The sequence below is a fragment of the Phyllobacterium sp. genome (assembly GCF_037994405.1).
Lineage (GTDB): Bacteria > Pseudomonadota > Alphaproteobacteria > Rhizobiales > Rhizobiaceae > Phyllobacterium.
In genome coordinates, this window is the sequence record NZ_JBBNAN010000202.1 from 1 (window position 1) to 48,790 (window position 48,790).

Below are 48,790 nucleotides of genomic sequence, written 5' to 3' on the forward strand. Positions count from 1 at the left end.
ACTGCATATCGCGCCGGGCAAGGACGAAAAGCCCGCAAAGGCCGACAGCATCGAAGATGAGATGGAACGCTTGCTGGGTGACTTGTCAAAACCCGAGAAGCGCTAGGGTCAGGTCCTATTAATAGGACGAAATGGCGCCTGAAACGGCAAGAAGATGCAAGCGCATGTTCCGATCCGGCTCTTTGCCGGATCGAAAGATACATGCGCAGCTTCATTCATTGAAGCATGGTCTCGTCCGAAAAGTCTGACAACTTTTCGGGACCATGCTCCAAGAGGCGTGAAGGCGGGGTCTTTCCCCCAGGCGAACGGTTCGACACTTGAGCTTGCGGCCGTTTCGGCGTCCGAAGGGTCTTTTCGCCTGACTACTTTGTCGCAAGGGCTCGAAAATGGATAAACATTTCTTGTCCCTCTGCTCCTCGTATCCGAACGAAAAGCCTCATACCATTTCGACCAGATTAACAGGTTCTGACCCTAATTCAGGAGGTAGCAAGTTTCCTGCAACCCCGTACAAACAGAAAAGGCCCGGAAAACTGGGCCTTTTCTCTGATTGAATTTGTCCGCTCAGTCGTCGCGGTAGACTTTCTCGCGCCGTTCGTGACGTTCCTGCGCTTCGATTGACAAAGTTGCGATTGGACGCGCATCGAGGCGCTTCAGGCTGATCGGATCCCCCGTCTCTTCGCAGAATCCGTAGGTTCCATCGTCGATACGCTGCAAGGCAGCATCAATCTTGGAGATCAGCTTGCGCTGGCGGTCGCGGGCGCGCAGTTCGATGGCGCGGTCGGTTTCAGAGGATGCACGATCTGCGATATCGGGCAGGTTCGCGTTTTCCTGCTGCAGAATTTCAAGCGTTTCGCGCGCTTCTCTTAAGATGTCGTTCTTCCAGTTGATGAGTTTTTCACGAAAATAGGATTTTTGCCGATCACTCATGAAGGGCTCGTCATCCGTGGGCCTGTAGTCAAGATCGATAAGTTTATTCATCTTTGAATCACCCTGCACCTATGAGACGCGAGGAGGCCTATATAGGTCGTGTCACATGGCCGCACAACTACAAAAAGACATGTAAATCAAAGAAAGAAACCCTGCGAATTTGCTCAAATTATTGGCAAAACGGGTGACGTTTCACGATTTTCTGCACCGAAAGATGGGGAAACCGTGGCAAATTCCGGCATTTCGTAACTCTAACGCTCTACTCCCGGTTGAGCTCTGCCCTGTGAAAAAGCACGTCGCACAGAATTTTCGCAAACCGGTTTTGCACAATTATTTGATAATTGTCACATTTGCCGCAGACATTTATCGACTATTTGTGTCTTGTCATGAAGCATGACACCTTATCTAGGGTTAGGACCTGTTAATATGATCGACAATGGCGCCAGAAACGGCAAGAAGATGCGAGGAGAAGCGTGAAGGGCGGGATCTTTCCCCCGGCCGAACGGTTCGACACTTGAGCTTGCCGCCGTTTCGGCGTCCGCAGGATAGGGTCTTTTCGCCCGGCTACCGTGTCGCAAAGGCTTGAAAATGGATAAACATTTCTTGTCCCTCTGCTCCTCGTATCCGAACGAAAAGCCTCATACCATTTCGACCAGATTAACAGGTCCTTACCCTAAAACTGAAGGCACTGGGAGGTAACGGATGAGCCAGGTCTATTTGCTCCGGCATGCGAAAGCCGTTTGGCCCTCCCCCGGCCAGAAAGACTTCGACCGGACTCTGGATGCCGTCGGCATTGAAGCCGCCAAGATGCTGGGACAGGAACTGAAACGGTCCGGACTGAAACCGGAGATCGTCATTTGCTCGACTGCCATAAGGGCACAACAGACGCTCGAATATGTCAACCTCGAACCTCCATTCATTCTCGAACAGTCGGAAAAACTGTTCTCCGGAGGTCCAGACGCGTACCTCATGGCAATCCGCATGGCCGGTCTCGAACATGAAACAGCCCGTTCCGTCATGCTCGTCGGCCACAATCCGATGATGGAGGATTTGGCCATTGCTCTCGCGGGTCGCGGCCAGCCCCCATCGCATCCCGACTTCGAGTCCGGCTTTCCAACGGCTGGCCTGGCCGTGATCCAGTTTGACAGTCCGCTTGCCGAAATCCGCCCCGGTACCGGTACACTACAAGCATTCTTTTCTCCCTCCACACATCACTGACACGCCAATTTCTTGCCTTTGGGTAGAGCCCGTCCCATATGGGCCGAGATTGTGACTGCGGCCATAGGACGGTTGAATTGGGAACACTGACGACGCTTACCGACGAAGCGAAAATCGCACTGGACACACTGGCTGATCGGGCAAGCGCGCTTGTCTCGCCATCGCTGCGGCTCGGCGTCACTGGCCTTTCGCGCGCAGGCAAGACCGTTTTTATAACCGCCTTCGTCCACAATCTGATTCACGGCGGACGCCTTCCATTGTTCGAAGCCCAGAAATCCGGCCGCATCGCCCGCGCCTATCTCGAAGAGCAGCCCGACGATGCGGTTCCGCGTTTTCAGTATGAAGACCATCTGAAAGCGCTGATCGATGACCGCATTTGGCCGGATTCAACACGCGCCATTTCGGAATTGCGCCTGACGATCGAATATGAATCAGCCTCGATGTGGAGCCGCATGTTTTCCGGCGGCAAGCTTTCCGTCGATATTGTCGACTATCCGGGCGAATGGCTGCTCGACCTGCCCCTGCTCGACAAATCCTATGCGGAATTTGCCAAGGATTCGTTCGAACTGGCACAACTTGCGAGCCATCGTGACGTTGCAGTGGATTGGCTGAAAATGTCGGACAGCGCGGATGCAGATTCACCAGCGGACGAGATGACGGCGCAACGGTTGGCCAAGAGCTTCACCGACTATCTCAAGGCCGGCAAGGTTGATGAGCGGGCGCTGTCGACGCTACCGCCCGGCCGCTTCCTCATGCCAGGCGATCTCGACGGTTCGCCCGCACTTACCTTCGCCCCATTACCGAGACTCGAGCCTGGAAAGCAGCGTCCCGGATCGCTTGCAGCAATGATGGAGCGGCGCTACGAGGCCTACAAGACCCATGTGGTGAAGCCGTTCTTCCGCGAGCATATTGCCCGGCTTGACCGGCAGATCGTCCTTGTGGATGCCATGCAGGCAATGAATGCCGGTCCGGCAGCAGTTGCCGACCTGGAGCGTGCGTTGACGGAAATCCTGTCCTGCTTTCGCCCCGGCAGCACCAATTTCCTGACAGGCCTCGTGCAACGCCGCATCAGCCGGATACTGGTGGCGGCGACGAAGGCAGATCATCTGCACCACGAAAGCCACGACCGGCTGCAGGCCATTGTCCGCCGCCTGGTGGACCGCGCAATCAGCCGGGCGGACTTTTCAGGCGCAAGTGTCGACGTGCTCGCCATGGCTGCCATTCGCACAACCCGCGAGGCGACGGTAACACAAGGCAAGGAAACGCTGCCCGTTATCGTTGGAATGCCGTTGAAAGGCGAAACCATCAATGGCGAAAAGTTCGACGGCAAGACGGAAACTGCCATATTTCCCGGCGACTTACCGGAAAAACCGGATTCGATTTTTGAACTTCCGGATTCAGTCTCTGAAGATCCTGCGATCCGGTTTGTCCGCTTCCGTCCGCCCCGCCTGGAAAAGACGGCAGAAGGTTTCACGCTGTCCCTGCCGCACATAAGGCTCGATCGGGCGCTACAGTTCCTCATCGGAGATCGCCTCGCATGACGGATCAGCCTCGCAAACCCGCCTCGTTTCGCATCGAGCAACCGGAGCAGACCGAAGCCGCGCGCAAGGCGACACCTGCTTCGTCCCGACGGCCCACCGCGATCAAGGATGCCGCAGTGATCACGCCAGCGGCGGTCGACGTTTTCGATCTCGACCCAGCGACGGCAAACGAACTCGATGCGCTGACCCCGCCTCCAGCCCTTGCGCGAAAAAGGCGCTTCTCGTTTGCCTCCGTGCTGACCGGCGCCCTCGGCGTGCTCGTATCGCTGGCGCTTGGACTTTGGGCCGACAACCTCATCCGCACGCTGTTCGAGCGCGCGCCATGGCTCGGCTGGGTAGCGTTAGGCGTCACGGTTCTCGGCGCCTTTGCCCTGATTGCCATCGTCCTGAGGGAAGCGCTTGCTCTGCGCCGCCTCTCCTCGGTGCAGACCCTGCGTGAGGAGGCCGCCAAGGCCGCCGCTGACAATGACGTCCGGTCAGCCAAGGCGGCCGTCGGCAGGCTCGTTTCGATTGCGGAAACGCTCCCGGCCACCGCCAAAGGCCGCGCTCTGCTGCACGATCTGCGCGATGATGTCATCGACGGGCGAGACCTGATCCGGCTCACCGAGACGGAACTGTTGCGCCCGCTGGACCGGCAGGCGCGCGAGATGATCCTCGCCGCCTCGAAGCGCGTCTCGATTGTCACGGCGGTCAGCCCACGTGCACTGGTCGATATTGGTTACGTGGTGTTCGAGTCCGCGCGTCTCATCCGGCGCCTTTCCGAACTCTATGGCGGCAGGCCCGGAACGCTCGGTTTTCTCAAACTCACGCGCAATGTCATTGCCCATCTCGCCGTGACCGGTACGGTGGCAATGGGCGACAGCATCATCCAGCAGTTGGTTGGCCACGGCCTGGCGGCGAAACTGTCGGCGCGACTGGGTGAAGGTGTTATCAATGGTCTGATGACCGCGCGCATTGGAATTTCCGCGATGGATCTGGTACGACCCTTTCCCTTCAATGCGGAGCGACGCCCGAATATTGGCGATTTCATCGGCGATCTGGCACGCATCGGCGGCACAAAAAAGGAATAAAGCGCGTTTTGTCGTGCTGTGGGGTTGCAATTTCGTTGGAAGCAAGTTTTGTGGGAATGACAACAATCCGTTAACCATTCCGGACGATGATTGCCCAAGTAGCCCATTCCAATGATTTGTGTTGAGTCCTGTCGATGAAAAGAAGCGCAGCAGCCGCTACCCTGTCCCTGTTCGCCTGCGCGTTTTTCGCGTTGCCAGCGCAAGCAAAGGACAAGGATGCCGAATTCTTCCAGACCATTGAAGGTCAATGGGTCGGCCCGGGCGAAATTGTTGCCGGCAAGTACAAGGGCACCAAGTTTACCTGCACACTTGATGGTACGACGCCCGAAGCAAAGGCCGGCATGACGCTGGACGGCAGCTGCCGCGTCGGCATCTTCAACCAGCCGATGAAGGCTACGATTGTCCGGTCCGGTAATAGTTACAAAGGGACTTTCCTCGACGGCTCCGCCGGCAAGGGCCTCGATATCACTGGCGGCAATGTCTCCGGCGACCGCGTGGTGCTTGCAATCAGCCGCAAACAGCTCACTGGCGCCATGCAGGCAAAATTCACCGGTGACAACGCCATGAACGTCACTATCTCTGTGCGGCTGGAGGATCAGCTGATACCGGTCGTGGGCATGTCGTTGAAGCGCGTCGATCAGACGGCCGTCGGCAGCATCGCCAAGAACTAGAGCTATTCGCCAGCCTGGCGCCACCAGCCCGCATCATTGCGGGCTTTTTCTATGCCGCTTTTGTCACACAGTTCGCACCATTCAGCCACCGGCTTGCCGCTGACGACCAATTCCGGTGCAATATCTGCGAGCGGGACCATCACGAAGGCGCGTTCCGTCATGCGTGGGTGTGGCAGCGTCAGTGTCGGGCTCTCAAACTTGTCCATGCCCTCATAGGCAAGGACATCGATATCGATGATGCGCGGCCCCCAGCGCTCGAGGCGCTGGCGCTTCATGCGTTTTTCGATATCGAGACAGGTCGCCAGCAATGCCTCAGGCGCAAGCGAGGTCTCGACCTCGGCACAGGCGTTATGAAACCATGCCTGGTCGGTCTTGCCCCATGGCGGCGTTTTATAGACATTAGACACCGCGAGAATGCGCGTATCGCTGCGACGGTGCAATGCGCGAAGTGCCAGCCCCATCGATGACACCGGATCGCCAATATTACCGCCGAGCCCCAGCCAGGCCTTGTACTTTGCCACGATCAATTCCGCTGGCTGCGGGATTGCAGTACGGCATCCGCCAACGCCAGCGCACTCTGGCTCATTGCAACGTCATGAACGCGGAAGATATCCGCACCGGCAAGCCTCAGGATTGCCGACGAAGCAGACGTCGCAGCATCCCATTGTTGTTGTTCACCGCCTGATGTAGCCCGAAGGAAGCGTTTGCGCGACGTACCGACGAGAAATGGATAGCCGAAGGCCGAGAGTTCGGCGAAACGGTCCATCAACGCGATGTTTTCAGCCGTATCCTTGGCAAAGCCGAATCCCGGGTCAAGAACGATCTGGTTCTGCGAAACACCGGCAACCTTGGCGATTTCCAGTGATCTATTGAGAAACGCGAACTGATCGACGATGACGTCAGGATCGCGTTCGCGTTCGCGGCCCGTATGCATGATGACGAGGCCGGCGCCGGTTTCTGCGGCAAGATCGGCGATGGCAGGTTCGCGCTGCACGCCCCAGACATCGTTGACGATATGCGCACCAGCGTCGACTGCCAGGCGGGCGGTCTCCTCGCGGTATGTATCGACCGAGATGATGATATCCGTTTCTTTCACCAGTGCTTCAATAACCGGTAGCACACGGGACTGTTCCACGGCTGGCTCAACGCGTGTCGCACCGGGCCGGGTCGACTCGCCGCCCACATCGATGATCGACGCACCTTGAGCAATCATCTCCCTCGCGCCCCTTAATGCCTGATCGAGGGAATAGTGCACACCGCCATCGGAAAAGGAATCCGGCGTGACGTTGAGCACACCCATGATCAGCGCGCGCGGTCCCAATGACAGCGACCGGCCATGTGCCAGTTTCCATTCCCGTTGCATCGGCGCGCACTCCCTTACCTCACAAATCCTTGTCCTGTTTTTGATCAGAACGGGCGTAACGTCAATTCATCAGCAATGTTTTTGACGATAGAGTCCGGATCGGGCAGACTTGGCTGAGAAGGGAAATACCAGATGCATATTCTAGCCAAAGCTGTACCGCTCAGCATAGCGCTTTTCATGGCAGTGCCAGCTGCCAACGCGGCAATAGTCCTGCGCAAATACGAATATTTTGCCTTGAACGGCCGCACCGCCGCCGATCTTGATCGCGAGTTGAGCCGCAGGGGGCCCAAGCTGAAGACAACAGGCCAGCGCCATCCCGGCTCGACGCAGATGCGTTTCACCAACCGGATCAAATATGGTTCTGATGGTAAAAGCTGCCGGGTCGTCGATGCGAATATCGTCGTCCATGCACAGGTCCACCTGCCACGCTGGAACCAGCGGCGTACTGCCCAGCCCGATCTCGCCTTGATCTGGGACACACTCTCTGCCGACATCAAGCGGCACGAGGAGAGCCATATCGTCATTGCACGGACCGCCGCCGGCAATATGGAGCGTCAAATCAAGGCCCTACCGTGGCGCCGCGATTGCGCCACGCTGAAAAATGATATCGATATGTTGACGTCAAAGCTGATGAAGCAACACGACCTTGCACAGCTCCAATTCGACAAAGTCGAGGGAATCAATTTCGAAAGCCGCTTCGAACGGCTTCTGACCTATCGGCTCATACGCGAATTCGGCGGCCAGAAGCCTTAGGCAACGCCGAGCTTCTTCTGCAGGCTGGTCGAGGAAGTCGTATACTGGAACACGATCCGTTCGCCCGGGCTGACGATGTGCTTTGCCGCCTGGGTCATCAGCGCGGCTTCGTGGAAGCCAGAGAGGATGAGTTTCAACTTACCCGGATACCAGTTGATATCGCCGATGGCGAAAATACCCGGCTCCGACGTCTCGAATGTCTCAACATTCACCGGAATGAGGTTTTCATTAAGATTGATGCCCCAATCGGCAATCGGTCCGAGCTTCATCGTCAAACCGAAGAAGGGAAGCATCCGTGTGACCGGAATGTCTTTTTCGCCTTCATTGCCCTTGATCGTTGCATGGGTAAGCTGCCCGCCCTCGCCCTTTAGGCCAGAAACCTGACCAAGCTCGAAGCGGACGCTGCCGCTGTCGACGAGTTCGAACATCTTCTTGACGCTGTCAGGCGCGGCACGGAATTCAGCGCGGCGGTGGACAACCGTAAGGCTGCGGGCGATCGGCTGCAGGTTCAGCGCCCAATCGAGCGCGGAGTCGCCGCCACCGACAATCAGCACGTCCTCGTTGCGGAATTCTTCCATGCGGCGCACTGAATAGAAGACGCTCTTGCCCTCATAGGCCTCGATACCGGGGACCGGCGGACGCTTCGGCTGGAACGAACCGCCGCCAGCGGCAATCACCACCACCTTGGCTTCAAAGACTTCCGCTTCGTCTGTCTCGACGTGGAACGAGCCGTCGGCCTGCCGTTCGAGCTTCGTGACCATGCGGTTGAAATGGAACTGCGGCGAAAAAGGCTTGATCTGCTCCATCAGTTTTTCGGTGAGATCGTGCCCGCTGATAACAGGCCACGCCGGAATGTCATAGATCGGCTTTTCCGGGTAGAGCTCGGCGCATTGACCACCCGGACGGTCGAGAATATCGATGAGATGGCATTTGAGATCATAGAGACCAAGCTCAAACACCGCGAACAGACCGACGGGCCCGGCGCCAATGATGACAACATCGGTTTTGATAATCTCGCTCATCGAAAATTCCTCATGCCAGGACCTTCTGCATGCCGTGCAGATAGTAAAAAGGGATAATGGCTGGTGCGTTCACGACGCACGGGCTGCACAGCGCGTAACCATTGCGCTCGTCAAGGTCAAGAGAATGCCTCTTGCCACAGCACCAAAACGGCCTGCGTGGCAGCTATTCTAATCGTTGGATGAAAAAATATCAGCTATTAATCAGGCCTGACGCTCCGGAACATGAACGACCAGGCCATCCAGATCGTCCGAAACGCGAATCTGGCAGGAAAGGCGCGAGTTCGGGCGAACGTCATAGGCGAAGTCCAGCATGTCCTCTTCCATGGCTTCGGGCTCACCCGTTGTCGACGTCCAGTCTTCATCGACATAGACATGGCATGTTGCGCATGCGCAGGCACCACCGCACTCCGCGTCGATGCCTGGCACCGCATTGCGGATGGCATTTTCCATCACGGTCGAGCCGTTCTCGGCGTTTGCTTCAATACGCGCGCCATCGAAAGTGACAAACGTGATCTTTGCCATAAAAAATGCCCCAAGCATGAAAGTTACCGCTGAAATAGGGATTCGGACAGGGAAGTCAATTGTACTCCCTGACGCAGCCCAAACCTCGCCCGTACAGTATCATCTGGAGCTGGCACTATCGTGAGCGCGGACGTCAGCGCGTAATTGCTGCTATATAGTCGCGAACGTCATCGATGACTGGCTGAAGATCCTCGACCTTCCTTGAATCGGATGGCCCCTGTTCAATCGCCTCCGCCAATTCGGCAACGCGGAAAGCGCCGATCGCGCGCGCAGAACCCTTCAATGATCTGGCAAGGCGCACGCGCTCGTCCGGGTTTGCCTGAGCCAGCCGGTCGACAATGCCGCATATCTGGCGGGAAAAGAGGCTGAGGATTTCGATTTCGAGGGCTCGGTTGCCGAACGTCTCGCGTGTAAGATGAACGAGATCGATCGGTCGCTTGCGCGATGGCTTCGATGTTTCGCCTCCCGGCAGCGCGAAGGCCATCGATGCTTGTTGTGCCATTGTACTCTCCTGAACGCATTTACAAATGAACTGACAAGTTTATTCAAATGGCGATGATTCAAGGTTAAAACGAGGCAAAAACCGTTGCGAAATGACCCCTTATGGTGAACATTTGGTAAAGTTTGATGTTAGCGTGAAATTTCAAACGATCTTATTGAGCCGCGCATGCTTTGGTGCACAATTGGCGCGTGATCCTTATCCGATAAACCAAAAACGATTTTTTAGGGTCATGCGCAAAAATTAACCTTGTGTTTAAACTTTTAAGCATTTCCCGAATCCATTGTTTCTTTCCAAGCCATGTGCCAGTACGATACAGTAGCGGCGTAAAGAGTATGGCGCGGTGAGCTCCACATGTGGTCACCGCCCAATATTGTGAGGTAAACATGGCCACAGCTCCTAAAAGCAAAGCAGCGAAGACCGAAGACGAACTCGGCGAAGCTCTTGAAAAGGCTCTCGAAATTGATTTCGATGAGTCGACGCTTGGCATGGATATGGATTTGTCGCCAGTCGATGACGATCTCTTATCCCTGAACGATCTGGAAGCGCAGATTTCGCAGGCAGCCCAGGAGCTTGCAGCGGAAAAGCATAATTCGCCGCCAGAGCCGGAACCAGTGAAAGCCGTTGAACCCGCAGCCCCTGTTGCCGCTGCAGCCACTGTCCCGCTGCCTGCGCCAAAGCCTCAGATCAAGGCTGCAAATCCAATCCCCGCCGCGCCACCTGCACCACCCAAGGCTCCAGCCGTGCCGGCACAAACATTCAAGCCAGCAAACGACGATTTGCTGCCAACCACCACCGTCTCGCGACCGGCGGCGCCCTCCGTGCAGGGGCCGAAGTCCTATGGTCTCATCACGGCGGTCGTGAGCGTCCTCTGGGCGGCCGGTGTCCTTGCCCTCGGCAACGCACTCTACGGTTCCTCGCTCTGGTCGATCCGCTCGTTCTCGGACTTTACTGCAGCGCCCTACGCAATCGGGCTGGCTGTCGCCATTATCGTGCCGATCATGCTGTTCTTTGCCTTTGCCCTGATGGTCCGCCGCGCCCAGGAAATGCAGTATGCCGCGCGCTCCATGGCGGAAGCTGCCATGCGGCTCTCCGAACCGGAAATGCTGTCTTCGGACCGCGTAGCCTCACTGGGACAGGCCGTACGCCGTGAAGTTGCAGCCATGAGCGAAGGCGTTGAACGGACCCTCGCCCGTGCTGTCGAGCTCGAAACACTGGTCCAGACCGAAGTCAACCAGCTTGAACGCGTCTATACGGACAATGAATATCGCATTCGTACCCTCGTCGACCGCCTGGGCGGCGAGCGCGAGTCGGTTATTGGTCATGCGGAACGCGTTCGCGCCTCGATTTCGAGCGCCCATGAACAATTGAAGGATGAGCTTTCACAAGCCGGGGATGCTCTGCGCGAAAATCTCTCCAACGCGTCGACCAACCTCACAATGTCGATCAATCAGTCGGGCGAGACCCTGATCGACCGCCTCACCCAGAGTGGTCAGACGATTTCCGAATCGATCGTCACGCGCTCCGACGACATTTCACACAAGATCAGCACTTCCGGCGAAGCCTTTGCGAATCTTCTGGAAATGCGCATTGCAGCGCTATCCGAACAGACGGATGCAGTAACGTTGAAACTGGCCGACACGCTGGATGGCCGTACCAACAGCATGCTGTCGCTGCTTGGCGATGCCACCCAGACGCTGGTTGGCGAATTCGACAGCCGCCTCGCCGGGCTCGACACCACGATCAACGAACGCGGCCGTTCGCTGCTGGCCGAATTCGAGACACGCGCTCAGTCGCTCGATACAAGCACGGAACGCCTCAATTCGGCACTTGAAGCCCGCGCACGTCAGATCAACGAACAGCTGATCGAGCGCACTCGCGATATCGCCAAGACCTTTACCGATGGCCGTGCTTCCATTGACGGGATCGTCGACGAGACCAAGGCCAAGATCGGCAATGATCTATCGAGCTTGTCTGAATCCGTTGGCAGCCTGCTCTCCACCAATGCGGCAGCCTTTACCGACAGGCTGATTGAAAGCCGTGAGGCTTTGGCCGCCACACTGTCGAGCGAGACAGATCGCGCTGCATCGGTCATTCGCGAACAGGCCGGTCAGATCGGCGATCATACGGCGAACCTGAGGACGGTTCTGGAAAGCAGCACCGCCGCCATCGGCCAGATCATCGAGGGTCATACCGGCTCGCTCGAAGATCGCGCGGCGGGTTTGCGCGCTGCCCTTGACGACAATGATGCCCGCATCGGCTCTGCGCTTGAGCAGCACGCCAAGGCGATTGAGGATCGTACCTCCGGCATACATGCCGCCTTCTCGGATACGGATGCCAAGATCCGTGCAACGCTTGATGAGCACGCACGCACCATCGATCTGCGCAGCTCCAACGTAGAAGCCGCAATCCAGGCAAATGACGCACGCATCGGTCAGACGCTCGACGCCCATGCCAAGATCATTGACGATCGTACATCCGGCATGCGCGCAGCATTCGTCGATACCCACGCCAAGATCGCCCAAACCCTCGATCATCACACCAAGAGCCTCGACGAGCGCAATCAGGAGATCCAGCAGGCGCTTTCGAGCAGTGACATCAAGCTCGCAGAGACACTTGCCGCGCACACGCAAGCTATCGACGCCCGCAATGCCGAAATCCAGACCACCCTGCTCGACAGTGGTGCGCGTATCGATGATACGCTCGGCGGTTTCATCGAGTCTGTCGACGATCGTACCAACCGCATCGAATCGGCATTGACCAGCAGCGATGCGCGCATCAGCGACGTTCTGGCCACCCACGCAAGTGCCATCGAGGATCGTACAGCAGGGATTGGACAGGCTCTCGTCAACAGCGACGCGCGTATCAGCGATGTTCTGGCATCCCACGCCAGCTCTATCGAGGAACGTACGGCTGGCATCGAACAGGCTCTCGCTAACAGCGATCAGCGCATCGGCCAGACGCTCGCCGCACATGCCTCCTCGCTCGACGAGCGGACTGCAGGAATCCAGTCGGCGCTTGAGAACACACATGCCCGCATTGGCGAGACCCTCGCCGCCCATGCCAATGACATTGAAGAGCGGACGTCGGGTATTCGCTCTGTCCTCGACAATAGCAACAACCAGATCAGCAATACGCTGGCCTCGCATATCGGTGCTCTCGAGGAACGTGCATCGGGCATTCGCTCGCTGCTCGACAATAGCAACAGCCAGATCGGCGAAACGCTTGCCTCGCATATCGGTGCCCTCGAAGAGCGTGCCGCTGCAATCCGGGCCGCCCTTTCGGACAGCGACGCTCGCGTCGGCGACACGTTGAACGAGCATGCAAGCCTGCTCGACGACCGCATCGCCGGCATCCGGGCGGCAATGGAACAAGGCAATGCCGCGATTGGCCAGACGCTGGACAATCAGGCAAGTGCAATCAGCGACCGTACTGTTGCACTTCAGGCGATCCTGCAAGACAGCGCAGAGGTGCTGGCAAAGGCCTTCGAAACCCATGGCGGAACGCTCGACGAGCGCACCAACACCATGCAGAGCGCCCTTTCCATGGGTGTCGAGAACGTTCGCAAGTCGCTGGAACAAAGCGCTTCCGTCGTTGCGCGCACGCTGCGTGACAAGATCACCGATGCCGCCTCCTCCCTCTCCGGTGAGGCGCAGAAAGCTGGTGAAGCGCTTGATGGCCACGGCGAGGCGTTCAGCCAGCGGATGAACGAAAGCCTGGCGCAGACAGAAAAGCGTCTTGGCGAGCGTGCTCGCGAAGCGGCCGCCAATCTGGAAGCGCTCGAAGCCAGGTTCTCCGCGGCAACGGATTCGACCGCATCCAAGCTTGCTGAAAGCACCCGCGAGCTCAACGAGGTACTTGCTGCCCGTTCGCAGGAGATCATCGGCATTCTCGACAATACGGCGCAACCACTGGTCGACAGCCTGGCAGACAACGGCCGTACACTGGCTTCGCAGCTCGTTGAAGCAACAACGGCAGCAACGGAACGCCTGCGTGTCGAAAATGCGGCCCTGATCAATGCGATCGCCAGCCGGACCGCGGAGACGATCACTGCCGTTCAGGCTGCGAAGGCTGGTCTCACCGACGACGTCAGCAATCTGATCGACAGGCTCTCCGCTTCCAATGCGAAGCTGGGCGAACTCATCGACATGGCCACCAAGAACCTTGGTGACATTGACGGACGCCTTCTCGATACAACCACGGCCTTTGCTGAGAATGCGACCAAAGCAGCGGAATCGTTTGAGACTTCGACACGCCTTATCGATGGCAACCTCGGCAAACTTTCACAGCTGTCAGACTCAACACTGACGGACATTGCCGGCATCGCCAAGCGCTTCGATGAGCATGGCCGCATGCTGACGTCCGCATCGGAACTGATCAACGCATCGCAGTCGAACCTTGCGTCGACCTTCGACGAGCGCCAGGAAGCCCTGCAGAATCTGGCGGCCGGACTGGTGGCAAAATCGGAAAGCATCGAGAAGACCATGCGTTCGTTCGAAACACTGGTTTCCTCGGCATTCGACCGCGCCGAAGGCCGTGCCTCGCAAACAACCGAACAGATCCGTAATTCGATCTCGGAAGTCGTCGAACAGGCATCGCAGAAGTTCGCCAATGCGACCGACGAAATCCGCCGCTCTTCCGCCGCCATCCGCGCGGAACTGGAGGAGACGCGCTCCGAATTGCAGCGCGGCGTTATGGATATGCCGGAGGAAGCCAAGCAGTCGACAGCGCAAATGCGCAAGGCCGTTGCCGAGCAGATCAACGCCCTGAAGGAACTATCGGAAATCGTTCAGAAATCCGGCCGCCTCACGGACGTTGGCGAAGCACGCGCTGTGCGTGCGGCCCCGGCTCGCGCAACAGCCGCCGTTGCGGCCCAGCCGCAGCGTAGCGAACCCGTAGCTGCACCAAAGGCAGCTGTCGCACCGGCGCCCGCCCCCTCGATCCGCGGCAGCCTTGATGTCCGTGGCAACACGGCACCGGGTCAGCGCCCTGCCGGCAATGGCTGGGTCTCGGATCTGCTGCGCCGTGCATCCAGCGACGAGGGACAGGCCGAGCCCAAGGCGAAAGCCCCCGAAACCGGCGGCCGTTCGCCCGGCCAGGTTGTCGAGTCGTTGAACTCTCTGTCGATCGACATCACCCGTGCGATTGATCACGAGGCATCGGTGGAACTCTGGCAGCGTTACCGCGCTGGCGAACGCAACGTGTTCACCCGCCGTCTCTATACGCTCAAGGGTCAGCAGACATTTGACGAGATCAAGCGCAAGTATCAGGCAGACAGCGAATTCCGCCGCGCCGTCGATCGTTACATGGATGACTTCGAGCGCCTGCTTGAAGACGTTTCCCGCAATGACCGCGACAATGTCATGACGCAGAACTATCTGACGTCGGACACTGGCAAGGTTTACACCATGCTGGCGCATGCGAGTAACCGCCTGAAATAAGAGGCGCTGGATGAAACAAAAAACGCGGCCCTCGGGCCACGTTTTTTGTTGGCGATCAAAACGACAATCTCGACAGCCGATGCCGATTATCTCTTCCCTTGTGCGAGGGACAGGATTTTCCAAAATTTAGCCTTTTGCTAGATCCTTTGAAAATCCAAGCGAGGGATTTGTTGGATGCGCTGAGGGTTTGTCCCGCTCCTTGACTCAGAAAACCGACACTTGACTCAGATAACCGACAGCGTCCAGGTCACGATATCGCTCGTGGCATCTTCGAATGCACGGTCGAGCGCAGCGATGTAGGCGTCATTGCCAGCACCGCTCACGCGCGATGTCGAACGGAAGACACGCGTTGCCCGCACTGTTCCGTTCTTGTCGTTCAAGATCTTGATCGCGATCTCGACCACCGCGGTCTCGCCCGCGGAGGCATCGATGTTGAAGGTTCGGATTTCGCTGATCACCTGATAGTCAATGGCAAGGCCGTCACCTGGCCGGCCTACACCGCCAAGGCGGTGCGTGCTCTCGAATGCTTGTACCAGCCGGGACTGCACGATATTCGGCAGCCGGTCGGCCCATTGGGCGCCCTTGAGGAAGAAAATCGAGTTCGGACCGGAGCGGACGACCACACTTTCCCCGTCCAGTGCCTTGAGCGCGGACGGAGCAGCAATCAGGATCTGGCGACCGTGCTTCTTAGAAGAAGTGACCGATGGCGAAGGGCTGGAAAGATCAAATGTATCAAGCTTCTTGCTGCTGGCGCAGGCTGATGCGGACAAGGCGATCAGCAGAGCGGCAACTGTCATTCTTGAATGCACCAATGCCCCAGTCCCCGCGAAGCGTAACGATCCGTTAGCCTTCATGCGATGCGAATCTGCCAAAGTCAACGGCGTGTGCGCCCGTCATATTCAGGAACGCTGCCAGTCCCACCGAAAATCACACGTTGCGGGTTTTTTTCGAGATCTGTGATCGCTCGCTCGATCCGCTGGACCGATTGGCGGCTCTCGTTTACGAGCGCCTGCACATCGCGCAGGCCCTGTCCAGAGAATCGGTTGATGTTGTCCGTGATCGGACCGAGTCGCGCGTTGAGGTTGTCCGCTACAGCCCGATAGGACTGCATTGTCTGTCGCGCCTCCCTGACGACGCTGCCATCCTGATCCGAAAGCTGGGTATCGAGCTTGGCTAGAACACCATCGACCCGGGCGGAAGCCGAATTAAGGCGCGTCATCATTTCTCGCGCCTCCTTGACCACAGCCTGGACATCTTCCGCACTCTGGCTGAACTTGTCGATCACTTCGGAATTGTTGGCGAGCGCATCGGTGAACTTCTTGGTATTGCTGACTGTATCGACCAGCGGGCCCTTCACTTCCGTGATGAAGCTCTCGATTGTGCTCACGGCGCCGTCGACACGTTCCAGAATGGTCTGTGCCTTCTGCAAAAGGTTGTTCACAACGGAGGGATCGGCATCCATACGGGCGATCTGATCGTCTTTCGCCGCTTCTTCAAGCAAGTTCGGTTCGTTGAGCTTGCCGCCCTTGAGCTCGATGAACGCCTGCCCGGTCAGACCGGCAAAACCAAGTGTCGCCTGTGTCGAACGGGTGATCGGGGTGGTTGCATTGACTTCCGTCTGGGCGATCACCGCATCAGGATTGTTGGCATCGATGAACAGGCGCCGGACAGTGCCGACCTTGATACCGTTAAAGAGCACCTGGCTGCCTTCGGAAAGGCCGGTGACTGAGCCGACGATGCGGATCTCGAGGGTTGCGGTTTCGCTTCGGTCGCCATAGCGGGCAATCCAGTAGACAAACCCGAATGCGAGCATGCAGACGACCAGGGTGAAAATCCCGACCAGGACATAATTGGCTTTGGTTTCCATGGCCTATTCCACCCGACCTTCTTGCCCCTGGGCTGGCTGTGTCGCGGTTCGATCGCCTCCCGATCGCCGCCTGCTGTTGCCGTTACTGACGATCTGGCGTGCACGCTTGCCGCGGAAATATTCCTGAACCCACGGGTCGTCGAACGCCAGCATATCTTCAATGGTTCCCTGGACGAGAACCTTCTTCTTACCCAATACCGCGATTCGGTCGCAAACAGCGAACAGGCTGTCGAGGTCATGGGTCACCATATAGACCGTCAGCCCCATCGTATCGCGCAGATTGGCGATAAGTTCATCGAAATCCGCTGCACCGATCGGATCGAGACCAGACGTCGGCTCATCAAGAAAGACAATCTCGGGATCGAGCGACAGGGCCCGGGCCAGTGCCGCACGCTTGATCATGCCGCCCGACAGCTCCGACGGGTATTTCTCCGCGGTATCGGGTTTCAGGCCGACGAGGTCGATTTTCAAACGGGCGAGCTCATCCATCAATCTTTGCGGAATATCGAGATATTCACGCATCGGCACCTGGATGTTTTCAAGCACCGTCAGCGCGGAAAACAGCGCACCATGCTGGAAGAGCACACCCATGCGCATATCGACGCTCAATTTTTCCTGTTCAGAAGCGCGGTCGATATCATGGCCGAAAATGCTGATCTTGCCGGACTGCTTCTGATTGAGCCCAAGGATTGCCCGCATCAGCACAGACTTGCCCGTGCCGGATGCACCAACAAAACCGAGAATCTCGCCGCGATAGACGTCTAGCGACAAATGGTCGAGAACGGTTGATGTCCCAAACGAAACAGTGACGTCCTTTACCGAAAGGATGACGTCCTGTGCGTCTGTATCAGGTTGCTGTTTGCTTGCTGCTGTCGGGGTCATGCGCCTGGTAGCTCAAAAATTGATGGACGCGTAGAAGATCGCGAAAATGCCATCGACCACGATCACAACGAATATGGATTTGACCACGGATGCCGTCACACGCTGACCGAGCGACTCGGCGCTGCCGCCAACTTTCATACCCTCAACTGAGGCCATGATGCCGATGATCATCGCCATGAAGGGCGCCTTGATCAGACCTGCCAAATAGCTCGACAAATCAATGGCATCACGCAATCGCTGAATGAATGCATCCGGCGTGATACCGGAATAGGCCCAGGTGATGACAATCGCGCCTACGAGGGCCGCAAAGTCGGCTATGATCGTCAGCAATGGCAGCGATATGACCAGCGCAACCAGACGCGGAAACACCAGCACACCGACCGGATTGAGGCCGATGACGGTCAACGCATCGGTCTCCTCGCGCATCTTCATCGAACCGATTTCGGCGGTGATCGCACTTCCGGAACGCCCGGCGATCATGATCGCCGTTAGCAGCACGCCGATTTCGCGCAGCACCAGAATGCCAACGAGATCGACAACGAAAATCTCCGCGCCGAAGTAGCGCAACTGAAACGCACCCTGCTGTGCGATGATCGCGCCAATGATCGTCGACATCAGTACAACCACCGGTACGGCTCCGATACCCATGCTGTCGATCTGGTGGACAATCGCCGCCGGTCTGATGCCGCTGCGGCCGCTGCCCTTCATCTGGGCGCCGCGCACGGTTGCGCCAAGGATATGCATCGCCTTGATAAAATCATCGCCGAAGGCGTAGACGGTCCTGCCGATCGTCTCAAGAAAGCGAATCAACATGTTCGAGCGTTCAACTGGAACGGCCTCTTCCGGCGCCGTGGCCGCCTCGCTCACCGCATCGAACAACGCACCCCAACTGGGCGACCGGCCCTCGATTGTTACCTGTTTGCCGGCTTTTTCAAGCTTGGTTCGCAAGCGTTCAATCAGCCATGTGCCGGCTGTATCAAGCAATTCAACGCCAGAAAGGTCGATTGCAGCACTGGAAAAGCTGGTGTCGCGACCGATTTCGCGCATACGCTCGTCCACGCGGCGGACGTTACGCGTCGTCCAGGCACCTGTAAGCGCGATCGTCGCGCGATCGCCTTCCTTGCTGAATTCAACGTGAGGCGGCGCTGCGGTAGAAGCACTTGAATTGTTTGCTCTATCGGTCAACATCACACACACATATCGAGTCTCTCGGCTGATGTCACTTGAACAATTAAGGCGTGGAAAATGGCACTGAAAATGGAGATAACCGTAGAGCGCTGGCCCATCGCGGGGACGTTCACGATCTCCCGCGGTTCCAAAACCGAAGCTGCCGTCGTGGTCTTTACTTTGACCGATAGCGGGTTTTTGGGCCGCGGCGAATGCGTACCCTATGCACGCTATGGCGAGAGCCTGGATTCCGTTTGTGCCGAGATCGAGAAACTGCGGGATGCGCTGGCGGATGGCGCCACTCGGGACGATTTGCCCGGCCTGATCGGCGCTGGCGCCGCGCGGAATGCCGTGGATTGCGCTTTATGGGATCTCGAAGCGAAGCGTACCGGAAGATCCGTCTCTGATATTGTCGGGTTGCCGCGATTGCACGAGCTCAGCACCGCAGTGACAGTCTCTTTTGGCGATGCGCAGGCGATGGCTGCTTCGACCAAAGGCTTTGCCAACCGGCCATTGATCAAGGTCAAGGTCGGCGGCGAGAATGATGCGGAACGCATCCGCGCCGTTGCCGAAGCCGCACCGGCGAGCCGCATCATCATCGATGCCAATGAAGGCTGGAACGACGACAATATCGTTGAAAACATGCTGGCTGCTGCCAAGGCCGGCGTCGTGCTGATCGAGCAGCCGCTCCCGGCCGGGAAAGACGAGATCCTCGCCAAGATTCCGCATCCCGTGCCGATCTGTGCCGATGAAAGCGCCCATGGTACGGACGATCTGCACACGCTGCTCGGGCGTTATGACAGCATCAATATCAAGCTCGACAAGACTGGCGGTCTGACAGAAGCGCTGCGCATGCAGAAGCGTGCGCGCGAGCTTGGCTTTGGCATCATGGTTGGCTGCATGGTCGGAACCTCGCTCGCGATGGCGCCCGCAGTGCTCGTGGCGCAGGACGCGGATTTTGTCGATCTCGATGGTCCGCTTATCCTGAGGGAAGACCGCAAGCCGGGTCTGGTTTTCGAAGGCAGCCGCGTCTCGCCACCACAGCCCGAACTATGGGGCTAGGCTTCCCGCTGTTCGAGTCTGAGCGAGACATTGGCAAGAACGAGACCGCAGGCCGCGAGCGCAACCATCACGTAGAAGCCGTAAATTCCGGTTGCAGTGTAGAGCGGGCCGGATGCCATGGTGACGATTGCCAGTGATGTGCCGATGAAAAATGTTGAGAGGCCCTGCGCGGTACCGCCGCGTTCTTCTGGTATGGTGAGCGCGATCATCTTTTGCATACCGAGGAACGAGAGTGCGAAGGAGAAGGCATGGAGACTCTGGATCAGAAGAAATCCAGCAACGCCGAGGCCCGCTGGCGCAATGAGGGGGAACACTGTCCAGCGGAACATTGCAACAGCAGAACCGATCATCAGCACACGCGCCGGGTGAAGCCATCCAAAGAATCGGCGAAAACAGGTAAACATGATCACTTCCGCAACCACGGAGATCGACCAAAGCGCGCCGATCATGGTTTCCTCGATGCCGATCGACTTCCAGTAAATTGCGGAGAAACTGTAGCCATAGGCGTGGCTGGCCTGGGTGATCCCCGTGGCGATCAGAAACGTGACAAAGGCGGGCCTGCGCAGCGCCCTGCCCGCGTCGGCAACGTCGACGTCCGAGAGTGGCGACAGGCGGCGCGGCTTGCCGATGCGCGGCACAATGAAGCTCATGGCACAAGCCGCGATCAGGGTGCCGATCAGCGCCCATGGGATGATGTGCTCGCCCACGTGCTGGATGAAAATCCCGCCGACAAAGGATGTGAGCAGAAACGATATCGATCCCCAGACACGCATCTTGGCAAAGTCAGCGTCATAGCGGCGAACACCGGAAAGAGCGATCGTATCGGCGAGTGGCACCTGTGACGTCCATGGCGGCGCCAGCATCAACGACACAACCAGAATCCCGGCAAAGCCGAATGGCACAAAGTAAAATGCCGCGACAAGGGCAGCCAGAATTGTCGCAATACTGAGTATATGCGCCCGGTCGTTAGACCGATCCGCCAGCATGGAGACCAGCGGCGCGGCAATAACCCGCACGAAAAGCGGCATGGACAAAACGATGGCAATTTGTGTCGGCGTCAGGGAGCGGTATTCCAGCCATAACGGGAAGTATGGGAGGTGCAATCCGCTGGACGTAAAAATTGCAAAATAGGCCAATGCGACCCGCAGCTCGAAACGAGGCGGCTTCTCCTGGTAGGTGTCCGCTGAGGCGGCGGCTATCATTGAAGGACTTTCGGAAGGTCGGAACGGTTCGGGCAGAATCGCAACTGCGCGTTGCCCAGGATCCGCACCTATCACGAAATTCGCCAACCGCCCAGAAACATTGGCGAATTTTGTTATTCCATCTTGGGAGCCAGCTTCGGTCTGCACTGGGAAACTCTGGACGTTGACTTCTCGGTCCCTGGCCTGCCCGCTGGTCTCTCTGGTACACGCGCCTATATGGCACGTCGGGCCGGGACAGGCAAAATCGCCTTTTAGGCAGAACGGTACCAAAGGTGGACGGCCACGAAAAATCGCAAGCGCTTGATAAACTGAGTTCCTATTCCGCTGACACTACCCGGTTGGACTTCACCCGGTTCGAAGCAAGCTCGCGCGAACCAACAATCGTCGTCAGTACACCTTCGAAAATATCGGCGCAGGCTTCCCAGCTGAAACCCTGGAGCCTTGCGTCAGGATCGACACGGCCCATCTCCAGCGCCCCCAATGCAGCTTCCTGCAAATCGTCTGAAAGGACGCCTGCACCCGAGGCACCGATAACATCCTTTGGACCGGGAACGGGGTAGCCGGCGACAGGCAGACCACAGGCAATGGCCTCCAGTAGCACCAGTCCGAATGTATCGGTCCGGCTTGGAAACACAAACACATCCGATCCGGCATAGAATTCGGCAAGCGCCTCCCCCTCCTTCTTTCCGGCAAACACCGCATCCGGATATTTCCGCTTCAACTCATCAAGATCGGGGCCATCGCCGACAACTAGCTTTGTTCCCGGTAGTTTAAGCGAAAGGAAGGCTTCGAGGTTCTTTTCCGGTGCAACCCGGCCGACACAGAGGAAAATCGGTTGGGGCAGATTGAGGTCGACATCGGGCTGGGGGCGGAAAAGCTGACGATCGACACCACGGGTCCATACCTTCAGGGTCTCGAAGCCACGAGCAACCAGTTCGTCATGGATCGACTGTGTCGGGACAAGGCAGCTTTCGGCCGCATTGTGGAAGCGCCGCAGGAACCTATAGGACCAGGATAGCGGGATCGGCAGCCGCTCGCGCAGATATTCGGGAAAACGCGTGTGAAAGCTTGTGGTAAAGCGCCAATTGTTCTTCAGGCAAGCGCGCCGCGCCATGATGCCAAGCGGGCCCTCCGTGGCGATGTGGACAAAAGCCGGCTGGAGAGCTTCGATCCGCGCTTTGACAGCCAGCGGGTGGGTCAATGCCAGACGGATTTCGGGGTAGGTCGGACAAGGCGCCGAGCGATAATCGGCAGGCGAAATGATCGTCACCTCGAAGCCCCGCGCTTCCATCTGCTCGCGAAGCTTGGTCAGCGTGCGCACCACGCCATTCACCTGGGGGTGCCAGGCGTCCGAAACAATGACAAGCCGCTTAGGCTGGGCGTTTCGCTCAGGCGGCATTCGCCGCCTTTGGACGCTTGTCGTCCAGACGAACGACCGGTGCGAAGCCGGCCTGCTCGCCGATCAGATGCGTCCATGACAATAACTCCATGCGGCCATCATGGTGTTCGACGATAGCAGTGCAGCTTTCCACCCAGTCACCGGTATTGATATATTCGATACCGTCGATGTGCTCGATCGTTGCGTGGTGGATGTGGCCGCAGATCACGCCATCAGCGCCGATGCGCCGCGCCTCGTCCGAGACCACCGTCTGAAACGAGCCGATAAAGTTGACCGCTTTCTTGACGCGGAATTTTGCCCAGGCCGAAAACGACCAGTAGCGCAGCCCGAGCATGCGCCGCGCCTTGTTCATGATCGTGTTGATGGCAAGAGCCGCGTCGTAGGCCCAGTCGCCGAGATAGGCGATGTGACGTGCGTTGCGTACCACGACATCGAACTGGTCGCCATGAATGACGAGGAATTTCCGGCCGTCAGCCGTCTCATGCATCGTGCGATCCATGACCTCGATGCCGCCGAAATGAGTTCCCTGAAAATCACGCAGGAACTCGTCATGATTGCCGGCGATATAGAGGATGCGCGCGCCCTTGCGGCTCTTGCGCAGAAGCTTCTGCACAATGTCATTGTGCTCCTGCGGCCAGTGCCAATTGCGACGCAGACGCCAGCCATCGACGATGTCCCCGACCAGATAGATCGTATCGGCGTCGTGATACTTCAGGAAATCCAGAAGAAAACTCGCCTTCGCGCCTTTTGAGCCGAGATGGACATCGGACAGGAAAAGTGTGCGGAACTTACGGGTCTCGTTCTCGACCATGATGCTGATCTCCGTTCAGCGCTGACGCCGGGGCGCCCAGTTGCACTGACACAAACCCGATTCATGTCACAATCATATGACGGCAGGGAAAAGTGGGTGTTTTCGAAAGATAAACACTTGTAACAAAATAGACTTCATTTATGCCTCGCGCTGTTATTTATGCGTGCTAAACAAATTGAAACGCGAATTGTGACGCCAAGCCAATTTTCCGGAGGACTTCATCAATGGCCAAGGACAATGTACCCAGCAGCTCCGACCTTGAAGAAAGCGCGCTTTTCTACCATCGCTTTCCTCAACCGGGGAAGCTGGAAATCCAGGCTACGAAGACGCTGGGAAATCAGCGCGACCTGGCGCTCGCCTATTCGCCGGGCGTTGCCGCACCGTGCCTTGCCATTCACCAGAATCCGGCAACTGCCGCTGACTATACGAGCCGCGCCAATCTCGTCGCTGTCGTCTCCAACGGCACCGCTGTTCTCGGCCTTGGCAATATCGGACCGCTTGCGTCCAAGCCCGTGATGGAGGGCAAGGCCGTCCTGTTCAAGAAATTCGCCAATATTGACGTATTCGACATCGAGATCGACGCCAACGAGATCAACAGGATCGTCGATGTGGTGGCGGCCCTTGAACCGACCTTTGGCGGTATCAATCTTGAGGACATCAAGGCGCCGGAATGTTTCGAGGTCGAGGAACAGCTTCGCGCCAGGATGAACATTCCAGTCTTCCACGACGATCAGCACGGCACGGCAATCATCGTGGCTGCCGCCATTCTCAACGGCATGGAACTCGCGGGAAAAGACCTTTCCAAGGTCAAGATCGTCGCGTCCGGCGCCGGAGCCGCGGCCCTTGCCTGCCTCAATCTTCTGGTGAAGCTTGGTGCAGACCGGAAAAACATCTGGGTCTGCGATATTGACGGTGTTGTCTACGAGGGTCGCAACACGTTGATGGATCGCTGGAAGTCGGTGTACGTGCAGAAAACAGATGCACGCGTCCTCGCCGACGTCATTGGCGGCGCCGACGTGTTCCTTGGCCTGTCCGCTGCCGGGGTGTTGAAGCCCGAGCTCCTGAAGCAGATGGCGCCAAATCCGCTGATCATGGCGCTAGCCAATCCCAACCCGGAAATCATGCCCGAGGAAGCGCGCGCGGCGCGCGCCGATGCGATGATCTGCACGGGCCGATCGGATTTCCCCAACCAGGTCAACAACGTCCTCTGCTTCCCCTACATCTTCCGCGGCGCCCTTGATTGCGGCGCGCGCGCGATCAACGAGGAAATGAAGATGGCCGCGGTGAAGGCGATTGCCGCGCTCGCCCGGGAAGAGCCATCTGACGTCGCCGCACGCGCCTATTCCGGCGAGACGCCAACCTTCGGACCCAACTATCTTATCCCCTCACCCTTCGATCCGCGCCTGATCCTGCGCATCGCTCCGGCGGTGGCAAGGGCGGCCATGGAGACGGGCGTTGCTGAACGTCCGATCGAGGACTTCGACGCTTATCTCGACCGCTTGAACCGCTTTGTCTTCCGCTCCGGCCTGATCATGAAGCCGATCTTCACGGCCGCAAAGACGGCAGAGAAGAAACGCGTCATCTATGCGGACGGCGAAGACGAACGTGTGCTCCGTGCGGCGCAAGTGGTGCTGGAAGAGGGTATCGCCGTCCCTACCCTTATCGGGCGCCCACAAGTTATCGAGTCGCGCCTGCAGCGCTATGGTCTGAAGATCAAGATCGGGACGGATTTCGACGTCATCAACCCGGAGGATGATCCGCGTTACCGCGACTATGTCGATCTCCTGGTCAATCTGACCGGGCGGCGCGGCACCACGCCAGAAGTTGCGCGAACCGTCGTTCGCGGCAGCAGCACGGCCATTGCCGCCCTTGCCATTGTTCGCGGTGAAGCCGATGCGATGATTTGCGGTCTCGAGGGCCGTTTCGAACGGCACCTGCGCAATGTCGACCAGATCATCGGGAAGTCGGAGGGCATTCGCAATTTCTCGGCGCTGAGCCTGCTGATCTCGCAGCGTGGCGTGCTCTTCCTGACCGACACCTATGTCAATATCGATCCAACCGCCGAGGAAATCGCCGAAAAGACCGTACTCGCCGCTAACGAGATTCGCCGGTTTGGCATCGAACCGAAAGCCGCCTTGCTGTCGCACTCCAATTTCGGCTCACGCGATTCCGAGAGCGCGGCGAAAATGCGGACTGCCTCGGAAATCCTGCGCGCCAAGGCACCTGATTTGGAGCAGGACGGCGAAATGCATGGCGACTCCGCGCTCTCGCAGGTATTGCGCGAGCGCGTACTTCCGCATTCGCGTCTGCGCGACGAAGCCAATCTTCTGGTCTTCCCCAATCTCGACGCCGCGAACATCACGCTCAATGTGGTCAAGACGGTTACCGATGCACTGCATGTTGGCCCGATCCTGCTCGGCGCGGCCAAGCCCGCACACATCCTGACGCCGTCCGTAACCTCGCGTGGCATCGTCAACATGACGGCGCTGGCGGTCGTGGAGGCATCACAACGCGTTGAATGATTAAGAATGTCTTATTGCTGCCGCATGGTCATGAATGGTGCATGCGCATTGGTTTCTCACGAATGCGCATGACAACCCCGGACCGTTGAATGTATCGGACACTGTACCTCGCCGCGATCGCTGTTGCTGCCACTTTGGCGGCCACGTCGCTCTCGTTCGCCAATTCAGATATTTGCGCGCGGATGCAGGAGCGGCTCGACCAGCTGAACAGCAACATCAATCTGGACGACTATGAACTGACGCTACGACGCGACCGGGTCGAGGCGGCACTCGACGCAAATGATTGTCCTGTCTTGGATGAACCCATACACGAGAGCCCTCGTCGCGACGTTCCGCTTTACGAAGAACCTCAGCGCGACCGGCCCCTTTACGAGGAGCCGCGGCGCGAGGCAGCGCAGCCGCGACCTTACGAGGTTCTCGGAAAACAACCCGAAGCCGTTGAACCGGCAATGAGCACGGCGCCGGTCTATGGCGGTCGCTACCAGACGCTCTGCGTGCGCACATGCGATGGCTACTACTACCCTATCTCGTATGAAACAGGCGCCGAGAATTTCTCGCGTGATCAGGCTCAATGTCAGGCCCAGTGCCCAGGCGCGAAGCTGTTTTACCAGCCGACCGACAATCAAAATCCCGAGAAAATGATCTCGCTCAGAGGTGACATCTACAAGAACATGCCGAATGCCTTCAAGTTCAAGAAGGTCGGAGCAAACGCGACGCCGCAATGTACCTGCCAGAAGGCGGCCGGAAACTTCACGACGCTTGGAAATCCGAAGGGACTGGCAAAAGAGCCAGCCAAACCTGCGCCAGCGGCCGAACCCTCCAGGCCGGCCGAAACCAAAGCAGAACCGGTCAAGCCAACGCAACCGGCGGATGCCAAGGCAGAACCGGCGAAACCGGTCGAAGCAAAGGCAGAACCGGCAAAGCCCGCGGAAACCAAACCAGCCGCATCCACCCCTGCATCAGATCCCGCAGCAAATCCCTCGTCCATCATTCAATTGGGCGCGCCCGCGAAGCCGAAGATCGAAGCCGAGAAACCAACACCGCTGACAGAAGACAAGCCAATCGATCCCAACCGCAAGGTCAGGGTCGTCGGGCCAACGTTCCTTCCCGACCAAGCAGGGGCAACAAGTCCGCAAGCTCAGGACCGGAAGTCAGCCCAGTAAGCGCGACGCGCAACGGCATGAACAATAGCTTGCCCTTGCGCCCGCTCTGCCCTTTCACGGCATCGGTCCACTGTTTCCACGTGTCGCGGTTCCAGGGCTCGGGCGGCAAAAGATCGAAGGCGGCGCGAACGAAATCACGATCCTCTTCGGCAAGCTGCTCGTCCGCTGCCGGACCTTCCTTGACGATCTTCCACCAGCTGGCTGCATCGGAGACGCGCGATAGGTTGCCCTGCACGGCGAGCCAGAAGTCTTCTGCCTGATCGCCCGCTATACCAAGTGCTGCAAGCCTGTCTCGCGCGTCGGCAAATGGCATTGCGTGGATCAGCGCGCGATTGAGCGTGTCGAGTTCGCCGGGATCGAACTTAGATGCAGATTTTGACGTTGCTGCGGGATCGAAAATCTCGGCAAGGACGTCCATGCTCGGTACGGCAGTGACGTTTTCCGAAGTTCCAATGAGCACCGCCAGGCTGGCAACGGCCATCGGCTCATAGCCGTCACGACGCAAGCTGCCGATCGAGAGCGCACCGGTACGCTTGGAAATTCCCTCGCCTGACGCCGTCGTCAGGAGGTTGATGTGACCGAGATCGGGAACCTTTGCACCCAGTGCCTCGATGATCGCAATCTGAACGCCACTATTGGTGATGTGGTCATTGCCGCGGATGATATGGGTGATCCCCATGTCGATGTCGTCGACAACCGATGTAAACGTATAGAGATATGTGCCGTCTTCACGCACCAGAACCGGGTCCGACAGGGAGGCAAGGTCGACCGTTTCCCTGTCGCGCACAAGATCGTTCCAATGAACTTCAGTCCTCGCGGCCGAAAACGGATCGTCCTTGAAGTTCGGCAGGAGGAAGCGCCAATGCGGACGTCGTCCCTCCGCTTCAAGCTTTGCCCTGTCGGCATCGGTCAGCTTCAGCGCTTCCCGGCCATAAATTGGCGGCAGGCGGCGGGCAAGACGCAATTTCCGCTTGCGCTCGAGTTCCTCGGCGGTCTCGTAGCAGGGATAAAGCAAGCCGGCTGCCTTGAGCTTCTGGGCTGCAGCGTCATAGATCGGAATACGCTTCGACTGATATTCGATCAGCGCCGGTTTGATGCCCAGCCATTCGAGGTCAGCGATCGTCGCTTCGGCATATTCCGTCTTGGAGCGCACAGTATCGGTATCGTCAAAGCGCAGGATGAATTTGCCATTGTTTTTCAGCGCGAAAAGCCAGTTGAACAGCGCAATGCGCGTGTTGCCAATATGGATATAGCCGGTCGGAGATGGTGCAAAACGGACGGTGATGGTCATGCTTGGGGCATATCGGATGCTGCCCTGAATGGCAATATGGGCCACGATTGCGCGCGGCCCATATTTCGTTCTGAGATCAGTACTAGTGGTCGTTGAGGACGAGGCCCTTGGTCAGCTCGAGTGCCTGCCGCTCGAACAGGCTGCGGTAGATCCCACCATTGAGCCTGATCAGGGCTTCGTGGTTGCCTTCCTCGGCAATGCGGCCATGGTCGAAGACCAGGAGCCTGTCGAGGGACCGCACAGTCGACAGACGGTGAGCAATCACCAATGTCGTCCGGCCCAGCATCAGCCGCTCCATCGCCTGCTGGATCAGCACTTCCGATTCTGAATCGAGGCTGGAAGTTGCCTCGTCCAGAATGAGAACAGGAGCGTCGGCAAGGAAAGCCCGGGCGATGGCTACCCTCTGGCGCTCACCACCAGAAAGCTTGACGCCGCGCTCACCGACCAGCGTGCTGTATCCCTTCGGCAATGCCGTGATGAAGTCATGGGCGCTGGCCTGCCTTGCAGCCTCTTCGATCTCCTCTTGCGTGGCACCCGGCCGCGCATAGGCGATGTTTTCGGCAAGAGACCGATGAAACAGGATCGGCTCCTGCTGCACGATGGCAATCTGTTGGCGCAATGATGCCTGGCGGACACTGGCAATATCCTGACCGTCGATCAGAATTTGACCGGCCTTCACGTCGTGAAGGCGCTGGATCAGCTTGACGAAGGTTGTCTTGCCCGAACCGGAATGACCGACCAGCCCGACCCGCTCGCCCGCCCGGATCGTCACCGAAAACCGGTCATAGAGCGGCAGACGGTGTGCACCGTAGAGGAAGGTCACATTGTCGAACTCGATCTTGCCGTTGGTGATCCGGATCGGCTTGGCGCCGGGCCGGTCTTCAATGCCAAGCGGCTGACTCTGGATATCAACCAGTTCCTCCATGTCATTGACAGAACGCTGCAAATTGCGGATGTGCATCCCGACTTCCCGCAGGTAGCCCTGCAGGATGAAGAAGGAGGTGAGCACAAAGGTGATATCACCTGCACTCGCCTGTCCCTTAGACCACAGGACCAGCGCAAAGCCGATGACTGCAGCCCGAAGCACCAGCAGCATCGAGCCTTGCGTGGTACCGTTGCGTGTCCCACGGACCCAGGTCCGCGCGGTCCGGTCCTGCCATTTGGTCAGGACCTTGGCGAGACGCGCATCCTCGCGGCTTTCCGCACCGAACCCCTTTACGACCATGTTGCAGCTGACTGCATCGGCAAGCGAGCCGCCAAGCTTTGTATCCCAGCGATTGGCGAGGCTTGCCATGGGCGCAACATAGCCGAGCGACATCATCGCGGTGACCGAGACAAAGATTAGCGAGCCAATGCCGATGATCACACCCATCAGCGGCCAATACCAGGCCATCAGCGCTGTTGAGCCTACAAGCATGACGATTGACGGGAACAGCGCAAGCAGCAGCGTATCGTTCAAAAGGTCGAGCGCCCACATGCCACGCGTCACCTTGCGCACCGTCGAGCCGGCAAAGCTGTTGGCATGCCAGTCGGTCGAGAAACGCTGGATCCGGTAGAATGCACCTGATGCGATATCAGACATCATCTTCAGTGTCAGATTAACCACTGCCATGAAGGTGATGTGCCGCAGGATGATCGCGCCCAGCGACAACGCAAGCAGCGTCGAGAATGCAGCAATCGCCGCATCCCACACCACAGCCTCGGTGGCGTGACCATTGACGACAGCATCGACGAGCCGTCCCGAATAGAGCGGCGTTAACACGTCGGCGAGCGTCGACAGCAACACCGCGCCAAGAATGACGACCAGACGCACCGGCTGCTTTTGCCAGTGTTTCCAGGTGAATCCAAGAACGCTGCGGAATGCACCACCGCGCAAGTCTAATCGCAAAAAAGACATGACGAATGTCCGGTACCAAGCGCACCGGCCTCAATAGAAATTTCAGACAAGAATGCCGTGAAAAAGAACGTGGAGTCAGTACGGCATGATTGGTTTGGCGACTCGCCTGGATACAGGAAAGGCCAATGTCGGCGATGAGTTACCTTGACTTCGTGAAGTCAATCGAGAAGTCACAAGGCCTCTCGTCATCACGTGTCAGGAACGAGCGCCGCCCCGCGGGGACATGGAAAAAGCTGTCATTCGAGAACCTCCCGGTCTTCATTGCCGGAAGTTCGCTTATAGGTGAATCGTTCCCGGACGCCAAGCGCCTGTTTTTTAGGCAGACGCTTTTCGAATATTGGTGCGGCCAGATTGCAACAGTACTTTGATCTCAGCTTCGATCGCGGAACCTGTTCGTGATGGGATAGCGGCGATCGCGGCCGAAATTCTTCTTTGTCACCTTCACGCCCGGCGCAGATTGCCGGCGCTTATATTCCGCGATGTAAAGCAGATGCTCGATACGCTCGACCGTCGCACGGTCGTGACCGCGTTCGACGATTTCATCGACACCCATTTCGTTCTCGACGAGACATTCGAGAATATCGTCGAGAACCGGATAAGGCGGCAGCGAATCCTGATCGGTCTGGTTTTCGCGCAATTCGGCCGAAGGTGCTTTCTTGATGATGTTCACCGGGATAACCTCGCCCGATGGCCCGAGACCGCCGGCAGGAACATTGTTGTTGCGCCATTCCGACATGGCGTAGACCTGCATCTTGTATAGGTCCTTGATCGGATTGTAGCCGCCATTCATGTCGCCGTAGAGCGTTGCATAGCCAACCGACATTTCCGATTTATTGCCGGTCGTCACCACCATGGAACCGAACTTGTTGGAAATCGCCATCAGGATCGTGCCGCGGGCCCGGCTCTGCAGATTTTCCTCGGTGATCCCTTCCTTGGTACCCTCGAAAGTCGGGCCAAGAGCCTTGAGGAAGCCCTGCACCGGCTCGAAGATCGGAACGATATCGTAGCGGCAGCCGAGCATTCGGGCGCAATCCTCGGCGTCCTTCAGCGAATCCCTGGATGTATAGGTGTACGGCATCATGACAGCGCGCAGGCGCTCTTCGCCCAGCGCATCCACGGCCAGTGCAGCGCAGATCGCCGAGTCGATACCGCCGGAAAGGCCGAGCACGACATCCTTGAAGCCATTCTTGTTGACGTAATCACGCAGGCCGAGCATGCATGCGCGGTAGTTTGCCTCCTCGCCCTCCGGAATCCGCGACATCGGCCCCTCGGTGCAAGACCAGCCGTTTGCTCCGCGCCGCCATGTGGTGACGATCAGTTGTTCCTCGAACTGCGACATCTGGAACGCGAGATTCTTGTCCGCATTGAAAGCAAAGGAAGCGCCGTCGAAAATCAGATCATCCTGTCCGCCGAGCTGGTTCGCGAAAACCAGCGGCAGACCGGTCTCGATCACCTGGCGCAGTGCCACCTGATAGCGCACATCGACCTTGCCGCGAAAATAGGGCGATCCATTGGGCACGCAGAAAATTTCCGCGCCACTTTCCGCCAGGGTTTCGCAGACGTCATGATCACCCCAGATATCCTCGCAAATCGGAATGCCGATACGCACCCCGCGGAAATTGACCGGACCGGGCATGGGGCCAGCCTGGAAAACGCGCTTTTCATCGAACTCGCCGTAATTCGGCAGGTCAACCTTGAAGCGTTCGGCAATCACCTTGCCGCCGTCAAGCACCATGGCTGAATTGTGCAGACCCGTTTCACGCTTCAGCGGTGTGCCGATAATGACACCGGGGCCGCCATCGGCGGTGTCCAGCGCGAAGTCCTGCACTGCCTTTTCGCAAGCTTCGATGAAGGCGCGCTTAAGCACCAGATCTTCCGGCGGATAACCCGAAATGAAAAGCTCAGTGTAGAGGATGAGATCGGCGCCTTGCCGAGCAGCATCAGCGCGCGCTTCGCGGGCTCTTGCCAGATTGCCTTTGATATCGCCCAGCACCGGATTGAGCTGAGCGATGGCGATACGGAGAATGTCGGGATTTTTGCTCATATTGAGTATTTAGCATTTCGTTGTTCGTTAAACAATGCGCAGGCTACCATGCCTCAGGAAAAAACCACGGTCCAGAGCGTATAGAGCCAGACCGCTGCCACCAGAATGATCGAGATCAGGACAGCCAGAGACCCGCAATCCTTGGCGATCTGAATCTCGCGATGGAAGTCCCGGGAAACCGCATCGCAGGCGGCTTCAATACCGGTATTGAGCACTTCGATCATGATCAAGAACAAGACTGATCCGGTCAGGAGCAAGAAGGACAGAACAGATGGCGCGAGAATGGCCGCCAGCGGTATGGAGAGAATGAGAAGCATGAGTTCTTGCTGAACAGCTTTCTCATGCTTCGCCAGATGCCGAAGCGCTCGCATGGAGTTGATGAATGCCAATACCAGCCGGTGCATGCGCTGCCCCCATATCTTCCCGTTGCGGCAGCTTTAAAGGGAGATTGGCGTTCGTCAATCCTTTGAACGGCTAGAGCAAATTTTGTCTATCTGGAGCCGGTTCTGTTTCCCGGATGGCGAGACAATCCACTCTCATGTGAATTCGGGCCAAATCCTGCGGGCTTCGGCTTCGTCCGATGCACACACATCGGCCTCGCCAAACGACCTTGTCCACGAATTCCCTCCGGCACAACGACTCCAAATAGACAAAACTGGCTCTAGTCCTCCGCAACCACGACACCGCCACCGCTCTTTTCATATTGGGGCAGGTGGTCATTGATCTCGTAGTAATCGCCTTTGTCGCCAACGAAAATGTGGCTCTCACCACGCAGTCCGGAAGGAGCGTCGAATGCGCCTGCCATGACGGAAATATAGTCGAGCTCATTGTGTTTCCAGAAAAGGACCGACCCGCAATTCTTGCAGAAGCCGCGCCGGGCAAAGTCACTTGCCTTGTACCAGCTGATGTTTTCTTCTCCAGAAACGCTGATCGAATCATCCTGGACGTTTGTCGCAGCATAGAAATGGCCGGACTGCTTGCGGCATTGCGAGCAGTGACAATAAACGACGCCGCGCAATTGCCCTCGCGTTTCGAAGCGGACTTTCCCGCAAAGACATGAGCCCCGATGCAGCTCGACCATGATCATAGCCTCCAATTTGCTCAGAAAGGTGAGCTTATGTGACGGCGCCAACGACGCCTTTCGCATTCACGCCTTCGCCGGACGCGCCAGCGACAGGCGCAGCAGGACTGCGCCGACAACGGCTGACAACAGCGAGCCGAGCAAGACGCCAAGTTTGGTCTCATCCTGCAACAGCGGCGAATTGGCGTAGGCGAGCAATCCAATGAACAGGCTCATGGTGAAACCGATACCGCACAGGATCGCGACGCTGTAGATTTGGACCCAGCTAGCACCTACAGGACGCTCGGCAAGGCGCAACTTGATCGCGAGCCAGGCGAAAGAGAAAACACCGATCTGCTTGCCGAAGAAGAGGCCAGCGGCAACGCCAAGCGGAACGGGATCAGCAAGATTGGACAGTGACACGCCGCTGAACGACACGCCCGCATTGGCAAATCCGAAGATCGGCACGATGAGAAACCCGACCCATGGCTGAATGGCGTGCTCAAGTTCGAGCAGCGGCGAATCCGCTTGCCCCTTTTCGCCGCGCATGGGGATGGTCAAAGCAAGCAACACACCGGCGATCGTCGCATGGATGCCAGATTTGAAAACGAGGATCCACAGGATCACGCCGAGGACAAGATAGGCCCAGAGCCGCACCATGCCGAGATAATTCATGGCTAGCAGGATGGCAAAGACGGCTGCCACGCCGGCAAGGGCAGGAATGTTCAACCCTTCCGAATAGAACAGGGCGATAATGATGACAGCGCCAAGATCGTCGATGATCGCCAGCGCCGTCAGGAACACCTTCAGGGACAGCGGAACCCGCGATCCGAGCAACGACAACACACCGAGGGAAAAGGCAATGTCGGTGGCAGACGGAATTGCCCAGCCGCGTACGGTATCCCCCTCATTGAAGGCAAGGAAGATTAACGCCGGGACGAGCATGCCGCCGACGGCGGCAAATCCTGGCAGTGCACGGCGCGACCAGTTCGACAGCTGCCCGCTGATCATCTCACGCTTGATTTCAAGACCGACCAGCAGAAAGAACACGGCCATCAGCGCATCATTGATCCAATGCAGGATGCTCAGCCCGCCGACATAGGTCTTCAAGACGGCAAAATAATCTTCGCTCAACGGGGAATTCGCGATGATCAGCGCAAGCGCTGCGACGGCCATTAGAATGATGCCCCCGGAGGCCTCATTCTCCATGAATGAACGAAAAGACGCAGTCAGGCGGAGTCGGCGCGAGGTTTTTGTGTCCATGCTGCCTTGATAGAATCCTGAATCGCAAAACTCCAGTCAAAACACCCGGCCATTTTGAATTGGGATCGTCACCCACAACAAAGGGCGGCCCGTAAGGACCGCCCTTTGCAACATTACAGATAGTGTCCGCAGATCAGGCGTTGACGGCCAGCTTTTGCGGGTGGCTGTCGCGCTCCTTCTTGAGAAGCTCGGCCACGAGAAATGCCAGTTCCAGTGCCTGATCGGCGTTGAGGCGCGGATCGCAATGGGTGTGGTAGCGGTCGGACAGATCCTCTGCCGAAATCGCCCGCGCACCGCCTGTGCATTCCGTCACATTGTTGCCGGTCATTTCGATGTGGATTCCGCCGGGATAGGTCCCTTCGGCATGGTGAACCGCGAAGAAGCTTTCGACTTCCTTCAGGATACGGTCGAACGGCCGGGTCTTGTAGCCATTGGCCGTGATCGTGTTCCCATGCATCGGATCGCAGGACCACACCACCTGACGGCCCTCTTTCTGAACTGCGCGGATCAGCTTTGGCAGATGATCGCCAACCTTATCATGGCCAAAACGGGCGATCAGCGTCAGACGACCCGCCTCGTTGGCTGGATTGAGCAAATCGATCAGTCCAAGAAGGTCATCGGCTTCCAAGGTCGGACCACACTTGAGGCCAAGCGGGTTCTTGATGCCACGGCAGTATTCTACGTGGGCGTGATCAGCCTGGCGTGTACGATCGCCAATCCAGATCATGTGACCGGACGTGCCATACCAATCGCCGGAAGTAGAGTCGACGCGGGTCAGAGCTTCCTCATAGCCAAGCAGCAGGGCTTCATGGCTGGTATAGAAATCCGTCTCGCGCAATTGCGCATTGGTTTCCGACGTAATGCCGACGGCCCGCATGAAGTCCATCGTGTCTGAAATGCGGCGTGCCAGCGAACCATAGCGCTCGCCTTGCGGGCTATCGGCTACGAAACCCAGCATCCACTGGTTCACATTTTCCAGATTGGCATAGCCGCCCTGTGCGAACGCGCGCAGAAGGTTAAGCGTCGCGGCGGACTGCCGGTAAGCCATCTCCTGGCGGGCTGGATCGGGAATACGTGCCTGCTCCGTGAAGTCGGTGCCGTTGATGATGTCGCCTCGGTATACGGGAAGCTCGATACCGTTCTTGGTTTCGGTGTCAGCCGAACGCGGCTTTGCAAACTGACCAGCGATACGCCCGATCTTGACGACGGGCTGCGAAGCCCCGAATGTCAGAACCACCGCCATCTGAAGGAAGACGCGGAAGAAGTCGCGGATATTGTCGGCACCATGTTCGGCAAAGCTCTCGGCACAATCGCCGCCCTGCAGAAGGAAACCTTCACCTCTGGAAACGGCTGCCAGCTGCTTTTTGAGCTTGCGCGCCTCACCTGCAAAAACAAGTGGCGGATAAGTACGAAGACGGGCCTCGACATCGCTCAGAGCCTGAGCGTCCGGATAAGAAGGCATCTGCTTGACGGGTTTGCCTCTCCAGGAAGTCGGTGTCCAGTTCTTGGTCATTATTGCACCTGTTATTTGCTTTCCATATTGGTAGCGATTGTTGGGGTTTCTCCGGTCATGCCGGAAGGCGCTCATATAGTCCAATTAGTTCATTTGCACCAGTCCCGTTAAGGATTGTTAAGCACACGCGAAATCTCCGTTGCCCGGCGTTCAAATTTGAATTACGTTAACGTCAAGGTAAGATCTGGGAGGATCGATTGCGCGATATCGAATTTAAGGCGGCGGATGGTTTTCCGCTGCGTGGAAATCTGTTCGAAGGGACCGGTAACGGCCCTGCCATTCTCATCTCATCCGCGGCAGCCGTTCCCAACACGATTTACCGGCATTTCGCTGGCCGTCTTGTCGATTTGGGCGCGTCGCATGTGCTGACCTACGATTATCGCGGTGTCGCGAAATCGGCGGTACCACGCCATTGGAAGGACCGGCTCAATCTCAAGGATTGGGGCGTTCTCGATTTCCCCGCGGCCTTGGACGAATTGAAACGCATTGCAGGACCTCGACCGATTGTGGGCATTGGCCACTCCTATGGCGGCGTTGCGCTTGGATTGAGCAACCGCGCCTCGGAGTTCGAGCGTTATACGATGCTCGCGTCACTCTCCGGTTATTACCGCAACACGGCGCAACCCTGTGCGATGTACGCCAAGATGAACCTGCTCGGCGTGCCTCTCACCATACCTTTTGGCAAACTGCCCAGATGGGGCGGATTGGGCGAAGCAGTTCCAGGTACCATCTTTCGCGATTGGGCGCGGTGGTGCCGCAATCCGAATTTCCTCTTTGCCGACCCGGCTGTTCCCGAAGCAAGACACTTCCAGTCGGTCGCGATACCGTTGCTGTCGGTCGGGATCACCGACGACGTCTGGGGTACGCCAAGAGCGGTGGAGGATCTGCTTTCGCGCTTCGGCAACGCGCCTGTGCATGAAATGTGGTATTCCCCTGCCCAGTCAGACGGCGCACCGATCGGTCATCTCGGCTTTTTCCGCAAGCACCAGGCGGGAATATTGTGGCCAGCGGTCACCAACTGGCTGCTGCATGCAGAAATTCCCGAAGGTGCCGCGATGCGCCGAGAAATGCGGGCAGCCTAGGCGACTTTGTCGACGTCGCCTTCGTCTATTTTCGACATCTCGATAAAGGACGCACCTCGCTCGACGAGCAACTGGTCGAACAGTTTCGTCTCGCTGGCGCTGAGCACCACCGCACGCGGATAGGCCGGCGCCCCGCGATCCTTGTAAATTGGCGTGTCGAAATACTGCGTTTCCTGCACGAAGCGGCGAAGGCCCTCTTCGCCATGTTCAATCAAGAACCCCTGCATGACCGCATCGAGATAGGATTGCAGGATGCGAGGTGGTTCGGGATGGAGGGGCACATCCTGATGTGCCTCATAGACAAAGACCGGGCAACCATGGGGCAAGGGCGACGCGGTCTCGACATGTTCCGGGAGCACGCTGCGCCGGTTATAATGCGCCTCGCGCAGGTCGACGGCCGGCAGATTGTCCAGATGATCGAACACCAGGAGCCCGTCAACGCTACCGCCCTCCTCGCGGCGCACTGACAAGAGCGCTGCGGGAAAACCGGGCATATCCGGGCGGGCGCGCCACAGCCTTCGCCAACCATGCAGCCGTGCCGGCATGGCATGGACGATATTGGTTCGCAGCGTGTTGCGGTTTACCAGCGAGCCATAGCCGAAATAGGCGACGAGCCCGCCACTTTTTGCCAATGCCTCGATATTGCCCATCAATCGATGCGCTCGCCGTTAACGATGCGATAGCTTGGCTTGTACATGGTCACCAGTTCTTCCGATGCCGTCGGATGCACAGCCATAGTCCGGTCGAAATCGTCCTTGGTGCAACCAGCCTTGATCGGGATGGCCAGAAGCTGCGCCATTTCGCCAGCGTCGGGGCCCAGAATGTGTGCGCTGACAACCTTCCGGGTGGCTGCATCGACAATCAGCTTCGTCAGCATCTTGTCCTTGGCTCCGGACAGCGTATTGCGCATCGGGCGGAACAGGGCGCGATAGACTTCGAGCTCCTTGAACTCCTTTCCCGCATCCTCCTCGCAGAGGCCGACAGTACCGATTTCCGGCTGCGAGAAGACAGCGGTGGCAATCTGCCGGTGATCCGGCTTGGTCGGATTGTTCTTGAACGCGGTTTCTAGAAAACACATGGCCTCGTGGATCGCGACGGGCGTCAACTGGACGCGGTTTGTCACGTCGCCGACCGCCCAGATATTTGCCTTGCTGGTACGCGAATATGCATCAACCTTGATCGCGCCGATATCATCGACCTCTACCCCGGCCGCCTCGAGCCCGAGCGACTTCGTATTGGGCACCCGGCCGATGGCGAGCATGACCTGGTCGGCAACAAGCTCATCGCCCGAATAGAGACGTACAGTGAGCCGGCCATCATCCTGGCGCTTCACTTCCTCGATGACCTCAACACAGCGGACGCGAATGCCTTTGGCAACCATGGATGCATGCAGCAATTGCCGCAGATCATGATCAAAGCGCGAGAGAATCTCCCTGCCGCGGTATATGAGCGTCGTTTCGACGCCCAGACCATGGAAAATATTGGCAAATTCCACGGCAATGTAGCCGCCGCCCTCGATTACAATCGACTTCGGCAGCACTTCAAGGTGAAATGCCTCATTCGAGCTGATGCACAATTCATGGCCGGGCAGCGCGACGTGCGGGTTGGGGTGACCGCCCGTCGCAATGAGTATCTGGTCCGCCGTCACGCGCTTACCAGTCTTGAGTATCTCGATGGTGTGGTCATCGACCAGCACGGCCCGGCTATCAAAGATCGCGACATTCGAATTATCGAGCCCGCTCCGGTAGAGCCCTTCGAGCCGCGCGATTTCGCGATCCTTGTTGGCAACCAGTGTCGGCCAGTCGAAGGTCGTCTCGCCAACGTTCCAGCCATATCCAGCAGCAGCCTCGAAATGCTCAGGGAATTGCGAGGCGTATACGAAGAGTTTCTTCGGAACGCAGCCGCGGATGACACAGGTTCCACCCATCCGGTATTCTTCGGCAAGCGCAACTCTTTTGCCCATGGCGCCAGCAAGCCGGCCTGCGCGAACGCCACCTGACCCGCCGCCAATGACGAAAAGGTCATAGTCATAGTTTGCCATGGAAAAGCACTCCGAATCTGATCAGGTCACTGGATATGGGTTGTATCGCGGCTCTTTAAAAGAACAAAACCCGGCTATCGAACCGGGCTTTGTCATTGAACTTAGGATGATGCTTATTTGGTCTTCGGCTTGGCCGGAGCCTCGGGCGTGGCTGGCGCCGGCGAAGCGGGCGATGTGGCCGCCGCTGATGCGACAATCTTCTCGGCTACCGCCTGTGCCAGATCACGGGCAATGCCGCGCTGCCAGATACCTGCAGCTTTGCTCACTTCACGGGTTACGATCGGGCCTTCCGACAACAGCTTTTTTCCTGCAGGAGAGGTGTAAAAGCCGGTGATGGCATTGAGCTCTTCTTCGGTAAAGGACACGGCGTAGGCACGAGCGGCCTCGTTCTCAAGATCGGCGCGACGCGAGGCCAGTGCCAATGCCTGTTCGTCGACCGTTGAACTGATGACGGCTTCGAGGTTTGGATCCTTCTGAATCAGTTCGGCCTTCAGCCCCCGTGCAGCGTCCGGCAGGATGCCGTCGAACATGTCTGTGGCCTTGATGGCGGAAACGGCTGCCCGTGCAGCTGCAAGGTGCGAAGGGGTAATATCCTGCGCTTGCGCAGCGCAGAGACCGCCAAGCATGATTGCAATAGACAAAGGTGCAATCAAGCGACGAAAGCCAGATGCTCGGTTCATGAATTTATCGCTCCGTTTTATTCGTTGTTAGTGTTCGGATGCCGTCAGCGCCAGCCAGAATGGCCACGCGCGCCAGATCCAGAAAGAGTCCATGCTCCACGACGCCAGGAATGGCGTGCAAAGCGCTTGATAAAGCTCTTGTATCCGGAATGCGGCCAAAAGATGCATCCAGGATCAAATGCCCGCCGTCTGTAACAAATGGTGCGGCTCCCGTCATCCTCAATGTCACGGGACCTGAAAGATGCAGTCTGGATGCGGCAAGTTCGATCGCCAGTTTGGTTGCTTCGAGACCAAAACGATTGACCTCGATTGGCAGCGGAAACGCGCCAAGTGTTTCGACGAGCTTCGACTCGTCGGCAATAACGATCATCTCGGATGAAGCTGCTGCAACGATTTTTTCGCGCAGCAAGGCGCCTCCGCCTCCCTTGATCAGCGCGAGTTCCGGACCGACTTCGTCGGCACCGTCAATCGTGAGATCAAGTGCGGGCGTTTGCTCCAATGTGGTGAGCTTCACGCCAAGCTCGCGGCAAAGCGCCGCTGTTCGCTCAGACGTCGGTACGCCGATGATACTCAATCCGGATGCAACCTTTGCTGCGAGTAGTCGCACAAACTCTTCCGCGGTAGAGCCTGTTCCGATACCGAGGCGCATACCATCTCTGACATAGGTCAGCGCCTCCGCAGCAGCTTTGATTTTAAGTGTCCTTGCATCCATCCGTGGGTGCGCCCTCTTGTAGCTTTGACTTGATATCCGTTTGACTTGACACTGGGCTCCCTAACACGTCAGGCAGTCGGGTCAAGGCTCATCGCTTGATTTAATGCCGACCTTATACTTGAGTATCGGGAGGCCGTATACGCAACCGGCGACGTTCCGCCTCGACTCCACAGGAAAACAAATGTCTCAACCAATCGTTGTTTTTGATCTCGATGGAACTCTGGTGGATACTGCCCCCGATCTGCTCGATAGTCTTAATCACTGCCTGAGTGAGGCAGGAATGCAAAAAGTAGATCCCGTGACGCTGCGCCGCTATGTAGGACAGGGCGGAAGGGTGATGATCGAGCGCGCTTTCGAAGCCCAGCAGAAACTCCTCAGCCCGGAACAGCTCGATTGGCTCGTTGACATCTTCATCGAACATTATAGCGCGAACATGCCAGGCCATTCAGCGCTCTATGAGGGCGCAGAAGAAGCGATGGATCACCTTTCAAATGCCGGCTATCTTCTCGCGGTCTGCACAAACAAATTCGAAGGTCTTTCAGTCAATCTGCTGACGGGCCTCGGGCAATCGTCGCGTTTCAGCGCGATTTGTGGTTCCGACACTTTCTCATTTCGCAAACCCGACCCCCGCCACCTTCTGGAAACCATCAAGAAAGCTGGAGGCGACCCGGAACGCGCTATCATGATCGGCGACAGCCGCACGGATATCGACACTGCGAAGGCTGCGGGTATCCCCGTTGTCGCGGTCGATTTCGGCTATTCGGACCTGCCAGTTGCAACTTACGAGCCAAGCCGGGTGATCTCACACTATCGTGAGTTGAAGGTTGAACTCACTGGCGATTTGATAAGCGCCGTAAGTGCTTGATCCGGAACAAGAACGATAACATCACGTTTGTCTGCTGACTGATGCCATGCCAAATTCGGCTGACCATCGGGCGCGTCTTCTGCTCGTAAACATAATGCGAAATCACGGTGTTTCGCAGCTTAGGGAGGAAAAATTGAGAAAGCTTCAGTACTTTCTGCGATAGCGATGACGATTGGTATAGTGTCTGCTGGCAATATGCCAAGCTATTCAGCGCCTCTGACACCTGTGACAATTGAGACGGTTCCCCAAATATTCAATCAGTACAGTATCGACGGCATTGGCATGGCAATCGCGACTGGCATGGCGACCGTGGTTGGCGCGGCGACCGCTATTGGTATAGAGGTCATCGCGGCTATCGCTACTATAGACCGGGTTATCGCTACTACAACGGCGCCTGGTTTCCGTTGGCCGCTTTTGGCAGTGGCGTGATTATTGGTAGTGCCATCAGTCGCCCGGCTCCCGCTTACCGTGCCGGCAGCGCCCACGTCCGCTGGGTGCTATAACCGCTATCGGTCATACCGGGCCTATGACAATACATACCAGCCCAATTATGGTCCTCGCCGCCAGTGTATTTCGCCTTATTGATCGGTCACATCATATCGTCGATTCACCAAACCCGGGGCTAGCGCTCCGGGCTTATTTAATTGCAACACGGGTCCAGACATCCGCCTACACATTAGACTAAAATCGAACTGCCTCTGCCTCAATCCGGCTTTAGCTGCCTAATTTTTGGGCCAAGAAGAAACATGCATCCTTAAACAACGGATTGTACTTGCAATTTTTGACGAACCGGCTTGAATGACTCCCATATGAAGGGGATTTTGAGTGAACCCATTTGATGAGATGATCAAAACCGGCGGTGAGGTGCGGCCGCCATACGAACAGCTGAAATGCTGGCTTGATACCCAGAACCCGGAGCGATTGGCACAAAAGTCGCTCGATGCAGAAAATGTCTTTCGCAAAACCGGCATCACCTTCGCCGTATACGGCGACGAAGAAGCAGCCGAACGCCTCATCCCATTCGATATCATTCCCCGCATCATCACCGGCAATGAATGGCGACGCCTGTCTCAGGGCATCGAGCAGCGCGTGATGGCGCTCAATGCGTTTCTCGACGATATATACCATCGTCAGGAGATCATTCGCGCAGGCCGCATCCCGCGCGAACTCTTCACTCACAATGATGCATATTTGCCGGAGATGGTCGGATTTCGCCCGCCGGGCAATGTCTACACCCATATCATTGGTGTCGACATCGTGCGGACAGGGGAGAACCAGTTCTACGTCCTCGAAGACAATGCTCGTACTCCATCGGGCGTTTCCTACATGCTGGAAAATCGCGAAACGATGATGCAGCTGTTTCCAGAACTGTTTCAGCAGATCAAGGTTCGACCTGTCGAAACTTATCCGAAGTTGCTGCGTCAATCGCTGGCGGCGGTTGCGCCGCCCGGATGCAAAGGCACGCCAACGATCGCAGTCCTCACGCCAGGCATTTATAATTCAGCCTATTTCGAGCACGCGTTTCTGGCTGACCAGATGGGTGTCGAACTCGTTGAAGGCAGCGACCTGAAGGTCGAAAATGGCAAGGTGGTGATGCGGACCACCGAGGGCAACCGGGCGATTGACGTGCTTTATCGACGCGTCGACGATTCCTTTCTCGATCCCCTCACCTTCCGCCGCGATTCGGCGTTGGGTGTCGCCGGGATCATGGATGTCTATCGCTCCGGCAATATTACCATCGCCAATGCACCCGGTACCGGTATCGCCGACGATAAGGCGCTTTATTCCTATATGCCGGAAATTGTCGAGTTCTATACCGGGCGCAAGGCGATTTTGGAGAATGTCCCGACACATCGCTGCTCAGAACCGGACACACTCAAATATGTCCTCGAAAATCTTGCCGACCTTGTTGTCAAGGAAGTCCACGGCTCGGGTGGGTATGGCATGCTTGTCGGTCCAGCCGCTTCAAAGAAGGAGTGCGAGGCTTTTGCGCTCAAGTTGAAGGCCAATCCGAAGAACTACATTGCTCAGCCGACTTTGGCCCTGTCGACGACGCCGATCATGACCGAAAAGGGTCTCGCGCCGCGACATGTTGATTTGCGGCCATTTGTTCTTGTCTCCGACCGGATTCGTATCACTCCCGGCGGCTTGACCCGTGTCGCGTTGAAAGAAGGTTCGCTCGTCGTCAATTCCAGTCAGGGAGGGGGTACGAAGGATACGTGGGTATTGGACGATTAGACCAATTCGAGGGGAACGAGAGCCGCCAAAGACGGCTCCAGAATGCAAAGAGGGATAACACCGAAAAATGCTTCTTGGCCGAACCGCAAATGGTCTCTACTGGATGTTCCGCTATATAGAGCGGGCAGAGAATATGGCGCGCCTGATCGATGCCGGTTTGCGTATGGCCCTGACAAAAACGTCCGATGCACCGGAAGAATGGTCGTCGGTATTAATGAGCGCGGGCGTCAAGATCGGCTACGACAACAAGTACAACGAGTACAACGCCAGCCTTGTGTCTGATTTCCTGCTCCGCGATCTCAGCAACCCGTCAAGTGTCATGTCATGCGTTGAAACGGCCCGCTCGAATGCGCGCATGGTGCGCACCGCGCTGACGCGCGAAGCTTGGGAAAGCGTCAACGAGACGTGGATGATCCTTAAATCCACACTGGCACAACCAATTGCAGAAACTGATCTTCCCCGTGTCCTCGACCAGATCAAGCGTGAAACCGCGATCATTCGGGGTGCGTTCCACGGAACAATGCTGCGCAACGAGATCTTCAATTTTGCGCGCATTGGCACCTTCATCGAACGGGCGGATAACACTGCACGCATTCTGGACGTCAAGTATTACGTGCTGCTGCCGTCAATTTCCTATGTCGGCACCACGCTCGACAATTTTCAATGGGAGTCGATCCTTCGTTCAGTTTCCGCCCATCGCTCCTATCGCTGGGTCTATGATGTCGAATATAATCCGGTGAACATTGCGGACTATCTGATCCTGAATTCCCGCATGCCGAGATCGCTCAATTTCTGCTATTCGAACATCGTCGATAATCTGAAATATCTTGCAATTGACTACGGCAAGCGGCACGAATGCCATGACATGTCGGAAAGCATCATGACGCGGCTCGAAAACAATGAGATCCGGACCATATTCGATAATGGCCTGCACGAATTTCTGAGCGATCTCATCTATCAAACGAACAGCTTGAGCAGCAAGATTGCTGAAGCCTATAACTTCGATTGAAGATCATGCTTCTGAATATCCAGCACAATTCTCATTATCGTTACGATGCTCCGGTGCATTACTCGGTCCTGCGTTTGCGTATGTATCCGCAGAGCTCACCCGGTCAGAAGGTCATTGACTGGTCAGTGTCGATGGAGGGAGCGACGCAGGAGGCAAACTATCGGGATGGCTACGGCAATCGCACAACATTGATAAGCCTCGAACGCAACGTGACGGAACTCGTCATCCGTGCCGAGGGAAAAGTCGAAACCGAGGATCGCACCGGCGTCCTGGGCAAGGTTTATAATTTCATGCCAATCTGGCTCTATGAGCGTGAAACCGCGCTAACGAAGTCCGGCGAGGCTATCCGCGAGCTGGCAGCGGGTCTTGAAGTCAGGTCCGACAAGCTTGCAGTCATGCACGAGCTGATGGGCCTCCTGCATCAGAAAGTGGTCTATACACCAGGATCCACCACTATTGGCACGACCGCTGAAGAAGCACTTCTGAACGGCAAGGGCGTCTGCCAGGACCACACCCATATCTTCCTGTCGGTGGCACGGGTTCTGAACATTCCGGCCCGCTATGTATCCGGCTATTTAATGCTCAACAATACGATTGAACAGACGGCGAGCCATGCTTGGGCGGAGGTCCATCTTGACGGGCTCGGTTGGGTGGGGTTCGACGCAGCCAATGATATCTGCCCGAACGAAACCTATGTTCGCGTTGCATGTGGTCTCGACTACCGCGAAGCCGCCCCGGTTTCCGGAATACGCTTTGGACCGGGCATTGAGTCACTTGCCGTTGAAGTCAATGTAGAGCAGTAATCTATCTGATTATTTCGGATTTGGGATTCGCTATGACCTACTGTGTAGGCCTTAAACTGGACCGTGGACTTGTGTTCATGTCTGACACGAGAACCAATGCTGGTGTCGACAACATCTCGACGTTCAAGAAAATGTACACGTGGGCCAAGACGGGCGATCGTGTCATAACGCTGCTTTCCGCAGGCAATCTTGCAACGACGCAAGCCGTCATCAGCATCCTGAATGAACGGACCAAAACGCCGTCCGAACGATCGCCGTCGATCTATGACATGCCATCGATGTTCCAGACGGCGCGGCTTGTCGGCGATACTATCAGGCATGTGATCGAAGAGGTTGATTCTGGCGGACAGCGCGCAGATTCATTCGGTGCTTCGATTATCCTTGGCGGCCAAATCAAGGGTGGTGATCCGCGTCTCTTCCTGATCTACCCGGAAGGCAATTTCATCGAATCGACGCCCGACACGCCGTTCTTTCAGATCGGCGAACACAAGTATGGCAAACCGATCATTGTGCGTTCGTACGACCCTGCGATGACGTTTGAAGAAGCCACCAAGCTCTTGCTCGTATCCTTCGACTCGACCTTGAAATCCAATCTGTCCGTGGGTCTGCCGCTTGATCTGCAGTTCTATGAATCCGACAGTTTCAAACTTGGCTTTGAGAAGCGGATCGAGCGCCACGACCCCTATTATGAAATCATTTCCGAGGGCTGGTCGCAGGCTTTGAAACTCGCACTTCAAAGCCTGCCTCCGTTCGAAATCGAACCCAAGGATTGATGTTATTGCTATAGCGCCGCGGTCTGAGCGCTCATCGCCTGTCGGACTGCCCGCGTTTTCACGAATGCCTTCTCGAGATAGACATCCCGTTGATAGACGTCGCTATAATAATGAATCTCGCCCGTCGCTGAGTCTGGCCAGGCTGTGAAATACGACACATAGACTGGAAGAGGATCTTTCACGCGGACGCTGCGTTCGTTCTTGCCGAAATATTGCTTCAAGTCGTCAACCGGCATGCCAAGCACGGCCGCAGCCATGTCGCGTGGACGTTCCAGCCGGATGCAGCCATGGCTCAATGCGCGCATGTCACGCTTGAAGAAAGATTTGGCAGGTGTGTCGTGCATGTAAATGTCGTGGCTGTTCGGGAACAGGATTTTCAGTTCGCCCAGCGCATTGTCGAGGCTTGGCTTTTGACGAATCCCCACTCCGCCGCCATTTGCCGCCACTTGCGACCAGTTCACCGAGCTTGAGGGGATAACGCGTCCCGATTTGTCATAGACCTCATACCCACTGTTCTCGAGATAGGAAGGGTTGTTGAGGATTTTAGGCATCATCTCATTGAGAATGATCGAACGCGGCACACCCCACGACGGATTGAAGACCACCGTCTCGATTGTGTCATCAAAGAAGTAGGTCTGATTGGTGGGCGACCCAACGACGATGTTCATCGCCAGCTTTTCGGTATTCTCATCAAAATACTGTGCCCGATAGGCAGGCTGGTTGATGAACACGTAACGCTTGCCGAAATCATGTGGCAGCCAGCGCAAACGCTCCATGGAATAAAGAAGACGGTCGCGCTTTGACGCGCTGGATTCGGCCTGAAGCGCGTTGATCGTGCTACTACCGATGACACCATCGGGTTTGCGCCCCTGCGCCTTCTGCAAGTCCTTGATGGCTTCGACAAGGCTGTCATCGTAGACAGTCGCATTTTCATGCGCCTGCAGGACTGTCTCGTGCTTTTCCAGATAATCCTTGGGCGCCTTCGCCTTGATCAGGGCCACTACATTGCGAAGCTCGGGATTTTCTTCGCCTGGGCGAATCTTGGTGTCTGGAGCAACGCGCACGGCCGGCTCCTTGGCATCGCCCAGCTCCTGCAGGCTTTTCTTCAGCTCTGCATACCATTTGCTTTGAGGCGCAAAAGCCAGCAGCGTGGCACTCGGGTCATTTGAGGCAGCGAGCTGGTCGAGCACCTCACGCGGTTTCACACGGTCGAGAGCAAAATCGTGGAATCCGCTGAGGCGGTTCGGATTGATCCGCCCCTCACCCTGATCCATTGCATAACGCAGGGCGCGCGCCGACATGGTTAGTTCGAACTCGGCGAGCTCCTTCAGACGCGCGGGAATATTCGCGCGATCGTAGTCATCGCCCGGCACCTTGACCGCGTAATCCTGAGGATCGAGGCCATCTTCGCCAGCCTTGGCAAACAAGGCCGCAACTGCCTTGGCTTTCGGCGTGACGTCATACGACGCTGTCCAGATCGGCTGCTGTTTCGTGGCATAGTAGGAAACAATGGCATCGGCGATTTGTTTTTCCGCCTGCACATGGGCTTCTTTCAGGTGGTCCACCTTTAGACCAAACTGTTCCATCTGCGGCGGTGCTGTTATGCCATGGTCCGCAGAAGCGGTAAGCTGAGTATCGACTTTGGAAAAGTCGACCTGAACCAGCGTTTCCGGTTTGTAGTCGTAATTCGTCGGCGCTGTCACCGTCACGCGCTTGATCGACCCCTGTGGCCGCCTGACGGGCCCAGATTGCTCGGCAAGCGGCTCGCCCGGCCGAAGTTGTCTGGACGGATTGACAGGCTGGGCATCAACACGGCGACTACCGAACAACAGTTCCATCAGGTTGTTTGCAGCTGAAGCCGACGATATGGAGATGGCTGTCGCTGACAACATTGCAGCCAGAAAGATCGCCCGTTTTTTTGAATAGGAATTCATGATGCTCGCCCGGATGGTACTGTCTTGCCCACGGGTAAACATGGGCCATTGATTTGGTGTGTGGCCAGTTTCATCGCATCCTATTTAGATTCTTTTAACAATGCCCGGCGCCCGAATGATTATTCTGCAGAGGCACAATTTTAGGCTGTGTGCCGATTTCGACACATTACCGCAATTCACCCTCATTTTCTTGTCGATTTACAACACGTCTAGTTGACCAGGTGAGTAGTCTTTTAGAATTGCAACAAATTTTTAGACGAAGCGATTAGCGAGTTTGAGAATGGATATCGTTGATAAGCGGTTCTGTAAGATTATTCATATTGGATATTTATGTCAGCTAGAAATTTTCCACTCTGACAATACTCAAGATGACATTATCGGAAATATATTCGTCACATGCAACAATACATATAGATTTGAATAAATACTCATATGAATATTCGCGCGCACCTCTGTGGATATGCTTCACTTTTTGTGGAAGAC

The 48,790-nt window shown here is 57.0% G+C and carries 42 protein-coding genes and 1 pseudogene; 18 read left to right on the forward strand and 25 right to left on the reverse strand.

Going from position 1 to position 48,790, the window contains the following annotated elements; translation table 11 throughout:
• Positions 1-561: 561 nt before the first annotated feature.
• Positions 562-978, reverse strand: a complete 417-nt coding sequence (gene dksA, locus AAAC48_RS11350; RefSeq protein WP_340654272.1) for an RNA polymerase-binding protein DksA — start codon at positions 976-978, stop codon at positions 562-564.
• A 651-nt stretch (positions 979-1,629) separates the two neighbouring features.
• On the opposite strand from dksA, the gene AAAC48_RS11355 reads away from it, so the two are divergent.
• From AAAC48_RS11355 to AAAC48_RS11370, 4 genes are all read left to right on the forward strand, one after another.
• Entirely contained in the window at positions 1,630-2,145 is a 516-nt protein-coding gene (locus tag AAAC48_RS11355; RefSeq protein ID WP_340654273.1) for a histidine phosphatase family protein, read from the forward strand.
• A 77-nt stretch (positions 2,146-2,222) separates the two neighbouring features.
• Entirely contained in the window at positions 2,223-3,686 is a 1,464-nt protein-coding gene (locus tag AAAC48_RS11360) for a YcjX family protein (RefSeq protein WP_340654274.1), read from the forward strand.
• A complete protein-coding gene (locus AAAC48_RS11365; RefSeq protein WP_340654275.1) occupies positions 3,683-4,756 on the forward strand; it encodes a TIGR01620 family protein in 1,074 nt (357 codons plus the stop codon). The genes AAAC48_RS11360 and AAAC48_RS11365 overlap by 4 nt, the downstream gene beginning before the upstream one ends.
• A gap of 134 nt (positions 4,757-4,890) precedes the next feature.
• The gene (locus AAAC48_RS11370; protein WP_340654276.1) at positions 4,891-5,427 is read left to right on the forward strand and encodes a hypothetical protein; all 537 of its coding nucleotides are present in this window, start codon (positions 4,891-4,893) and stop codon (positions 5,425-5,427) included.
• 2 nt (positions 5,428-5,429) lie between these two features.
• Here AAAC48_RS11370 and folK read toward each other — a convergent pair whose 3' ends face one another.
• Entirely contained in the window at positions 5,430-5,954 is a 525-nt protein-coding gene (gene folK / locus AAAC48_RS11375; protein ID WP_340654277.1) for a 2-amino-4-hydroxy-6-hydroxymethyldihydropteridine diphosphokinase, read from the reverse strand.
• The gene (gene folP, locus AAAC48_RS11380) at positions 5,951-6,790 is read right to left on the reverse strand and encodes a dihydropteroate synthase (RefSeq protein WP_340654278.1); all 840 of its coding nucleotides are present in this window, start codon (positions 6,788-6,790) and stop codon (positions 5,951-5,953) included. Before folP ends, folK begins: the two co-directional genes overlap by 4 nt.
• Before the next feature lie 132 nt (positions 6,791-6,922).
• Here folP and AAAC48_RS11385 point away from each other — a divergent pair, with 132 nt between their 5' ends.
• Positions 6,923-7,543: a DUF922 domain-containing protein gene (locus AAAC48_RS11385; protein WP_340654279.1), complete on the forward strand. Its 621-nt coding sequence runs from the start codon at positions 6,923-6,925 to the stop codon at positions 7,541-7,543.
• On the opposite strand, the gene AAAC48_RS11390 is transcribed toward AAAC48_RS11385, so the two are convergent.
• From AAAC48_RS11390 to AAAC48_RS11400, 3 genes are all read right to left on the reverse strand, one after another.
• Positions 7,540-8,565, reverse strand: coding sequence for an NAD(P)/FAD-dependent oxidoreductase (locus AAAC48_RS11390; RefSeq protein ID WP_340654280.1), 1,026 nt, complete (start codon positions 8,563-8,565; stop codon positions 7,540-7,542). The two genes, AAAC48_RS11385 and AAAC48_RS11390, sit on opposite strands and share 4 nt — an antisense overlap.
• A 201-nt stretch (positions 8,566-8,766) precedes the next feature.
• Positions 8,767-9,087: a 2Fe-2S iron-sulfur cluster-binding protein gene (locus AAAC48_RS11395; RefSeq protein WP_106663315.1), complete on the reverse strand. Its 321-nt coding sequence runs from the start codon at positions 9,085-9,087 to the stop codon at positions 8,767-8,769.
• A gap of 133 nt (positions 9,088-9,220) precedes the next feature.
• Positions 9,221-9,589, reverse strand: a complete 369-nt coding sequence (locus AAAC48_RS11400) for an Hpt domain-containing protein (protein ID WP_340654281.1) — start codon at positions 9,587-9,589, stop codon at positions 9,221-9,223.
• Positions 9,590-9,972: 383 nt separating this feature from the next.
• On the opposite strand from AAAC48_RS11400, the gene AAAC48_RS11405 reads away from it, so the two are divergent.
• A complete protein-coding gene (locus AAAC48_RS11405) occupies positions 9,973-15,027 on the forward strand; it encodes a kinesin (RefSeq protein WP_340654282.1) in 5,055 nt (1,684 codons plus the stop codon).
• Positions 15,028-15,251: 224 nt separating this feature from the next.
• Here the strand turns inward: AAAC48_RS11405 and AAAC48_RS11410 are convergent, their stop codons facing one another.
• From AAAC48_RS11410 to AAAC48_RS11425, 4 genes are all read right to left on the reverse strand, one after another.
• Complete coding sequence (locus AAAC48_RS11410) at positions 15,252-15,824, reverse strand: ABC-type transport auxiliary lipoprotein family protein (RefSeq protein WP_340654283.1); 573 nt, start codon at positions 15,822-15,824, stop codon at positions 15,252-15,254.
• 77 nt (positions 15,825-15,901) lie between these two features.
• A complete protein-coding gene (locus tag AAAC48_RS11415) occupies positions 15,902-16,894 on the reverse strand; it encodes an MlaD family protein (RefSeq protein ID WP_340654284.1) in 993 nt (330 codons plus the stop codon).
• A gap of 3 nt (positions 16,895-16,897) precedes the next feature.
• Positions 16,898-17,776 (reverse strand): ABC transporter ATP-binding protein, encoded by an 879-nt coding sequence (locus tag AAAC48_RS11420; protein ID WP_340654285.1) that lies wholly within the window; start codon positions 17,774-17,776, stop codon positions 16,898-16,900.
• Between the two features lie 12 nt (positions 17,777-17,788).
• A complete protein-coding gene (locus AAAC48_RS11425) occupies positions 17,789-18,964 on the reverse strand; it encodes an MlaE family lipid ABC transporter permease subunit (protein WP_340654286.1) in 1,176 nt (391 codons plus the stop codon).
• A 57-nt stretch (positions 18,965-19,021) separates the two neighbouring features.
• On the opposite strand from AAAC48_RS11425, the gene dgcA reads away from it, so the two are divergent.
• Complete coding sequence (dgcA, locus tag AAAC48_RS11430; RefSeq protein WP_340654287.1) at positions 19,022-20,005, forward strand: N-acetyl-D-Glu racemase DgcA; 984 nt, start codon at positions 19,022-19,024, stop codon at positions 20,003-20,005.
• On the opposite strand, the gene AAAC48_RS11435 is transcribed toward dgcA, so the two are convergent.
• The 3 genes from AAAC48_RS11435 to AAAC48_RS11445 all read right to left on the reverse strand — a co-directional run bounded on the left by AAAC48_RS11435 (position 20,002) and on the right by AAAC48_RS11445 (position 23,417).
• Positions 20,002-21,207 (reverse strand): MFS transporter, encoded by a 1,206-nt coding sequence (locus tag AAAC48_RS11435; RefSeq protein WP_340654288.1) that lies wholly within the window; start codon positions 21,205-21,207, stop codon positions 20,002-20,004. The two genes, dgcA and AAAC48_RS11435, sit on opposite strands and share 4 nt — an antisense overlap.
• Before the next feature lie 316 nt (positions 21,208-21,523).
• The gene (locus tag AAAC48_RS11440; protein ID WP_340654289.1) at positions 21,524-22,606 is read right to left on the reverse strand and encodes a glycosyltransferase family 1 protein; all 1,083 of its coding nucleotides are present in this window, start codon (positions 22,604-22,606) and stop codon (positions 21,524-21,526) included.
• Positions 22,596-23,417, reverse strand: coding sequence for a UDP-2,3-diacylglucosamine diphosphatase (locus tag AAAC48_RS11445; RefSeq protein WP_340654290.1), 822 nt, complete (start codon positions 23,415-23,417; stop codon positions 22,596-22,598). The genes AAAC48_RS11440 and AAAC48_RS11445 overlap by 11 nt, the downstream gene beginning before the upstream one ends.
• Positions 23,418-23,641: 224 nt before the next feature.
• Between AAAC48_RS11445 and AAAC48_RS11450 the strand changes: the two genes are divergently transcribed.
• Together AAAC48_RS11450 and AAAC48_RS11455 are read left to right on the forward strand one after the other, a co-directional pair.
• Entirely contained in the window at positions 23,642-25,939 is a 2,298-nt protein-coding gene (locus tag AAAC48_RS11450) for an NADP-dependent malic enzyme (RefSeq protein ID WP_340654291.1), read from the forward strand.
• An 89-nt stretch (positions 25,940-26,028) separates the two neighbouring features.
• A complete protein-coding gene (locus tag AAAC48_RS11455; protein WP_340654292.1) occupies positions 26,029-27,102 on the forward strand; it encodes a DUF2865 domain-containing protein in 1,074 nt (357 codons plus the stop codon).
• On the opposite strand, the gene gltX is transcribed toward AAAC48_RS11455, so the two are convergent.
• On the reverse strand, positions 27,020-28,393 hold the full coding sequence (gene gltX, locus AAAC48_RS11460; RefSeq protein WP_340654293.1) for a glutamate--tRNA ligase: 1,374 nt from the start codon (positions 28,391-28,393) through the stop codon (positions 27,020-27,022). The genes AAAC48_RS11455 and gltX overlap by 83 nt on opposite strands.
• 82 nt (positions 28,394-28,475) lie before the next feature.
• Positions 28,476-30,290 (reverse strand): ABC transporter ATP-binding protein, encoded by a 1,815-nt coding sequence (locus tag AAAC48_RS11465; RefSeq protein WP_340654294.1) that lies wholly within the window; start codon positions 30,288-30,290, stop codon positions 28,476-28,478.
• A gap of 125 nt (positions 30,291-30,415) precedes the next feature.
• On the opposite strand from AAAC48_RS11465, the gene AAAC48_RS11470 reads away from it, so the two are divergent.
• Positions 30,416-30,658, forward strand: a complete 243-nt coding sequence (locus tag AAAC48_RS11470; protein ID WP_340654295.1) for a hypothetical protein — start codon at positions 30,416-30,418, stop codon at positions 30,656-30,658.
• 2 nt (positions 30,659-30,660) lie between these two features.
• Here AAAC48_RS11470 and AAAC48_RS11475 read toward each other — a convergent pair whose 3' ends face one another.
• The 5 genes from AAAC48_RS11475 to AAAC48_RS11495 form a co-directional block, all read right to left on the reverse strand.
• Positions 30,661-32,334 carry an NAD+ synthase gene (locus AAAC48_RS11475; RefSeq protein ID WP_340654297.1) on the reverse strand — a complete coding sequence of 558 codons (1,674 nt, stop codon included), beginning with the start codon at positions 32,332-32,334 and terminating at the stop codon, positions 30,661-30,663.
• A 53-nt stretch (positions 32,335-32,387) separates the two neighbouring features.
• Positions 32,388-32,738, reverse strand: a complete 351-nt coding sequence (locus AAAC48_RS11480; RefSeq protein WP_340654298.1) for a diacylglycerol kinase — start codon at positions 32,736-32,738, stop codon at positions 32,388-32,390.
• Positions 32,739-32,995: 257 nt separating this feature from the next.
• Positions 32,996-33,415 carry a GFA family protein gene (locus tag AAAC48_RS11485; protein WP_340654299.1) on the reverse strand — a complete coding sequence of 140 codons (420 nt, stop codon included), beginning with the start codon at positions 33,413-33,415 and terminating at the stop codon, positions 32,996-32,998.
• A gap of 66 nt (positions 33,416-33,481) precedes the next feature.
• Entirely contained in the window at positions 33,482-34,657 is a 1,176-nt protein-coding gene (gene nhaA, locus AAAC48_RS11490) for a Na+/H+ antiporter NhaA (RefSeq protein ID WP_340654300.1), read from the reverse strand.
• Positions 34,658-34,790: 133 nt separating this feature from the next.
• Positions 34,791-36,170 (reverse strand): 3-deoxy-7-phosphoheptulonate synthase class II, encoded by a 1,380-nt coding sequence (locus tag AAAC48_RS11495; RefSeq protein ID WP_340654301.1) that lies wholly within the window; start codon positions 36,168-36,170, stop codon positions 34,791-34,793.
• Positions 36,171-36,367: 197 nt separating this feature from the next.
• Here AAAC48_RS11495 and AAAC48_RS11500 point away from each other — a divergent pair, with 197 nt between their 5' ends.
• On the forward strand, positions 36,368-37,252 hold the full coding sequence (locus AAAC48_RS11500) for an alpha/beta fold hydrolase (protein ID WP_340654302.1): 885 nt from the start codon (positions 36,368-36,370) through the stop codon (positions 37,250-37,252).
• Here AAAC48_RS11500 and AAAC48_RS11505 read toward each other — a convergent pair.
• The 4 genes from AAAC48_RS11505 to rpiA all read right to left on the reverse strand — a co-directional run bounded on the left by AAAC48_RS11505 (position 37,249) and on the right by rpiA (position 40,685).
• Positions 37,249-37,902 carry a gamma-glutamylcyclotransferase family protein gene (locus AAAC48_RS11505; RefSeq protein WP_340654303.1) on the reverse strand — a complete coding sequence of 218 codons (654 nt, stop codon included), beginning with the start codon at positions 37,900-37,902 and terminating at the stop codon, positions 37,249-37,251. The genes AAAC48_RS11500 and AAAC48_RS11505 overlap by 4 nt on opposite strands.
• On the reverse strand, positions 37,902-39,293 hold the full coding sequence (gor, locus tag AAAC48_RS11510) for a glutathione-disulfide reductase (protein WP_340654304.1): 1,392 nt from the start codon (positions 39,291-39,293) through the stop codon (positions 37,902-37,904). Before gor ends, AAAC48_RS11505 begins: the two co-directional genes overlap by 1 nt.
• Before the next feature lie 113 nt (positions 39,294-39,406).
• Positions 39,407-39,973: a DUF2059 domain-containing protein gene (locus tag AAAC48_RS11515; RefSeq protein ID WP_340654305.1), complete on the reverse strand. Its 567-nt coding sequence runs from the start codon at positions 39,971-39,973 to the stop codon at positions 39,407-39,409.
• Positions 39,974-39,977: 4 nt separating this feature from the next.
• On the reverse strand, positions 39,978-40,685 hold the full coding sequence (gene rpiA, locus AAAC48_RS11520; RefSeq protein WP_340654306.1) for a ribose-5-phosphate isomerase RpiA: 708 nt from the start codon (positions 40,683-40,685) through the stop codon (positions 39,978-39,980).
• A 181-nt stretch (positions 40,686-40,866) separates the two neighbouring features.
• On the opposite strand from rpiA, the gene AAAC48_RS11525 reads away from it, so the two are divergent.
• The 7 genes and pseudogenes from AAAC48_RS11525 to AAAC48_RS11555 all read left to right on the forward strand — a co-directional run bounded on the left by AAAC48_RS11525 (position 40,867) and on the right by AAAC48_RS11555 (position 46,373).
• Complete coding sequence (locus AAAC48_RS11525) at positions 40,867-41,550, forward strand: HAD family hydrolase (protein WP_340654307.1); 684 nt, start codon at positions 40,867-40,869, stop codon at positions 41,548-41,550.
• Between the two features lie 165 nt (positions 41,551-41,715).
• Positions 41,716-41,979: a hypothetical protein gene (locus tag AAAC48_RS11530; protein WP_340654308.1), complete on the forward strand. Its 264-nt coding sequence runs from the start codon at positions 41,716-41,718 to the stop codon at positions 41,977-41,979.
• Positions 41,862-42,135: pseudogene (locus tag AAAC48_RS11535) on the forward strand (BA14K family protein); the annotation flags it as partial. The gene AAAC48_RS11530 and the pseudogene AAAC48_RS11535, both read left to right, overlap by 118 nt.
• Positions 42,136-42,375: 240 nt before the next feature.
• Entirely contained in the window at positions 42,376-43,788 is a 1,413-nt protein-coding gene (locus AAAC48_RS11540; protein WP_340654309.1) for a circularly permuted type 2 ATP-grasp protein, read from the forward strand.
• A gap of 67 nt (positions 43,789-43,855) precedes the next feature.
• Complete coding sequence (locus tag AAAC48_RS11545; protein ID WP_340654310.1) at positions 43,856-44,797, forward strand: alpha-E domain-containing protein; 942 nt, start codon at positions 43,856-43,858, stop codon at positions 44,795-44,797.
• Positions 44,798-44,802: 5 nt separating this feature from the next.
• Positions 44,803-45,600 (forward strand): transglutaminase family protein, encoded by a 798-nt coding sequence (locus AAAC48_RS11550; protein WP_340654311.1) that lies wholly within the window; start codon positions 44,803-44,805, stop codon positions 45,598-45,600.
• Between the two features lie 32 nt (positions 45,601-45,632).
• A complete protein-coding gene (locus tag AAAC48_RS11555; RefSeq protein ID WP_340654312.1) occupies positions 45,633-46,373 on the forward strand; it encodes a proteasome-type protease in 741 nt (246 codons plus the stop codon).
• A gap of 8 nt (positions 46,374-46,381) precedes the next feature.
• Here the strand turns inward: AAAC48_RS11555 and AAAC48_RS11560 are convergent, their stop codons facing one another.
• Positions 46,382-48,307, reverse strand: coding sequence for a L,D-transpeptidase family protein (locus tag AAAC48_RS11560; protein WP_340654313.1), 1,926 nt, complete (start codon positions 48,305-48,307; stop codon positions 46,382-46,384).
• Between the last annotated feature and the right edge of the window lie 483 nt (positions 48,308-48,790).

Coding starts and splice junctions, on each gene's coding strand:
- AAAC48_RS11550 (WP_340654311.1), top strand. CDS start 44,803: ATGCTTCTGAATATCCAGCACAATTCTCATTATCGTTACGATGCTCCG.
- AAAC48_RS11525 (WP_340654307.1), top strand. CDS start 40,867: ATGTCTCAACCAATCGTTGTTTTTGATCTCGATGGAACTCTGGTGGAT.
- folP (WP_340654278.1), bottom strand. CDS start 6,790: ATGCAACGGGAATGGAAACTGGCACATGGCCGGTCGCTGTCATTGGGA.
- AAAC48_RS11445 (WP_340654290.1), bottom strand. CDS start 23,417: ATGGTCGAGAACGAGACCCGTAAGTTCCGCACACTTTTCCTGTCCGAT.
- AAAC48_RS11475 (WP_340654297.1), bottom strand. CDS start 32,334: ATGAGCAAAAATCCCGACATTCTCCGTATCGCCATCGCTCAGCTCAAT.
- AAAC48_RS11365 (WP_340654275.1), top strand. CDS start 3,683: ATGACGGATCAGCCTCGCAAACCCGCCTCGTTTCGCATCGAGCAACCG.
- AAAC48_RS11400 (WP_340654281.1), bottom strand. CDS start 9,589: ATGGCACAACAAGCATCGATGGCCTTCGCGCTGCCGGGAGGCGAAACA.
- dgcA (WP_340654287.1), top strand. CDS start 19,022: ATGGCACTGAAAATGGAGATAACCGTAGAGCGCTGGCCCATCGCGGGG.
- AAAC48_RS11480 (WP_340654298.1), bottom strand. CDS start 32,738: ATGCACCGGCTGGTATTGGCATTCATCAACTCCATGCGAGCGCTTCGG.
- AAAC48_RS11530 (WP_340654308.1), top strand. CDS start 41,716: ATGACGATTGGTATAGTGTCTGCTGGCAATATGCCAAGCTATTCAGCG.
- AAAC48_RS11485 (WP_340654299.1), bottom strand. CDS start 33,415: ATGGTCGAGCTGCATCGGGGCTCATGTCTTTGCGGGAAAGTCCGCTTC.
- AAAC48_RS11425 (WP_340654286.1), bottom strand. CDS start 18,964: ATGTTGACCGATAGAGCAAACAATTCAAGTGCTTCTACCGCAGCGCCG.
- AAAC48_RS11440 (WP_340654289.1), bottom strand. CDS start 22,606: ATGCCGCCTGAGCGAAACGCCCAGCCTAAGCGGCTTGTCATTGTTTCG.
- AAAC48_RS11450 (WP_340654291.1), top strand. CDS start 23,642: ATGGCCAAGGACAATGTACCCAGCAGCTCCGACCTTGAAGAAAGCGCG.
- AAAC48_RS11555 (WP_340654312.1), top strand. CDS start 45,633: ATGACCTACTGTGTAGGCCTTAAACTGGACCGTGGACTTGTGTTCATG.
- AAAC48_RS11560 (WP_340654313.1), bottom strand. CDS start 48,307: ATGAATTCCTATTCAAAAAAACGGGCGATCTTTCTGGCTGCAATGTTG.
- AAAC48_RS11495 (WP_340654301.1), bottom strand. CDS start 36,170: ATGACCAAGAACTGGACACCGACTTCCTGGAGAGGCAAACCCGTCAAG.
- AAAC48_RS11470 (WP_340654295.1), top strand. CDS start 30,416: ATGTCGGCGATGAGTTACCTTGACTTCGTGAAGTCAATCGAGAAGTCA.
- AAAC48_RS11455 (WP_340654292.1), top strand. CDS start 26,029: ATGTATCGGACACTGTACCTCGCCGCGATCGCTGTTGCTGCCACTTTG.
- AAAC48_RS11385 (WP_340654279.1), top strand. CDS start 6,923: ATGCATATTCTAGCCAAAGCTGTACCGCTCAGCATAGCGCTTTTCATG.
- gltX (WP_340654293.1), bottom strand. CDS start 28,393: ATGACCATCACCGTCCGTTTTGCACCATCTCCGACCGGCTATATCCAT.
- AAAC48_RS11405 (WP_340654282.1), top strand. CDS start 9,973: ATGGCCACAGCTCCTAAAAGCAAAGCAGCGAAGACCGAAGACGAACTC.
- AAAC48_RS11395 (WP_106663315.1), bottom strand. CDS start 9,087: ATGGCAAAGATCACGTTTGTCACTTTCGATGGCGCGCGTATTGAAGCA.
- AAAC48_RS11435 (WP_340654288.1), bottom strand. CDS start 21,207: ATGATAGCCGCCGCCTCAGCGGACACCTACCAGGAGAAGCCGCCTCGT.
- AAAC48_RS11410 (WP_340654283.1), bottom strand. CDS start 15,824: ATGACAGTTGCCGCTCTGCTGATCGCCTTGTCCGCATCAGCCTGCGCC.
- nhaA (WP_340654300.1), bottom strand. CDS start 34,657: ATGGACACAAAAACCTCGCGCCGACTCCGCCTGACTGCGTCTTTTCGT.
- AAAC48_RS11515 (WP_340654305.1), bottom strand. CDS start 39,973: ATGAACCGAGCATCTGGCTTTCGTCGCTTGATTGCACCTTTGTCTATT.
- AAAC48_RS11390 (WP_340654280.1), bottom strand. CDS start 8,565: ATGAGCGAGATTATCAAAACCGATGTTGTCATCATTGGCGCCGGGCCC.
- AAAC48_RS11415 (WP_340654284.1), bottom strand. CDS start 16,894: ATGGAAACCAAAGCCAATTATGTCCTGGTCGGGATTTTCACCCTGGTC.
- gor (WP_340654304.1), bottom strand. CDS start 39,293: ATGGCAAACTATGACTATGACCTTTTCGTCATTGGCGGCGGGTCAGGT.
- AAAC48_RS11420 (WP_340654285.1), bottom strand. CDS start 17,776: ATGACCCCGACAGCAGCAAGCAAACAGCAACCTGATACAGACGCACAG.
- AAAC48_RS11545 (WP_340654310.1), top strand. CDS start 43,856: ATGCTTCTTGGCCGAACCGCAAATGGTCTCTACTGGATGTTCCGCTAT.
- AAAC48_RS11370 (WP_340654276.1), top strand. CDS start 4,891: ATGAAAAGAAGCGCAGCAGCCGCTACCCTGTCCCTGTTCGCCTGCGCG.
- AAAC48_RS11465 (WP_340654294.1), bottom strand. CDS start 30,290: ATGTCTTTTTTGCGATTAGACTTGCGCGGTGGTGCATTCCGCAGCGTT.
- rpiA (WP_340654306.1), bottom strand. CDS start 40,685: ATGGATGCAAGGACACTTAAAATCAAAGCTGCTGCGGAGGCGCTGACC.
- AAAC48_RS11505 (WP_340654303.1), bottom strand. CDS start 37,902: ATGGGCAATATCGAGGCATTGGCAAAAAGTGGCGGGCTCGTCGCCTAT.
- AAAC48_RS11355 (WP_340654273.1), top strand. CDS start 1,630: ATGAGCCAGGTCTATTTGCTCCGGCATGCGAAAGCCGTTTGGCCCTCC.
- dksA (WP_340654272.1), bottom strand. CDS start 978: ATGAATAAACTTATCGATCTTGACTACAGGCCCACGGATGACGAGCCC.